The organism is uncultured Lentibacter sp., from assembly GCF_937123735.1.
Lineage (GTDB): Bacteria > Pseudomonadota > Alphaproteobacteria > Rhodobacterales > Rhodobacteraceae > Lentibacter.
In genome coordinates this window covers 1-57,305 of the sequence record NZ_CAKZKL010000024.1, presented here as the reverse complement: position 1 = coordinate 57,305, position 57,305 = coordinate 1, and the positions used below count along the sequence as shown (strand labels likewise).

52 protein-coding genes (1 of these 52 running past the window's edge) are annotated in these 57,305 nt (G+C 60.7%); 31 read left to right on the top strand and 21 right to left on the bottom strand.

The genetic code is table 11. The features are described 5' to 3' along the window. The 9 genes from guaD to Q0478_RS05475 form a co-directional block, all read left to right on the top strand. Positions 1-1,178: the 3' portion of a guanine deaminase gene (gene guaD, locus Q0478_RS05515; protein ID WP_298676969.1), read on the top strand. It extends 118 nt beyond the left edge of the window; only the last 1,178 of its 1,296 coding nucleotides appear in the window; its start codon lies off the left edge, out of view; it ends in the stop codon at positions 1,176-1,178. A 3-nt stretch (positions 1,179-1,181) separates the two neighbouring features. Further along, the gene (locus tag Q0478_RS05510; protein WP_298676967.1) at positions 1,182-1,955 is read left to right on the top strand and encodes a TIM barrel protein; all 774 of its coding nucleotides are present in this window, start codon (positions 1,182-1,184) and stop codon (positions 1,953-1,955) included. Beyond that, a complete protein-coding gene (ade, locus tag Q0478_RS05505) occupies positions 1,933-3,636 on the top strand; it encodes an adenine deaminase (RefSeq protein WP_298676965.1) in 1,704 nt (567 codons plus the stop codon). The genes Q0478_RS05510 and ade overlap by 23 nt, the downstream gene beginning before the upstream one ends. Positions 3,637-3,696: 60 nt before the next feature. Then, complete coding sequence (locus tag Q0478_RS05500; RefSeq protein WP_298676963.1) at positions 3,697-5,061, top strand: FAD-dependent oxidoreductase; 1,365 nt, start codon at positions 3,697-3,699, stop codon at positions 5,059-5,061. 130 nt (positions 5,062-5,191) lie between these two features. After that, positions 5,192-5,533 carry an ATP-dependent Clp protease adapter ClpS gene (gene clpS / locus Q0478_RS05495; protein WP_298676961.1) on the top strand — a complete coding sequence of 114 codons (342 nt, stop codon included), beginning with the start codon at positions 5,192-5,194 and terminating at the stop codon, positions 5,531-5,533. Between the two features lie 29 nt (positions 5,534-5,562). After that, on the top strand, positions 5,563-6,555 hold the full coding sequence (locus Q0478_RS05490) for a methyltransferase (RefSeq protein ID WP_366914890.1): 993 nt from the start codon (positions 5,563-5,565) through the stop codon (positions 6,553-6,555). 58 nt (positions 6,556-6,613) lie between these two features. Then, positions 6,614-7,411 (top strand): SDR family NAD(P)-dependent oxidoreductase, encoded by a 798-nt coding sequence (locus tag Q0478_RS05485; protein WP_298676960.1) that lies wholly within the window; start codon positions 6,614-6,616, stop codon positions 7,409-7,411. Positions 7,412-7,421: 10 nt separating this feature from the next. Further along, entirely contained in the window at positions 7,422-8,300 is an 879-nt protein-coding gene (hemF, locus tag Q0478_RS05480; protein ID WP_298676958.1) for an oxygen-dependent coproporphyrinogen oxidase, read from the top strand. 86 nt (positions 8,301-8,386) lie between these two features. Next, positions 8,387-9,430, top strand: a complete 1,044-nt coding sequence (locus Q0478_RS05475; RefSeq protein WP_298676956.1) for a cytochrome-c peroxidase — start codon at positions 8,387-8,389, stop codon at positions 9,428-9,430. Between the two features lie 110 nt (positions 9,431-9,540). On the opposite strand, the gene hemE is transcribed toward Q0478_RS05475, so the two are convergent. Beyond that, positions 9,541-10,587: a uroporphyrinogen decarboxylase gene (hemE, locus tag Q0478_RS05470; protein WP_298676955.1), complete on the bottom strand. Its 1,047-nt coding sequence runs from the start codon at positions 10,585-10,587 to the stop codon at positions 9,541-9,543. 98 nt (positions 10,588-10,685) lie between these two features. Between hemE and hemC the strand changes: the two genes are divergently transcribed. From hemC to rpsO, 4 genes are all read left to right on the top strand, one after another. After that, complete coding sequence (gene hemC, locus Q0478_RS05465; RefSeq protein ID WP_298676953.1) at positions 10,686-11,648, top strand: hydroxymethylbilane synthase; 963 nt, start codon at positions 10,686-10,688, stop codon at positions 11,646-11,648. Next, the gene (locus tag Q0478_RS05460; RefSeq protein WP_298676952.1) at positions 11,645-12,151 is read left to right on the top strand and encodes a DUF1643 domain-containing protein; all 507 of its coding nucleotides are present in this window, start codon (positions 11,645-11,647) and stop codon (positions 12,149-12,151) included. Before hemC ends, Q0478_RS05460 begins: the two co-directional genes overlap by 4 nt. A gap of 129 nt (positions 12,152-12,280) precedes the next feature. After that, positions 12,281-13,231 (top strand): calcium-binding protein, encoded by a 951-nt coding sequence (locus tag Q0478_RS05455; protein ID WP_298676950.1) that lies wholly within the window; start codon positions 12,281-12,283, stop codon positions 13,229-13,231. 141 nt (positions 13,232-13,372) lie between these two features. Further along, positions 13,373-13,642 carry a 30S ribosomal protein S15 gene (gene rpsO, locus Q0478_RS05450; RefSeq protein WP_089886928.1) on the top strand — a complete coding sequence of 90 codons (270 nt, stop codon included), beginning with the start codon at positions 13,373-13,375 and terminating at the stop codon, positions 13,640-13,642. Between the two features lie 63 nt (positions 13,643-13,705). Here rpsO and Q0478_RS05445 read toward each other — a convergent pair whose 3' ends face one another. Beyond that, on the bottom strand, positions 13,706-14,179 hold the full coding sequence (locus Q0478_RS05445; protein WP_298676943.1) for a DsrE family protein: 474 nt from the start codon (positions 14,177-14,179) through the stop codon (positions 13,706-13,708). Between the two features lie 74 nt (positions 14,180-14,253). Continuing rightward, entirely contained in the window at positions 14,254-14,985 is a 732-nt protein-coding gene (locus Q0478_RS05440) for an SGNH/GDSL hydrolase family protein (RefSeq protein WP_298676941.1), read from the bottom strand. 319 nt (positions 14,986-15,304) lie between these two features. Here Q0478_RS05440 and pnp point away from each other — a divergent pair, with 319 nt between their 5' ends. Beyond that, positions 15,305-17,440: a polyribonucleotide nucleotidyltransferase gene (gene pnp / locus Q0478_RS05435; protein ID WP_298676940.1), complete on the top strand. Its 2,136-nt coding sequence runs from the start codon at positions 15,305-15,307 to the stop codon at positions 17,438-17,440. Between the two features lie 60 nt (positions 17,441-17,500). Here the strand turns inward: pnp and Q0478_RS05430 are convergent, their stop codons facing one another. From Q0478_RS05430 to Q0478_RS05405, 6 genes are all read right to left on the bottom strand, one after another. After that, positions 17,501-18,247, bottom strand: a complete 747-nt coding sequence (locus Q0478_RS05430; RefSeq protein WP_298676939.1) for an energy transducer TonB — start codon at positions 18,245-18,247, stop codon at positions 17,501-17,503. After that, positions 18,244-18,639, bottom strand: coding sequence for a biopolymer transporter ExbD (locus tag Q0478_RS05425; protein WP_298676937.1), 396 nt, complete (start codon positions 18,637-18,639; stop codon positions 18,244-18,246). The genes Q0478_RS05430 and Q0478_RS05425 overlap by 4 nt, the downstream gene beginning before the upstream one ends. A 4-nt stretch (positions 18,640-18,643) precedes the next feature. Continuing rightward, entirely contained in the window at positions 18,644-19,012 is a 369-nt protein-coding gene (locus Q0478_RS05420; RefSeq protein WP_298676935.1) for a biopolymer transporter ExbD, read from the bottom strand. After that, the gene (locus Q0478_RS05415; RefSeq protein ID WP_298676934.1) at positions 19,005-19,622 is read right to left on the bottom strand and encodes a MotA/TolQ/ExbB proton channel family protein; all 618 of its coding nucleotides are present in this window, start codon (positions 19,620-19,622) and stop codon (positions 19,005-19,007) included. Before Q0478_RS05415 ends, Q0478_RS05420 begins: the two co-directional genes overlap by 8 nt. After that, a complete protein-coding gene (locus Q0478_RS05410; RefSeq protein ID WP_298676932.1) occupies positions 19,619-20,038 on the bottom strand; it encodes a hypothetical protein in 420 nt (139 codons plus the stop codon). The genes Q0478_RS05415 and Q0478_RS05410 overlap by 4 nt, the downstream gene beginning before the upstream one ends. 118 nt (positions 20,039-20,156) lie before the next feature. Then, positions 20,157-20,810 carry a peroxiredoxin gene (locus tag Q0478_RS05405; RefSeq protein WP_298676930.1) on the bottom strand — a complete coding sequence of 218 codons (654 nt, stop codon included), beginning with the start codon at positions 20,808-20,810 and terminating at the stop codon, positions 20,157-20,159. 141 nt (positions 20,811-20,951) lie between these two features. Between Q0478_RS05405 and Q0478_RS05400 the strand changes: the two genes are divergently transcribed. Continuing rightward, the gene (locus tag Q0478_RS05400) at positions 20,952-22,397 is read left to right on the top strand and encodes an aldehyde dehydrogenase family protein (RefSeq protein WP_298676928.1); all 1,446 of its coding nucleotides are present in this window, start codon (positions 20,952-20,954) and stop codon (positions 22,395-22,397) included. A 503-nt stretch (positions 22,398-22,900) separates the two neighbouring features. Here the strand turns inward: Q0478_RS05400 and Q0478_RS05395 are convergent. The 3 genes from Q0478_RS05395 to Q0478_RS05385 all read right to left on the bottom strand — a co-directional run bounded on the left by Q0478_RS05395 (position 22,901) and on the right by Q0478_RS05385 (position 28,209). Continuing rightward, positions 22,901-23,545, bottom strand: a complete 645-nt coding sequence (locus Q0478_RS05395; protein ID WP_298676927.1) for an RluA family pseudouridine synthase — start codon at positions 23,543-23,545, stop codon at positions 22,901-22,903. 4 nt (positions 23,546-23,549) lie between these two features. Next, on the bottom strand, positions 23,550-26,879 hold the full coding sequence (gene carB, locus Q0478_RS05390) for a carbamoyl-phosphate synthase large subunit (RefSeq protein ID WP_298676925.1): 3,330 nt from the start codon (positions 26,877-26,879) through the stop codon (positions 23,550-23,552). A 112-nt stretch (positions 26,880-26,991) separates the two neighbouring features. Then, a complete protein-coding gene (locus tag Q0478_RS05385; protein WP_298676923.1) occupies positions 26,992-28,209 on the bottom strand; it encodes a glycosyltransferase 87 family protein in 1,218 nt (405 codons plus the stop codon). Positions 28,210-28,375: 166 nt separating this feature from the next. Between Q0478_RS05385 and aspS the strand changes: the two genes are divergently transcribed. From aspS to Q0478_RS05370, 3 genes are all read left to right on the top strand, one after another. Continuing rightward, positions 28,376-30,151, top strand: coding sequence for an aspartate--tRNA ligase (gene aspS, locus Q0478_RS05380; protein WP_298676921.1), 1,776 nt, complete (start codon positions 28,376-28,378; stop codon positions 30,149-30,151). Positions 30,152-30,341: 190 nt separating this feature from the next. Continuing rightward, positions 30,342-31,724, top strand: a complete 1,383-nt coding sequence (locus Q0478_RS05375; protein WP_298676919.1) for a DUF1800 domain-containing protein — start codon at positions 30,342-30,344, stop codon at positions 31,722-31,724. Between the two features lie 3 nt (positions 31,725-31,727). Beyond that, positions 31,728-32,951 (top strand): DUF1501 domain-containing protein, encoded by a 1,224-nt coding sequence (locus tag Q0478_RS05370; RefSeq protein ID WP_298676917.1) that lies wholly within the window; start codon positions 31,728-31,730, stop codon positions 32,949-32,951. Between the two features lie 48 nt (positions 32,952-32,999). Here Q0478_RS05370 and Q0478_RS05365 read toward each other — a convergent pair whose 3' ends face one another. After that, the gene (locus tag Q0478_RS05365; protein ID WP_298676915.1) at positions 33,000-33,716 is read right to left on the bottom strand and encodes a response regulator; all 717 of its coding nucleotides are present in this window, start codon (positions 33,714-33,716) and stop codon (positions 33,000-33,002) included. Positions 33,717-33,903: 187 nt separating this feature from the next. Here Q0478_RS05365 and mce point away from each other — a divergent pair, with 187 nt between their 5' ends. Beyond that, a complete protein-coding gene (mce, locus tag Q0478_RS05360) occupies positions 33,904-34,308 on the top strand; it encodes a methylmalonyl-CoA epimerase (RefSeq protein ID WP_298676913.1) in 405 nt (134 codons plus the stop codon). A gap of 46 nt (positions 34,309-34,354) precedes the next feature. Beyond that, entirely contained in the window at positions 34,355-34,642 is a 288-nt protein-coding gene (locus Q0478_RS05355; protein WP_298676910.1) for a DUF1467 family protein, read from the top strand. Here the strand turns inward: Q0478_RS05355 and Q0478_RS05350 are convergent. Further along, positions 34,611-35,321 carry an EI24 domain-containing protein gene (locus tag Q0478_RS05350; RefSeq protein ID WP_298676908.1) on the bottom strand — a complete coding sequence of 237 codons (711 nt, stop codon included), beginning with the start codon at positions 35,319-35,321 and terminating at the stop codon, positions 34,611-34,613. The genes Q0478_RS05355 and Q0478_RS05350 overlap by 32 nt on opposite strands. Continuing rightward, positions 35,306-35,884: a nitroreductase gene (locus Q0478_RS05345; protein WP_298676906.1), complete on the bottom strand. Its 579-nt coding sequence runs from the start codon at positions 35,882-35,884 to the stop codon at positions 35,306-35,308. Before Q0478_RS05345 ends, Q0478_RS05350 begins: the two co-directional genes overlap by 16 nt. 435 nt (positions 35,885-36,319) lie before the next feature. On the opposite strand from Q0478_RS05345, the gene Q0478_RS05340 reads away from it, so the two are divergent. Continuing rightward, the gene (locus tag Q0478_RS05340; RefSeq protein ID WP_298676904.1) at positions 36,320-37,984 is read left to right on the top strand and encodes an ABC transporter substrate-binding protein; all 1,665 of its coding nucleotides are present in this window, start codon (positions 36,320-36,322) and stop codon (positions 37,982-37,984) included. A 222-nt stretch (positions 37,985-38,206) separates the two neighbouring features. Here Q0478_RS05340 and serB read toward each other — a convergent pair whose 3' ends face one another. Continuing rightward, positions 38,207-39,085, bottom strand: a complete 879-nt coding sequence (gene serB, locus Q0478_RS05335; protein WP_298676902.1) for a phosphoserine phosphatase SerB — start codon at positions 39,083-39,085, stop codon at positions 38,207-38,209. A 154-nt stretch (positions 39,086-39,239) separates the two neighbouring features. Here serB and Q0478_RS05330 point away from each other — a divergent pair, with 154 nt between their 5' ends. After that, positions 39,240-40,382: a phosphoserine transaminase gene (locus Q0478_RS05330; RefSeq protein WP_298676900.1), complete on the top strand. Its 1,143-nt coding sequence runs from the start codon at positions 39,240-39,242 to the stop codon at positions 40,380-40,382. 63 nt (positions 40,383-40,445) lie between these two features. Continuing rightward, the gene (gene serA, locus Q0478_RS05325; protein ID WP_298676899.1) at positions 40,446-42,041 is read left to right on the top strand and encodes a phosphoglycerate dehydrogenase; all 1,596 of its coding nucleotides are present in this window, start codon (positions 40,446-40,448) and stop codon (positions 42,039-42,041) included. A gap of 164 nt (positions 42,042-42,205) precedes the next feature. On the opposite strand, the gene sulP is transcribed toward serA, so the two are convergent. Continuing rightward, complete coding sequence (gene sulP, locus Q0478_RS05320; RefSeq protein ID WP_298676897.1) at positions 42,206-43,915, bottom strand: SulP family inorganic anion transporter; 1,710 nt, start codon at positions 43,913-43,915, stop codon at positions 42,206-42,208. Between the two features lie 104 nt (positions 43,916-44,019). Here sulP and Q0478_RS05315 point away from each other — a divergent pair, with 104 nt between their 5' ends. From Q0478_RS05315 to Q0478_RS05305, 3 genes are all read left to right on the top strand, one after another. Further along, a complete protein-coding gene (locus tag Q0478_RS05315; RefSeq protein ID WP_298676896.1) occupies positions 44,020-44,748 on the top strand; it encodes a metallophosphoesterase in 729 nt (242 codons plus the stop codon). Between the two features lie 220 nt (positions 44,749-44,968). Then, positions 44,969-46,144, top strand: coding sequence for an acetyl-CoA C-acyltransferase family protein (locus Q0478_RS05310; RefSeq protein WP_298676895.1), 1,176 nt, complete (start codon positions 44,969-44,971; stop codon positions 46,142-46,144). Between the two features lie 112 nt (positions 46,145-46,256). Next, a complete protein-coding gene (locus tag Q0478_RS05305) occupies positions 46,257-48,449 on the top strand; it encodes an ATP-binding protein (protein ID WP_298676893.1) in 2,193 nt (730 codons plus the stop codon). Positions 48,450-48,475: 26 nt separating this feature from the next. Here the strand turns inward: Q0478_RS05305 and yaaA are convergent, their stop codons facing one another. The 3 genes from yaaA to Q0478_RS05290 all read right to left on the bottom strand — a co-directional run bounded on the left by yaaA (position 48,476) and on the right by Q0478_RS05290 (position 51,622). After that, on the bottom strand, positions 48,476-49,231 hold the full coding sequence (yaaA, locus tag Q0478_RS05300) for a peroxide stress protein YaaA (RefSeq protein ID WP_298676891.1): 756 nt from the start codon (positions 49,229-49,231) through the stop codon (positions 48,476-48,478). A gap of 3 nt (positions 49,232-49,234) precedes the next feature. Next, positions 49,235-51,280: a DNA helicase RecQ gene (gene recQ, locus Q0478_RS05295; RefSeq protein WP_298676890.1), complete on the bottom strand. Its 2,046-nt coding sequence runs from the start codon at positions 51,278-51,280 to the stop codon at positions 49,235-49,237. Between the two features lie 66 nt (positions 51,281-51,346). Then, complete coding sequence (locus Q0478_RS05290) at positions 51,347-51,622, bottom strand: YggT family protein (RefSeq protein WP_298676889.1); 276 nt, start codon at positions 51,620-51,622, stop codon at positions 51,347-51,349. A gap of 142 nt (positions 51,623-51,764) precedes the next feature. On the opposite strand from Q0478_RS05290, the gene Q0478_RS05285 reads away from it, so the two are divergent. From Q0478_RS05285 to arfB, 5 genes are all read left to right on the top strand, one after another. Next, entirely contained in the window at positions 51,765-53,135 is a 1,371-nt protein-coding gene (locus Q0478_RS05285; RefSeq protein ID WP_298676887.1) for an MFS transporter, read from the top strand. Between the two features lie 107 nt (positions 53,136-53,242). Further along, the gene (gene mepA, locus Q0478_RS05280; RefSeq protein ID WP_298677113.1) at positions 53,243-54,049 is read left to right on the top strand and encodes a penicillin-insensitive murein endopeptidase; all 807 of its coding nucleotides are present in this window, start codon (positions 53,243-53,245) and stop codon (positions 54,047-54,049) included. Positions 54,050-54,129: 80 nt separating this feature from the next. After that, complete coding sequence (locus tag Q0478_RS05275; RefSeq protein WP_298676886.1) at positions 54,130-54,888, top strand: esterase-like activity of phytase family protein; 759 nt, start codon at positions 54,130-54,132, stop codon at positions 54,886-54,888. Between the two features lie 77 nt (positions 54,889-54,965). Continuing rightward, on the top strand, positions 54,966-55,598 hold the full coding sequence (locus Q0478_RS05270) for a queuosine precursor transporter (RefSeq protein WP_298676885.1): 633 nt from the start codon (positions 54,966-54,968) through the stop codon (positions 55,596-55,598). Positions 55,599-55,898: 300 nt separating this feature from the next. Further along, a complete protein-coding gene (arfB, locus tag Q0478_RS05265) occupies positions 55,899-56,324 on the top strand; it encodes an alternative ribosome rescue aminoacyl-tRNA hydrolase ArfB (RefSeq protein ID WP_298676884.1) in 426 nt (141 codons plus the stop codon). On the opposite strand, the gene Q0478_RS05260 is transcribed toward arfB, so the two are convergent. Next, positions 56,325-57,140, bottom strand: a complete 816-nt coding sequence (locus Q0478_RS05260; protein WP_298676882.1) for a hypothetical protein — start codon at positions 57,138-57,140, stop codon at positions 56,325-56,327. Positions 57,141-57,305: the final 165 nt, after the last annotated feature.

The window sequence follows — 57,305 nt, the reverse complement described above, 5'->3', positions numbered from 1 at the left end:
GCATTCTGGCCACGGGCGACGCGGCAGAGCTGCGCCGCGCTGCGCCAAAGGCAAAGGTGGTGGACCACCGGCCCCATCTGATTTGCGCCGGGTTTATTGACACACATCTGCATTTTCCGCAGGTGCAGGTCTTGGCGAGCTGGGGCAAGGATCTGCTTGACTGGCTCAACACCTACACTTTCGTTGAGGAGCAGCGCTTTGCCGATATGGCCCATTGCGAGGCGATGGCCACAGGCTTTTATGACGGGCTTTTGAACAACGGCACGACCACGGGCGTGGCCTATGGCTCGGTCCATGCCAGCAGCGCGGAAGCGATGTTTGCCGAAGCAGAGCGGCGTGGCATGTGCATGATTGGCGGTAAAGTGATGATGGATTGTCACGCGCCTGAAGCGCTCTGCGACACGGCGCAGACGGGGTATGACGATAGCCTTGCGCTGATTGCGCGCTGGCACGGCAAGGGGCGGCTTGCCTATGCGATCACCCCGCGCTTTGCGCTGACTTCCAGCCCTGCCCAGCTTGAGGCAGCGGGGGCTCTCTGTGCGGCGCACCCTGAATGCTACATGCAGACCCATGTGAGTGAGAATGTAGACGAGATCGCGCGCGCCAAAGCACTTTATCCTGATGCCCCCGATTATGTTGGCATCTACGAGCGCTACGGCTTGTTGGGTGAGCGGGCCTTGCTGGGCCATGCCATCCACCTTGAGCCACGCGAGATCGAGGTGCTGGCCGAGACGGGGGCAAAGCCTGTGTTTTGCCCTACATCGAACCTGTTTCTCGGCTCGGGGCTTTATGACGATGCGGGGCTGCGCGCACGCGGCATTCACGGGGGGATTGCCACCGATATTGGCGGTGGCACCTCTTACTCGATGCTTCAGACGCTGAATGAGGGTTACAAGGTGTTGCAGCTGCGCGGCCAGCAGATGCACCCCTATCAGGCGTTTGACTGGATCACGCGGGGCAATGCCGAGGCGCTTGGGCTTGCGCGCGAGATTGGCACGCTTGAGGCGGGGAGCGCGGCGGATATGGTTGTGTTGGATGCGCGCGCCACGCCCGAGATGGCGCTGCGTGCCGACCGTATTGGCACGCTCGCAGAAGAGCTTTTCCTTCTGATGATCATGGGCGATGATCGCGCTGTTGTGCAGACCTATGTGGCCGGTGCCGGGCAAAAAGGGGCGTGAGCGGTGCCACGGTTTTCGGCCAATATCTCGATGATGTTCACCGAGCTGCCCTTTGAAGAGCGTTTTAAGGCCGCGCGGCGGGCGGGCTTTGACGCAGTCGAGTTCCTGTTTCCATATGCCTTTGCGGCCGAGAGCCTCGCGGATGTGGTGAGGGACACCGGGTTGGGCCTTTCGGTTTTCAACCTGCCGCCCGGTGACTGGGCCAGCGGCGCGCGCGGGCTGGCCGCGCTGTCTGGGCGCGAGGATGAATTTGCCGAGGGGCTTGAGAGGGCGGCGCGCTATGCCAAGGGGATGGGCGCACAGCAGCTCCACTGCATGGCAGGGATTGCGCAAGGGAAGGCCGCCGAAGCCTGCTATATTGCCAATCTGCGGCGCGCGGCGGACAGGCTTGCGCGCCAAGGCTGCAAGGTGCTGATCGAGCCGATCAACCGCCATGACATGCCGGGGTATTTCCTGCACCGCACGGATCAGGCGCTGGAGTTGTTGCAGCGGATTGATCACGAGAATGTCGCGCTGCAATGGGACATCTACCATCACGAGCGCACGCACGGCGATGCTTTGACGGCTCTGGCCGAGGTTGTCCCTGCTGCGGCGCATATCCAGATTGCGGGTGTGCCTGAGCGCCACGAGCCGCTTGGCTTTGGGGCGCTGTTTGAAGCGCTGGACGTGGCAGGCTATGCTGGCTGGGTGGGGTGCGAGTATCACCCCGTTGGCACCACCAAAGAAGGCCTTGGCTGGCTTGGAGAGGCACGACATGCAGCAAAAACCCGAGCTTGAAGCGCTGATAGACGTGGCGCGCGGCGCGCGGCCTGCCGACACCGTATTGCGCGGTGGGGAGGTGTTTGATGTGGTCACCGGCACGAGGATTGCCGGTGATGTGGCGATTTTTCAGGGCGTGATCGCGGGTATTGGCGCGCAGTATGAGGCCGCTGACATTGTGGATGTGAGCGGGCTGACGCTTGTGCCTGGCTTCATCGACACGCATTTGCATGTGGAAAGCTCGCTTGTGACGCCGCATGAGTTTGACCGCTGCGTGACACCGAGGGGTGTGACCACGGCGATCTGTGATCCGCATGAGATTGCCAATGTGATTGGCGTGGCGGGCCTTGAGTATTTTCTTGAGGCCGCTCAATGCCTTGTGATGGATTTGCGGGTGAACCTGAGTTCCTGTGTGCCCTCCACCGAGATGGAGACAGCCGGGGCGCGGATCGAGGCGACCGACCTTGCGCCGCTGATGCGCCACCCGCAGGTGAGCGGCTTGGCCGAGGTGATGAATTATCCCGGAGTGATCCACCAAGACGCAGGGCTTATGGCCAAGCTCAAGCTTTTTGAGGGCCAGCATATCGATGGCCACGCTCCGCTGCTCTCGGGGGTGGACCTGAATGCTTATGTGAGTGCGGGCATTCGCACCGAGCATGAGGCAACCAGCGCCGCCGAGGCGCGCGAGAAGCTGCAAAAGGGGCTGCGCGTGCTCATTCGCGAGGGCTCTGTGAGCAAGGATCTGGAGGCCTTGGCGGAGCTGTTGGACGATTTTACCTCGCCCTACATGTGCCTTTGCACGGATGACCGCAATCCGCTGGACATCGCCGAGGAGGGGCATCTGGATTATATGATCCGCCGGCTGATTGCGCGCGGCTGTAGTGCGCGGGCGGTTTACCGTGCGGCGAGCCTGTCGGCGGCAGAGGCGTTCGGAATGAAGGACAGGGGGCAGATTGCGCCGGGCAAGCGGGCTGATATTGTGGCGGTGAAGAGCCTTGAGGCGTGTGATGTGAAAATGGTCTGGGCGCAAGGAGTGCTGGCCAGCCAGGAGGCTTTTGCGAAGCGGCGCCTCGTCAGCCCTGTCGGGCGGGCCTCGGTGAAGGCGCCGCGGGTGACACCAGAGGCCTTTCGCACTGGCGGCAACCGCAGCGAGACGGATGTGATCGGAATCATCGAGGGCAAGATCATCACCGAGCATTTGCACGCGCATATTCCGATTGTGGACGGGGACAAGCGCCCGGATGTGGGCCGCGACCTTGTGAAGATTGCCGTGATTGAGCGGCACGGGAAGAACGGAAATATCGCCACGGGATTTGTGCGCGGGTTTGGGCTCAGGCGCGGGGCGATTGCCTCGACGGTTTGCCATGATCATCACAATATTGCGGTTGTGGGCGTTGACTATGAGGATATGGCGCTTGCCGCGAACCGGCTTGGAGAGATCGAGGGCGGGTTTGTGGTGGTTTGTGAGGGCGCTGTGCTGGCCGAAATTGCCTTGCCGGTTGCCGGCTTGATGAGCCTTGCGCCTTTTGAGGCGGTGCGCGAGGCTTTGGGCCCGTTGCGGGCCGCAGCACGCCAGCTCGGGGTGGGTTTGCACGAGCCGTTCTTGCAGCTTGCCTTTCTCGCTTTGCCCGTGATTCCGGCGCTGAAAATAACCGATCGCGGGCTTGTGGATGTGACCGCTTTTGAGATCATTGGGTGAGGCGCTTGCGGCCGTGGGCGCTGTGAGTATTTTTGCCAAGAAAAAGCAGGGGAGGCTTTTATGGGCGAGGTCATTCTGGAACCCGCGCGGGAGACGGCGATTATCCACCGCACCGATGTGCTTGTGGTGGGAGCCGGGCCCGGCGGGCTGGCGGCGGCTTTGGCAGCTGCGCGGGCCGGTGTTGAGGTGTGCCTGGTCGAGCGCTTTGGCTGTTATGGCGGCAACATCACTGTTGTCGGGGTAGAGGGTTTTGCCTGGTATCGCCATGAGGCGACTGTGGAGGCCGGCGGGATCGGGCATGAATTTGAGGCCCGCGCCAAGGCCATGGGCGCTGCGGTGCCTGAGAGCCAGTCGTTGTCTTATGAATTGGACAGCGAGGGCTTCAAGTTGGTGGCGGACCGTTTGGTGGAGGAGGCGGGTGTGCACGGGATGCTGCATCGTGCCTTCGTGGCCCCTGTGATGGAGGGCAATGCGATTGTGGGCATTGTTGTTGAGAGCAAGGCGGGGCGTGAGGCTATTTTGGCCAAGCGGGTGATTGATGCAACCGGGGATGCGGATATTGCCGCGCGGGCAGGCGCGCCGGTTTTCAAGACCCCATTGGAAGAGGTGCAGGCGGCCAGTGTGATGTTTCATATCGCAGGCGTGGACAAAACCCGTTTCATGGAGGGCGTGCGCGCCGATCCGCAGACTTACAAGGATTGGTCGAGCGGTGAGTGGGAGGTTGAGACGGATGGCAAAGAAGACGCTCTGTTTTCGCCGTTTTTGGGAAAGCCCTTTGCCCAGGCCATTCGCGACGGGCTATTGCCAGCGGAGTTGAACACCATTGGCGGCACCTGGGGTGCTGTGCATGACAGTGGCGAGATGACCTATATGAACCTTGTGCATCTGGCTGGCTGCGATGGTGTGGATCCGGACAGCCTGACCCGTTTTGAGGTTGAGGGGCGCCGCCAGGCGATGCAGGCGATTGAGGTGTTGCGGCGCTACACACCCGGCTGTGAAGGGGCCCGGCTGCGCAACTTTGGCATGTCGATCGGGATTCGGGACAGCCGCAAGATTGATGCGCTTTATAATATGACCGAGGCGGATGTGCGCAATCAGGCGCGGTTTGAAGACAGTATCGGGATTTATCCCGAGTTTATTGACGGTTACGGAATATTGATTATCCCCACCACGGGGCGTTACATGCATATTCCCTACCGGGCCATGCTGCCCAAGGGGGTGGAAAACCTGCTTGTGGCAGGGCGGGCGATTGGCGGGGACAAGGTGGCCCATGCCGCGACCCGCAATATGGCCTGCTGCGCCGTGGCCGGACAGGGCGCGGGGGTGGCAGCAGCGCTGTCGGTGCGCTTGGGCCAGCCGTTGCACGCTGTGGCGATTGGGGATGTGCAATCTGAATTGCTGCGGCAGGGGGTGCGGTTGCACTGAGCTTGCACAGAACTTGCACAGAGCTTGCACAGTGCGGGTGGCTGTTTTACCTCATTGCCTGCGGCCCCCTTTTCAGAGGGGGATATGGCGTTATATAGAGCGAAGACCATGGACAAAGATGTCAGGCGTTATGCAAGAGACAGCGATCATTAGAATGGGCGATGGTGATGATGACGGAGGAGATACCTCGGTTCTCACCAAGACCCGCGCCAAGACGAAACGGCCGCCGCTCTACAAGGTGATGCTGCTCAATGACGATTACACGCCGATGGAGTTTGTCGTGCATGTGTTGGAGCGCTTCTTTGGGATGGACCATGCGCAGGCTTTTGAAATTATGTTGACGGTGCACAAGCGCGGGCTTGCTGTTGTTGGCGTTTTCTCTCATGAGATTGCGGAAACAAAGGTGACGCAGGTTATGGATCTTGCGCATCAGCATCAGCATCCGCTGCAATGCACAATGGAGAAAGAGTGAGGCCCGGCCTCGCCCTGAAGGGAATACCCATGATGGATACGCGTTTGTCACTCGCGCTTGAGGCGGGGCATGTGAGCCTGCCCGAAGCGGGCGAGATTGTTGTCTTGGGCGCTGCCGGGCAAAGCCTGGCGGGGTTGCCCAGAGAGCGGCTTTTGGTTGTGTGTGATGATGTTGTTGCGGCGCGCAGCTATGAGGCGCAGGGCTATGCTGTCCGGACCGAACTGCCCGATGCGGCGGCGGGCGCGGTTGTCATGGTGCCGCGCGGGCGGCTGGAGGGGCGGGTGCTTTTTGCCCATGCCGCGCGCCTCACTGGCGGGGCGATTGTTGTGGATGGTGTGAAGACCGATGGCATTGACAGCCATTACAAGGAGCTGCGCAAGCGTGGCGCTTGTTCAGCAGCCTACAGCAAGGCCCATGGCAAGATTTTCAGTTGCACGGTGGCGCCGGATGCACTTGCCGACTGGCGGGATGCTGGCGCGGGTGGGGAAAATCTGGAGGGTTTTTTCACTGTCCCGGGAGTTTTCTCGGCCGATAAGGCGGACGAAGGCTCGCGCCTGTTGCGGGCTGTTCTGCCAGAGAAGCTTGGCAAGGAGGTTGCGGACCTTGGGGCCGGCTGGGGCTATCTTGCGCAGAGTATCCTGGAGCGTGAAGCGGTTGAGACGCTTCATCTTGTTGAGGCCAGCCATGCGGCATTGGGCTGCGCCAAGCGCAACATCGGCGATGAGCGGGCGCAGTTTCACTGGGCCGATGCCACATGTTGGCAGCCGCGCGCCTCGCTTGATTCGGTCGTGATGAACCCGCCGTTTCATACGGGGCGCAAAGGGGTCCCCGCATTGGGGCAGGCCTTTATTGTGGCTGCGGCCGCTGCCCTGAAAGGGGTGGGGCATCTTTATATGGTGGCCAACCGACACCTGCCTTATGAGGAGGTGCTGCGGGCCAATTTTGCCTTTGTGGAGGAGCTTGAGGGCGGCAACAGCCGTTTCAAGCTGTTTCATGCGGCCAAGCCACCTCGCAAGCGTTAGGGTTTTCGACTAAGAATCGGTCAAGTTTTGGCTGCGGGATTCGATCAAAGGAGCGCTCATGTCGCTTTCAATTACCGGTAAAACTGCAATTGTGACGGGGGCGGCCAATGGCGTGGGCCTCGCGATTGCGCGGCATTTTGTCGACAAGGGGGCAAATGTCATGTTTGCCGATATGGACGACGAGGCCTTGAGCAAGGAGGTTGGGGTGCAGGAGGAAGGCAGCCCGATCCGGGCGTTTGCCGGTGATCTGCGCGAAAAGCTGACGCTCGCCAATTTGCTGTCGGCCACGATTGATGCCTTTGACAGGGTGGATATCCTCGTCAATGCCTCGCGGCAGGTGATCGCTTCTGATCCGCTCAACCCGGATGATGATGCGGTGGAAATGGCTTTGCAGCAGAATTTGATGACCTCGCTGCGCTTGAGCCAGCTTATTGCCAAGCGGATGATCAAGCAGAACAAGGAAGAGGAAGGGCCTGCGGGCTCCATCATCAACCTGTCATCTATCTTGTCGCGCCGTGCCCATCCGCAGCTCATGGCCCTGTCGGTTTCCAACGCGGCGCTTGAACAAATGACCCGGTCGTTGGCTGTGGCCCTGGCGCCCGAGCGGATCCGGGTGAATGCGGTGGCGATGGGCTCTGTGATGAGCGCGAGCCTGCAAGAGCACCTCAAGGGGAACCCGGATTTCAGGAGTGTGATTGAAAAAGGCACCCCGATGGGCCGGATTGCCAGCGCAACCGAGCTGGCAGAGGCGGTGCAGTTTTTGGCGTCTGATGGCGCTGGGTTCATGACGGGGCAGATTTTGACGGTTGACGGCGGGCGCACCTTGCTTGACCCGGTAACAGCCCCCGCACATTGAGGAGCTTTTTATGAGCGATATGACAGATGAAAAGGCGCGGGCGAGCGCTTGGTTTCGAAAGCTGCGTGACGAGATTGTGGCAGCCTTTGAGGGGCTGGAAGACGCTTTTGAGGCGCCTGCCGCCGCAGGCCGCTTTGAGGTGAGTGAGACCACGCGAAACGCAAACGACGGCACAGATGCGGGTGGCGGTTTGATGTCTGTCATGCGCGGCGGGCGTGTGTTTGAGAAGGTCGGCGTGAATATCTCGACGGTGTATGGCACTTTGGGTGCGCGGGCGCAGGCGGCGATGGCCGCGCGCAAGGGGCTGGATGGCATGGCCGAAGACCCGCGTTTCTGGGCTTCGGGGATCAGCCTTGTGGCGCATATGCAGAATCCGCACAGCCCGGCGGTGCATATGAACACGCGGATGTTCTGGACGCCGCATGGCTGGTGGTTTGGTGGCGGATCAGACCTCAACCCCTGTATCGAATACGCCGAAGACACCGCGCATTTTCATGCTGTGCAAAAAGAGCATTGCGACCGGCATGGCGCGGCGCTTTATCCGCGCCTGAAGGACTGGGCCGACGAATATTTCTACATTCCGCACCGCAAGCGCGCGCGGGGCGTGGGCGGGATTTTTCTCGATGATCACAACACGGGCGACTGGGAAGCGGACTTTGCGCTCATTCAGGATATCGGCCGCGCCTTTTTGCCTGCCTTTGTGCCGCTGACGGAAAAGCGGATGGCGCAACCTTGGGGTGCGGCAGAAAAAGACAAGCAGCTTGTCCACCGCGGGCTTTATGCGGAATACAACCTTGTTTACGACCGAGGAACGAAATTCGGCCTGGAAACCGGGCATGATGCCAACGCCGTTTTGATGAGTCTGCCGCCTTTGGCGAAGTGGATTTGATTTGGGTCATATTTAACATGCAGTGAGTCGAATACGATATGTCGTGAAGGAAGCGCGCTCTAACGGAATTGGAGGATGCCTGCGCCATGCGACATTTCTTTTTGACATCTGGCACAGCGCTTGCGCTCGTCTCTGCGAGTGCGGTTTATGCGAGCGATCTGCGCAACGAGGCGCTGGAGTTGTTTGCCCCTTTGCCGTCGACCATCCCTGCGGTGAAGGACAACCTGATTACCCCTGAAAAGATAGAGCTTGGCAAGGCGCTGTTCTTTGATCCGCGCATGTCGGCCTCGGGGGTGTTTTCCTGCAACTCCTGCCACAACCTTGCCACGGGTGGCGATGACAACATGCCCACCTCTATTGGCCATGGCTGGCAGAAGGGGCCGCGCAACTCGCCCACTGTGCTGAACTCGGTGTTCAATGAAGCGCAGTTCTGGGACGGGCGCGCGCCTGATCTTGCGGCGCAGGCCAAAGGCCCTGTGCAAGCAGGTGTCGAGATGGCGAACACGCCTGAAAATGTGATCGCGACGCTCAATTCGATGCCGCAATATGTGGCGTGGTTTAACGCGTCTTTCCCCGGCGAGGCGGACCCTGTGAGCTTTGACAACTTCGCCAAGGCGATTGAGGCTTACGAAGCCACGCTGATCACGCCGGCGCCGTTTGATGCCTGGCTCAATGGCGATGATGCGGCGATGAGCGAAGAGCAGGTTGCGGGGCTAGAGCTGTTTGTGGAGAAGGGCTGTGCCTCGTGCCACAACGGGATCAACCTTGGTGGCAATGGCTATTACCCCTTCGGGTTGATCGAAAAGCCCGGCGCAGACATTTTGCCGCCCGACGACAAGGGCCGCTTTGCCGTGACCGAGACAGCCGATGATGAATATGTCTTCCGCGCCTCGCCGCTGCGCAACATTGACCAGACCGCGCCTTACTTTCATTCGGGTCTTGTCTGGGATCTGAAAGCCGCTGTGCAGATCATGGGCGAAAGCCAGCTTGGCGAAGACCTGAGCGCAGAGGAGGCTGACAAGATTGTTGCTTTCCTTGGCAGCCTGACAGGAGAAGTGCCCGAGGTGGTCTACCCGATCTTGCCCGCCGAGACAGCCGAGACACCAAGACCGACAGGCGAGGTCAAATAACTCAGAGTTTTGTATGGGAACGAGTGCCGGTTTACCTTTGATGAGTGGTGTTTTGACAGGGAAGCGCGCCTTGCGGGGCGCGCTTCTTTGTGTGGTGGGCTTTGGGCGCCTTACCGCTGGCGCACCGTATCAATCATCAGCTGCACATTTTCGGGGTCGGCATCGGGGGTGATGCCGTGGCCGAGATTGAAGATGTGGGGGCCGTTTTTGAGCGCGTCCACGATCTTGCGGGTTTCGCGCACGAGGTCTTCGCCGCCTGTGACCATATGCGATGACTTGAGGTTGCCTTGCACGCAGCCGCCTGTTTGCACATTGGCGGCGGCCCATTCGGCTGTGACGCCATCATCGAGCGCGATACACTCGGCGCCGATGGCGGCGTGCAGACCCGTGTAGCGCTCGCCTGCGCCGCGCGGGAAGGCGATGACGGGTGTGTCCGGGTGCAGCTTTTTGAGCGCGGCGGTGATCTCGGCGGCGGGCTTGACGGCGTAATTGATGAAATCATCGCCCTTGAGCGAGCCTGCCCAGCTGTCAAAGATTTTCACAACTTCCGCGCCTGCTTTGATCTGCTCGGAGAGGTAGAGAATTGTCGCCTGCGTGATTCGGGCCAAAAGGGCCTCAAAAACTGCGCGATTGCCCTCTTTGAGGGCGTGGGCTGGCCCCTGGTCGGGCGTGCCACGACCGGCGATCATATAGGTGGCCACTGTCCAGGGCGCGCCTGCAAAGCCGATGAGCGTGGTTTCAGAGGGCAGCTCGCGGCTGAGGAGCTTGACGGTCTCATAAACCGGGGAGAGGTGTTCGTGGATCGCATCGGCGGGCTTGAGCGCGTCAAAGCCCGATGCGTCGGTGATGGTTGAAAGGCGCGGGCCCTCGCCTGTGACAAACCACAGGTCTGCACCCAGAGCCTGCGGCACGAGCAGGATATCGGCAAAAAGGATGGCCGCATCAAAGCCGTAGCGGCGGATGGGCTGGAGCGTGACTTCACAGGCGAGCTCGGAGTTATAGCAAAGCGAGAGGAAATCACCGGCCTCTGCCCGTGTGGCGCGATACTCGGGCAGGTAGCGGCCTGCCTGGCGCATCATCCAGATGGGAGGGGTTTCAAGCGTTTCGCCTGCCAATGCGCGCAGGATTTTTTTCTGCCCCGGTTTCGTCTCGGCCATATCACTCTCCTCTTGGGTGGATCTGTCGTCCCTCGGCTGCGGCGCGATGTCAAGCAAGAGCCGCTTGAAAGGACAAAGCGCCGCGTCTAACAGGGGGTATGGTAAAAAAGCTTCCCACCCCCGCCACACCCCTCAAGATCGGCACGCGCGGCTCGCCCTTGGCGCTGGCGCAGGCCTATGAGACCCGTGCCCGCCTTGCCCAGGCCTTTGAGCTGCCGCATGAGGCCTTTGAAATTGTTGTCATCAAAACCACGGGTGATGACGCCGCGCTGATTGCCAAAGACAAGCCTCTCAAGGAGTTGGGCGGCAAGGGGCTGTTTACCAAGGAGATCGAAGAGCAGCTCTTGGATGGCTCTATCGACATTGCTGTGCATTCGATGAAGGACATGCCCACTTTGCAGCCTGCGGGGCTGTTGCTGGACACCTACCTGCCGCGGGAAGATGTGCGCGATGCCTTTGTGTGCCTCAAGTATGCTTCGCTGGCCGAGGTGCCTGCGGGCGCGGTTATGGGCAGCTCTTCCTTGCGCCGCCGGGCCCAGCTTGCGGTGAAGCGGCCCGATCTGACGCTGGCGGAGTTTCGCGGCAACGTGCAGACTCGCCTGAAGAAGCTTGAGGAAGGCGTGGCCGATGCGACCTTTCTGGCGATGGCCGGCCTCACGCGGCTTGGCATGATCGGGCAGGTGCCGGCGACAGCGATCGAGGTGACCGATATGCTCCCTGCCGTGGCGCAAGGCGCGATCGGGATCGAGCGGCGCGCAGAGGATACGCGCGTGGCTGATATGCTCGCCGCAATCCACGATGTGCAAACGGGCCAGCGGCTGGTGGCTGAACGGGCCTTTCTGGCGGCGCTGGACGGGTCTTGCGAAACACCGATTGCGGGGCTGGCTGAGCTAGAGGGCGGCACGTTGCGCCTGCGTGGCGAGGTGCTGCGGCCCGATGGCAGCGAGGCGCTGAACGAGGATATGCGTGCACCGCTGGAAGACGGTGCCGAGCTTGGGCGCGAGATGGCGGCCAAGCTGCTTGCGCGGGCCGGCAAAGGCTTCTTTGACTGGCGCGGATGATCACGCGCAGCCATATCAAGGGCGACGCTCCTTCAATTGCCGTGTATTCCGATTGTGAGCGCTATCGCTATCTGCTCACGCGGATCTGGGAGCCCGAAGGGCGGCGGGCGCTCTTCATCATGCTCAACCCCTCGACGGCAACCGAGGTGCAGAATGACCCGACCGTGGAGCGCTGCGAGCGGCGCGCGCGGGCGCTTGGGTTTGGCGGGTTTCGTGTGGCGAATATTTTTGCTTGGCGCGACACAGACCCCAAGAACATGCGGGCGGCCGATGCGCCTGTGGGGGCGCAAAACGATGCCCAGATTGTTGAAAGTTGTGATTGGGCCGACCAGATCATTGCCGCTTGGGGCGCGCATGGGGACCACCTTGGGCGTGGCGCCGCCATGGAGACCATCTTGCGCAAAACCGGCAGGCCGGTGTTTCACCTTGGCCTGACCAAGGCGGGCCACCCCAAGCATCCGCTTTACATCTCCTATGCGCAGCAGCCCCAACGCTGGTTCTGACTGGAGTGGGCCAAGGCCGCTCAAATTGTAATCGAAAATCACATGAACAGTTAACCAGAGTCGTGGTATAGCTTTGACTTGAGGGGGTTTTTCTGGCTTTTTCAAGCTGGTTTAGAGTGGAGTTCTGCCATGATGTTGCTTGCAGGATTGATGGGTATGGCGCTTGTTGGCGCGACTGTTTTTGTCGGCTTTGACGGCAGTGCAGAAGACGAGGACCCTAACTTTCCCACAGCGCCAACAGATGACACCGATCTTGGCAGTATTCTTGTGGGCAGTGACGCTGCCGAGGCCATGTTGGGCACCGGTGGGGCCGACCAGATCAACGGATATGATGGCGCAGACAGCATTGACGGTGGGGCCGGGCGAGATGAGTTACATGGCTGGACAGGAGATGACAGGCTGATGGGCGGTATAGGCGATGACCGCCTTCACGGCGAAGATGGGGCCGATGTGCTCTATGGGCAGGGCGGCAATGATGCGCTCTATGGCCACAATGGCGCAGATAACCTCTCTGGGGGTGATGGCGCAGATATGCTTCAGGGCAGTGCGGGCGATGACCGGCTGTGGGGTGACAGCGGCGACGATGCCTTGCATGGCGGGCTTGACCACGACACCCTGGCCGGCGGCGCGGGGCAAGACACGCTTTTTGGCGGTTGGGGCGATGATATGTTGGACGGCCGAGAAACAGGCCTGGCGGAGCAGGATTTCTTGAACGGCGGTGGCGGTGACGATAGCATCGTTGCTGGTGGCAATGATATTGTCACAGCGGGCGAGGGGGCAGATTTTATCTTTGTGGGTGATTGGATCAATCCGGGCGAGGAAGCACATGTGCAGGATTTTGACCCCGCGCAAGACAGTCTGGTCATTGTGTTTGACGACGCCCTTGGAGGCGATTTGACCCCAGACATCCGCCTCGCTCAGGACGGTCTCGACCCGGAGGTGACGCATATCTTGATGAATGGCGAGATGATTGCAGCCGTGAATGCCGAGGCGGGCTTTGCGATGGAAGATTTGCTGATCATGGCCCAGAGCGATGCTGCGGCCTTCTTTGGCAATGAGCCTCCTGTGTTGGGCGCGTAGGTCCAGAAAAGGCTTTTCAACCCGTTGGAATCCGCCTATACGGCGCTCTTGCACGGCGGCTTCGGGCGCCGGCAAATCTTATGGACCCTGCTGGACGACATCCCGGCTTGTGCCCGAACCCTAGACCCAAAGGAGATCCCGATGTCGATCACTGTTGAAGAAAAAGCACGCGTTATGAAAGAGTTCGCCACCAAAGAAGGCGATACAGGCTCTCCCGAAGTTCAGGTTGCGATCCTGACATCGCGAATCACAACGCTGACAGAGCATTTCAAGACCCACAAGAAAGACAACCACGGCCGCCGTGGCCTTCTCAAAATGGTTGCACAGCGCCGTAAGCTGCTGGACTTTCTGCGCGGGAAAGATGAGGGCCGCTATCAGGACCTCATCAAAAAGCTGGGCATCCGCCGCTAAGGCGCAGACCAAAGCTGACTCATCGAGCCGCGCCTCTTTCCGGGGCGCGGTTTTGTTTTGGGCCTAGGGTTTTTCCACGATCACAAGCGCATAGCCCTGTGCCCGATAGGCCCCGATCTGCCCCGGTCCGGAGGCCGCGACATCGACATAATCGGGAAATGCCTGGGCCGAGACACCCTGTGTTTGCGCATATCCGCCACATACATGCAGCGGCACGCCGCTTGCTTGGAACTTTTGGGCCAGTTTCTGGATCTGCTGCGCTTTTGCCCCGCTTTGCCCCTGCATCAGGCTGAATTGTTCATTGCCATGGGTGACAACTGCAATCTTGATGGTGGGGAACCGCGCTTTGAGGCGCGCGGTTTGCGCGCGTATTTGGGGCAGCGCCCACGACAGGGCCAGCGTATCGCCCTGCACCACCTCGAAAACAACTCCAACGGGCGGTGCATTGCTGGTCAGGAGTGCGTCGACATCCGTGTTGGCAAAGGCCGGCGAGGCCAGAAAAAACAGTGCAAAAAGGCTCGATAGCATTTGACGCATGATGTGGTCTCCCCCCCGCCCAGCCTAGGAGCAGGACCGCGGCTGGAGCAATGGCGGGCCGGATCACGTTTGTGTCAGGGGGCGCGCGCGCCGTCTTCCTGCCTTATCAAATCGGAAATCTGTTGTCCGATGATCATGCTGGCTTTTTTGGAGGGGTGGATCATATCAACGCCATGAAAGCTGCGGTCCCCAAAGGGCACGAGATCTGCGACCGAGTGGAAATAGACCCCTTCGGTGCGGGCGGCCAAGAGCGCCAGCCGTGCCTCAAACGTGTCGCCTTCGTCTTTGCACCGCTCTATCGGTGAGGCCACCCCGGGGCTGCGTAGATAGCCCAGATAGACCACCTTCGCGCCTGTCTCGCGGATCTGGCTGATCAGATTGGCAACTTCCCCGTCGTCGGTGTTTTCGGTGATCAAGCGGTTCATGCGCCGCTCACAGCGGCGACATCCACAGCCAAAGAGAAAGTCGTTGCCGCCACCCGAAACGATCACCCAATCATAAGGTGCGCCTTGGCGGGGGCGGAACTGGCTGGGAATGCGCAGGCCAATGGCCCCGGTCAGGGGCAAGGCATTGATCATGCGCGCCCCGGCGATGGCCCGGTTGAGCACCGGCTCGCCCAGAGCTGCGGAAAGGCTATCGGCTATGGAGACACCCTCATTGCGGTGCCAAGCGACCAGGCTGTCTCCGATGGCGAGAATTCTGGGCGCGTCTGTTGAAGGCGTGGTTTGCGTGGCGGTTTGCGCCAGTGTGGCTGATGCTGCGAGCCACCAGACAAGCACACCCTTTAAGAAAACACGCAGGACCATTTAGTCACCTCACTAGAAAACCCAAGTTTATCCAACTTGCGACTTGATTCTACCATAAGCTGTTCAACATTCTGTTGACGTGTCAGAATTATACCAGTCTGTGGCCGCGGTTTTGCCGGGGCTGTGGCAGGGCCTCTGCGAGGCTGCGCTAAATTGCTTTCAATAGCTCCAAAACTCATGTATGGCCGCCCCATCTGAGACGTCGCGCCACGGCCCCGGCGCTTCAATTAGGATACCAAAGGGGTCGGCGGCAATGGGGCCGCCATTCAAACAGGAGACACGGGATACGCTCGTGGGTGCTCCGACACAGGAAACGAAAATGTTCAACATTACGAAGAAGACAATGGAGTGGGGCGAAGAAACGCTCACACTCGAAACGGGCAAAGTAGCCCGTCAAGCGGATGGCTCTGTCATCGCGACACTGGGCGAAACATCTGTCATGGCCAACGTGACATTCGCCAAGCAACCAAAGCCGGGGCAAGATTTTTTCCCGCTGACGGTTCATTATCAAGAGAAATACTATGCGGCCGGCAAAGTGCCCGGTGGCTTTTTCAAGCGCGAAGCGCGTCCGACGGAAAAAGAAACGCTGACAGCCCGTCTGATCGACCGTCCGATCCGCCCGCTGTTCGTGCCCGGATTCAAAAACGAAGTTCTGGTGATGTGCACCGTGCTGAGCCACGACCTTGTCAATGACCCTGATATGGTTGCGATGATTGCGGCGTCTGCGGCTCTGACCATTTCCGGCGCGCCCTTCATGGGCCCGATTGCCGGCGCACGCGTGGGCTTTGTGGATGGCGAATATGTGCTCAACCCGACGGTTGACGACATGCAGGACCTGCGCATGAACCCCGAGCAGCGCCTTGACCTTGTTGTTGCAGGCACAAAAGACGCTGTGATGATGGTTGAATCCGAGGCCTACGAGCTGACCGAAGCTGAAATGCTTGGGGCGGTGAAGTTTGCGCACGAGCAGATCCAGCCGGTGATCGACCTGATCATTGATCTGGCGGAAGATGCGGCGAAAGAGCCGTTTGACTTCCAGCCGCCAGAATATTCAGAGCTCTATGAAGCGGTGAAAGCGGCTGGCGAAACAGCCATGCGCGCGGCCTTTGCTCTGACCGACAAGCAAGAGCGCACCGCCGCTGTGGCCGCCGCCCGTGCGACCATCACAGAGGCGCTGAGCGAAGAGCAGCTGGCGGATGCCAACCTGGGCTCGGCACTCAAGAAGCTTGAAGCCGGCATCCTGCGCGGTGACGTTGTGAAAACAGGCAAGCGGATTGATGGCCGCGCGCTTGACACCGTGCGTCCGATCGTTTGTGAAACGGGCCTTCTGCCGCGCACACACGGCTCTGCGCTGTTCACACGCGGCGAAACGCAGGGTCTTGTTGTCACCACGCTCGGCACGGGCGATGACGAACAGTTCATCGACGCGCTGCACGGCAACTTCAAATCCAACTTCCTGCTGCATTACAACTTCCCTCCCTATTCGGTGGGCGAAGCTGGCCGCGTGGGCCCTCCCGGACGCCGTGAAATCGGCCATGGCAAGCTGGCTTGGCGTGCGCTTCAGGCTGTTTTGCCAGCGCCGACAGACTTCCCCTACACTGTGCGGCTCGTCTCTGAAATCACGGAGTCCAACGGGTCGTCTTCCATGGCGTCTGTTTGTGGTGGCTCCCTGTCGATGATGGATGCGGGCGTTCCGCTCAAGGCGGCTGTGGCCGGTGTTGCGATGGGCTTGATCCTTGAAGAGGATGGCTCCTACGCGGTTCTGACCGACATCCTTGGGGATGAAGACCACCTTGGCGATATGGACTTCAAGGTTGCGGGCACGGCCGAGGGCATCACCTCGTTGCAGATGGACATCAAGGTTGCGGGCATCACGCAAGAGATCATGGAAAAGGCTCTCGACCAAGCGAAAGCGGGCCGTCTTCATATCCTTGAAGAGATGAACAAATCGATTGACGGCGCGCAGGATTTCTCGATCCACGCACCGCGCATCGAGACCATGCAGATCCCGACGGATAAAATCCGTGAAGTGATCGGCTCGGGCGGCAAAGTCATCCGTGAGATCGTGGAAGTGTCGGGTGCGAAAGTCGACATCAACGATGAAGGCATCATCAAGATTGCCTCGCCAAATGGCGAAGCCATCAAGAAGGCCTATGACATGATCCACTCGATCGTGGCAGAGCCCGAAGAAGGCCAGATCTATGATGGCAAGGTTGTAAAGATCGTCGATTTCGGCGCCTTTGTGAACTTCTTTGGCAAGCGTGACGGCCTTGTGCACGTCTCCCAAATCGAAAACCGCCGCCTGAACCATCCTTCAGATGTTCTGAAAGAGGGCCAGGACGTGAAAGTGAAGCTCTTGGGCTTTGATGATCGCGGCAAGGTGCGTTTGGCCATGAAGATGGTTGATCAGGAAACCGGCGAGGAAATTGCGCCGGAAGAGAAGTCAGAAGCGTAAATTTCTGTTAAACTCCGTGAAAAGCCCCGCCAGATATGGTGGGGCTTTTTGCGTTTGGCCTCACGGGCGGCCCTTGATTGTGAGCGTGAAGCTGCGTTGAGCGCCGGTTGGGGGCTTTGCAAATGGGGCTGCGCGGCGGATCATGTTGAGCGCGGCTTTGTCCAGCGCCGGGCGGCCAGAACTTTTGGCGAGCGTCAACTTTGCCAACCGGCCATCTGGCGCAATGGTGAAGCGCAGGGTGGCACTGCCTTTGGCCCGCACACGCGGCTTGGGCACACGCGAGATTTTGCGCATGACCTGCCCCGGATAATTCTGTGCGGCCGCGTTGCCCGTGGCCTCGCTGCGCGCACTGCCGGTAGATTTTGCGACAGGTCTGGCCTTGGGGCTGCCGTCTGAACTTCCTTTTGTTTGTGCGGGTGATGCGGCGGCTGGGGCCTTGGCGGGCTTTGGGGCTTTGAGCGGGCGATTTTCCACTTTTTGCGCAGGGCTGTGAGCCGACGCCGCCAGCGGAGCTGGCGCTGGCTGATGCGCGCGGGCAGCGGGCTTTTGTGGCAAAAGCGCTTGGGGTGGCTCGGGTTGGCGGGCAGGCGTGGCTGCTGTCTCTGTGGCGGCGGTGGGCGCGGGTCTGGGCGCCTGTTGGGCCAGATCGGCAAAGCTGTTGCCCAGGCGGGTTGTGGTCTCGCCCTGGTGCCCTTCTGTTTGAAGGGGCGTGTCTGTTGCTCCGCCGACTCCCCAAAGCAAGGCTCCATGCAGGCCGACCGCGCCCAGAAAAGCCAGGGCTTTAACTGCGCTGGAGCGGGCGATCAATTGAGCGCCCTCTCGGTTACGATCACCACGCTGCCCGCCCCTGCGCCCTTCAGCTCTGCGGCGATCTGAACAAGGGTCTGCGCGGGTGCAGCGCGATCGGGAACAAGGCGGACCCGTTGGCGCTCGTCTTGGGGCAGCCGGGCCATAAACTCGGAGGCGCTGAGAGACTCCCCGCGAAAGTGCAACCCGCCATCTGCCGACAAGACCAGCGCATCCGGTGGCTGTGTGCCCTCAAGGGTGGTGGTGTCAACAAGTTCAAGGTCTTGCGCAAGCGGCGGGGCCAGGGTGCCTGCGACCATGAAAAAGATCAGCATGAGAAAGACGATATTGATCAGGGCAATCGTTGGTTCGCGACGGCTGGAAAGTTTGGATCTGCGTGGGAGCTGGCTCATGGTGTCATCCCGAGGTCAAGACGGTGACCTCAACCCCGCCGAAACGGCGCAGGGCCACCAGCAGATCGGTCAGCCTTTGGGCTGAAACACCGGGTTTAAGCGCTACCAGCAAACGGTTTGGTCCATCGGGCAGGGTGAGGGTGTCAAGCTGCTGTGAGGTGCCGTTCAAGGTGAGCCATTCGGGGCCGAGCTGCAAGAACAGCGCGGGTTTATCGGAGGCCGCCAAAGGGGTGCCTGTGCCGGCTGCGGCCAGCTCCACCTCGGCAAAGCGCGAGAAGGTGGACGAGAGCATGAAAAACAGCAACAGCAGAAAGATGACGTCAATCAGGGCCGTCATCGAGAGCCGCCTGCGGCGGCGGATTGCTCTAAGCATTGGCCCTGACCGCACGGGGCGCGCAGATTGTCTGGATCGCGGTATCGACAAAAACCCGCTCGCGGTCCATGCGGGCCTCAAACCAGCTCAGCACAACTGCGGCAGGCATGGCCACCGCCAAGCCCACGGCAGTTGTGAGCAGCGCAACCCAAATACCCCCTGCAAGCAAGGACGGGTCAACCTGGCTCCCGGCGGCTTGCAGCGATTGGAAGGCTTCGATCATGCCAAGCACCGTTCCGAACAGGCCGAGAAGCGGGGCAAGCTGGGCCACGGTATCCAGCGCGCGAAAACCGCCCTCCAGCGTGGCAAAGCGGGCTTCGGCTTCTGCCGTGAGACGCTCTTTGGGGGCATTGGCAAAGCCCGTTGCTATCAGGGGGGCAAGGTAGCTGTGCGAGCGGGCGAGCTCTTTCGCGGCGCTCTCCTTGTCGCCCCTGTCCCATGCCGCAAGGGCATTGCGCAGGGCGACATGCTTGCCAACAGAGGAGGCGCGAAACTGCCAGAGCTTGTAGAGCACCAGCGCGAGCGAGAGCACGGAAACCACCATCAGCACAAGCACGACCGGCCCGCCAAGCGCGGCCACTTTCGCAAGCGGATCAAACAGCTGGCTCATCCGCTCACCTTGATGGCGGTGCGGCTGTGGAGGGTGAGCCCTTCGGTGCAGGCATCTGGCGCGAGCGCTTCGGACTCGCAGCGTTGAGCGCCATTGAAGAGCAGCTGCCCAAGGCCTTCACAGGCCATGCCCGGCAGCACAAATTGGCGCACACGCGGGCGTGTGGCGGGCAGTTTTCCCATATCAAACAAGGTCATCAGCGTGACACTGCCGGCGGTGTCAAAGAGCACCGCTTCAAAGACAGCCGTGTTGATATCGGCTTGGTGGCCGTTGGTGAGCAAAAAGGAAAGCTGGCAGCCTGCCTCTGTTTGGCTGGCGGCGTTCAGCTCGATGTCAAGACCCGCGGTTGACACAGGCTCTTCGGCCTGCGCGCCGGCGGCGAAAAAACTGAAGATGAACAGGGCAAGGGCACGCATCAGGACAGGCTCACGGCTGGGTAGAATCGCAGCGAGAGTGCCTGAAACCGGCGCGCGCATAAAGGCTTAATCGGGCCGAGGGTGCGCGCAGCCGCCCGGGCGGCGCGCACCTGTTGGTTTAGGCGGGTGCTTTTGTGGTGCGCAGGTAGGGGAAGACCGTTGTGATTTCACCGAACTTTGCCTTGGCATCCTCATCAGACACGCTGGTTGGGACGATCACATCCTGCCCGGTTGTCCAGTTGGCCGGGGTTGCAACTCCGTTGCCATTGGCCATTTGCAGCCCGTCAAGCGCGCGCAGAACTTCGGCAAAGTTGCGGCCCACATTCATCGGGTAGGTCATGGAGAGCTTGAGCTGTTTGTCTGGCCCGATGATGAAAACCGAGCGCACCGAGGCGCTGTCGGCGGCTGTGCGCCCATCGGGGAGGTAGGCTTCGGCCGGCAGCATGTCAAAGGCTTTGGAGACAGCGAGATCTTCGTCAGCGATGATCGGGAAGCTGGCTTTGGCGCTGGCATAGCTCTCGATATCTTTCTTCCAGCCGTGATGTTCTTCAACGCTGTCCACGGAGAGACCGATCACCTTGCAGCCCCGCTTTTCCCATTCGGCGGAAAGCTGGGACACCGCGCCGAACTCTGTGGTGCAGACGGGCGTAAAATCTTTTGGATGCGAGAACAGGATTGCCCAGCTGTCGCCGATCCAGTCGTGGAACTTGATGTCACCCTGATCTGTCTGGGCGGTGAAATTTGGGACGGTGTCATTGATACGAAGGCCCATGCGTTGGCTCCTGCTTGTCGGGGGTTGCTGTTAAATTCTGCTTTCGGAATGTATATATTCACGTTGCGTCGGAGTGAAAGGGGCATCTTGCAGCAATCGAAGCGGGGTGACAAAGTGCCACAAATTCTTGGGAGAAGAACGATGATCGAGAAACGCGATTTTTACATCAACGGCCAGTGGGTTAAGCCGCTGGAAGGCAAGGACTATCAGGTTATTGATCCATCGACGGAAGAGCCCTTTGCAGTGATTGCCCTTGGTGGGCAGGCGGACACGGACGCGGCCGTTGCGGCCGCGAAGGCCGCATTGCCAGGCTGGATGGCCACCCCTGTTGCAGAGCGGATTGCGCTGGTTGAAAAGCTGCTTGAAATCTACACCCGCCGGGGCGACGAGATGGGCGAGACCATCAGTCAGGAGATGGGGGCGCCGGTGGATATGGCGAAGTCCTCACAGGTGGGAGCGGGCTCTTGGCATCTGGCCAATTTCATCCGCGCGGCCAAGAATTTTGCCTTTGAAGGCCCGCTTGGCGAACACGCGCCGAACGACCGTATCATTCATGAGGCCGTGGGCGTTGCGGCGCTGATCACGCCCTGGAACTGGCCGATGAACCAGGTCACGCTCAAGGTGGGCGCGGCGGCGATTGCGGGCTGCACCATGGTGCTCAAGCCCTCTGAAGAGACGCCGCTCGACGCGATGCTTTTTGCCGAGATGATGCATGAAGCGGGCTTTCCTGCCGGTGTTTTCAACCTTGTAAACGGCGATGGCGCGGGCGTAGGCAGCCAGCTGACGGCGCATGAGGATGTGGATATGGTGAGCTTCACCGGCTCCTCGCGGGCGGGCAAGCTGATCAGCAAATCCGCCGCCGATACGCTCAAGCGCGTGAGCCTTGAGCTGGGCGGGAAGGGCGCGAATCTGATCTTTGCAGACGCCGACGAGAAGGCCGTGAAGCGCGGTGTGTTGCATATGATGAACAACACCGGCCAGAGCTGCAATGCGCCAAGCCGTATGCTTGTGCAGCGCGAAATCTATGACCAAGCCGTTGATATGGCAGCAGAAGTTGCCAGCAAGGTCTCTGTTGGCCCCGCCAGTGAGGCAGGCCGCCACATTGGCCCCGTGGTCAATGCGGTGCAGTGGGGCAAAATTCAGGATCTGATCCAGACCGGAATTGACGAGGGCGCGCGGCTTGTGGCCGGCGGCACGGGGCGGCCTGAGGGGCTGAACAAGGGTTACTATGTGCGCCCGACGGTCTTTGCCGATGTGACGCCGGATATGACGATTGCGCGCGAGGAAATCTTCGGGCCTGTGCTGTCGATCATGGCGTTTGAGACCGAAGAAGAGGCCGTGCAGATGGCCAATGACACGGTCTATGGGCTGACCAACTATGTGCAGACCCAAGACGGTGCACGGCTCAACCGGATGGCGCGCCAACTGCGCTCTGGCATGGTTGAAATGAACGGCCAGGGCCGTGGGGCGGGCTCGCCTTTTGGCGGAATGAAACAGTCGGGCAACGGGCGCGAGGGCGGCACTTGGGGGTTGGAAGACTTCCTCGAAGTGAAGGCGGTTTCGGGCTGGTCAAACGAGGCCGGCTGAGCCGCAAGGACGACCAGCGCGCGGTGGGGTTAACGGCGCGCTGGCGGCCCAAAAAAGGGGGGGTGATATGCGTGCACACCCCGTGCACCATGCGTGCACCCCCCAATCGTTAATTTCTGTTAACAGAATCCGGTTAATGCAGCGTGCGGTCTGGTGTTCTGCACTTGAGCGAAATGCCCGCGTGAAAGAGCCTCAGGCCATGGTGTAACGATCCATAGCGGAAGTGGCAGATGGCGGTAGTCAGCCCGCAGTGCAGTTTGTGCGCGGAGTCAAGGCCGTAGGCCGCCGCGCATCGTCAGCCCCTCCCACGGGCTGGCGATTTGGCTGAAATAGGTGTGCTGTTCGTTCTGAGGATGTGTTTGGCAGGCATAAATCGCTTTGTCATTTCCCTAGGGTCGCCACCCCAGGGGCTGACGTTTGCCCCCGTTGGTAACGACAGCAAAGTCCGCATAGCGGACATCCGGCCCCCCACTCAAACGCCACAAGCACAGCAGAAGCGGACCCTAAAACGGCGCTTTGGCGAAAAACCGCATGCCTTTGCCGCCGTCGGGGTGGCGCAGGCGCAGCTCTTCGGCGTGGAGCATGAGGCGGGGGTGCGCTTCGGGATTGTCCGAATAGAACGGGTCGCCCAGAATGGGATGGCCGAGGGCCAGCATATGAACTCGGAGCTGGTGGCTGCGGCCTGTTTTGGGGAAGAGCCGCAGGCGGGATTCCTCCTCCGTGGCTTTGAGCACCTTCCAATCGGTCTGCGCCGATTTGCCCGTCGCGTGGCAGACCATCTGGCGGGGCCTGTTGGGCCAATCAACGATCAAGGGCAGATCGACCGTGCCTTCTTTCGGCTCAAGCCGCCCGAGCACGCGGGCGATATAGGCTTTCTTCGTCTGGCGCTTTTCAAACTGAAGCCCAAGGTGGCGCTGCGCGTGGGGCGTGGCGGCGAAGATCATGACGCCCGATGTGTCCCGATCCAAGCGGTGCACAAGCAGCGCTGTCGGGAAGGCCTCTTGCACGCGGGCGATGAGGCAATCGGCCAGATGTTCGCCCTTGCCCGGAACAGAGAGCAGGCCGGAGGGCTTGTTTACCACGATGAGCTCGTGATCCGCGTGAATGATATCAAGCGGATCACTGGGCGGGTTATAGTCGCTCGGCATGGGCTTAGCCCTGCAGGCTCGTCACCCCGAAGTCGCCCTCGCTGCGGGCTTTCATGGCCATGGCGGCGGAGTGTGCGCCGGAGGCTGTGGTGAAATAGGGGATCCTATCGTAGAGCGCGACAGAGCGGATTTCGCGGCTGTCTTCCACGGCGGCGGCGCCTTCTGTGGTGTTCATCAGAAGCTGGATCTGCCCGTCTTTGAGCATATCGACCACATTGGGGCGGCCTTCATAGACCTTTTTGACCACTTCGCAGGTGATGCCGTTTTCTTCCAAAAAGCGCGCTGTGCCGCCTGTGGCGACGATGGCAAAGCCAAGGTCAACCAGCGTCTGGGCGGTTTCAACAAGCTGTTTGGTTTTGTCGGTGTCCTTGATGGAGAAGAAGACGCGGCCCTCGTAAGGGAGCACGGTTCCTGCGCCCATTTGCGCCTTGAGGAAGGCCAGCGCGAAGGAGCGATCCCAGCCCATGACTTCGCCTGTAGAGCGCATTTCCGGCCCGAGGATGGTATCAACGCCGGGGAAGCGGGCGAAGGGCAGCACCACCTCCTTGACCGAGAACCAGGGCATGTTGGGGTCGGCCAGGGTCATCGGATCGGTGTTTTTGATGGTGCCGGGGCGGGCGTCTTTGGGGTAGGGGCCACGGTGTTTGAAGTCATCCAGCGTTTCACCGGCCATGAGGCGCGCGGCGATGGAGGCAATGGCGCTGTCTGTGGCCTTGGCCACGAAAGGCACGGTGCGGCTGGCGCGCGGGTTCACCTCGATGAGGAAGATCTCGCCATCCTTGACTGCGAACTGGATGTTGCAGAGGCCGCGCACTTTTAGCGCGAGGGCGAGTTGCACGGTTTGCTTTTCGATTTCTGTGATGATCTCGGCGGGCAGGGAGTGGGGCGGCAGGGAGGAGGCCGAATCGCCCGAGTGCACGCCGGCCTCTTCGATATGTTCCATCACGCCGGCGATATGGACTTTTGTGCCATCACAGAGCGCGTCGACATCCAGCTCAATGGCGCCGGCGAGGTAGCTGTCGAGCAGCACGGGGCTGTCGCCCGAGACAACCACGGCCTCGGAGATGTAGCGCTCAAGCTGGGCCATGTCGCGCACGATTTCCATCGCGCGGCCCCCGAGAACGTAGGAGGGGCGTATGACCAGCGGAAAGCCTATTTCTTCTGCAATTTCAAGAGCTTGGGAATCAGTTGAGGCAATGCCGTTTTTCGGCTGTTTGAGGCCGAGCCGTTGCACGAGCTCCTGAAAGCGCTCGCGGTCTTCGGCGAGGTCGATCGCGTCGGGGGTTGTGCCGAGGATCGGGATGCCTTCGTCATGGAGCGCCTGAGCGATCTTGAGCGGGGTCTGGCCGCCGAACTGCACGATGACGCCGTGCAGCGTGCCGTTTTCCTGCTCCACCCTCAGGATCTCCATGACGTGTTCAAAGGTGAGCGGCTCGAAATAGAGGCGGTCGGAGGTGTCGTAATCTGTTGAAACTGTCTCTGGGTTGCAGTTGACCATGATGGTCTCATAGCCGACATCCGCGAGCGCGAAGCAGGCGTGGCAGCAGCAATAGTCAAACTCGATGCCCTGGCCGATCCGGTTTGGACCGCCGCCGAGGATGACGACTTTCTTGCGCTCGCTGGGGCGCGCCTCGCATTCGACTTCGCCCATCATGGGGGCTTCATAGGTTGAATACATATAGGGCGTTTGGGCCTCGAACTCGGCGGCGCAGGTGTCGATCCGTTTGAAAACGGCGTTCACCCCCTTGGCGCGGCGGGTGTCGCGGATCTGTTTTTCTGTTTGGCCTGTGAGCTTGCCAAGGCGGGCGTCGGTGAAGCCGAGCATCTTGAGGGCGCGCAGGCCCTGTTCGTCAGTCGGGAGACCTTCCTGCCTCACGACCTCTTCTGCCTCGACGATTTCGCGGATGCGGTCAAGGAACCAAGGGTCAAACATGGTTGTGGCGTGGATGTCTTCATTGGTGAGGCCATGGCGCATGGCTTGGGCGATGGTGCGCATCCGGTCGGGGGTTTGCTGGCTGATGGCCTTGGTGAGGGCGGCCTTGTCTGGCGCGCCTTCGATCTCGATTTCATCAAACCCGGTGAGGCCCGACTCCATGGAGGCCAGCGCTTTTTGCATGGATTCGTGGATGGTGCGGCCAATGGCCATGACCTCGCCCACCGATTTCATCGCGGTGGTGAGGTAAGGCTCGGAGCCGGGGAATTTCTCAAAGGCAAATTTCGGGATTTTGGTGACGACATAGTCGATGCTTGGCTCAAAGCTTGCCGGGGTCACTTTGGTGATGTCGTTGTCGAGCTCGTCGAGCGTGTAGCCCACGGCGAGCTTGGCGGCGATCTTGGCGATGGGGAAGCCCGTGGCCTTGGACGCCAGCGCAGAAGAGCGGCTCACACGCGGGTTCATCTCGATCACGACCATGCGGCCATCGGCGGGGTTCACGGCCCATTGCACGTTGGAGCCGCCTGTCTCAACCCCGATCTCGCGCAGCACGGCGATCGACTGGTTGCGCATGATCTGGTATTCTTTGTCTGTCAGCGTGAGGGCGGGGGCGACTGTGATGCTGTCGCCTGTGTGAACCCCCATCGGGTCGATGTTTTCAATGCTACAAACGATGATGGCGTTGTCGGCTTTGTCGCGGACAACTTCCATTTCGTATTCTTTCCAGCCCAGAAGCGACTCGTCTACAAGGATCTGGTTGACGGGGCTGGCATCCATGCCGGAGCGGCAGAAGTGGATGTAATCTTCGCGGTTGTAGGCCACGCCGCCGCCTGTGCCGCCCATGGTGAAGGCGGGGCGGATGATGGCGGGCAGGCCGATCTCTTCCAGCTCGGCCAGCGCCAGCTGCACGCCTGCATCCAGATCTGCGGTGCCGTTGTCCTTTTTGGGCGCGGTCACAATCGTGGCCTTGGGGTTTTCGATCCCGAGGCGGTCCATCGCTTCGCGGAAGAGCTTGCGATCTTCGGCCATTTCAATGGCGTCGCGGGTGGCGCCGATCATCTCGACACCGAATGTCTCCAGCACACCCATTTCTTCCAGCGCGAGCGAGGTGTTGAGGCCGGTCTGGCCACCCATTGTGGGCAAAAGCGCGTCGGGGCGCTCTTTCTCGATGATCTTGGCGACAACTTCAGGCGTGATCGGCTCGATATAGGTGGCATCGGCCAGCTCGGGGTCGGTCATGATCGTGGCGGGGTTGGAGTTCACCAGAATGACGCGGTAGCCCTCTTCCTTGAGCGCTTTGCAGGCCTGTGTGCCCGAGTAGTCAAATTCGCAGGCCTGCCCGATGATAATGGGGCCTGCTCCGATGATCATGATCGATTTGATATCGTCTCTCTTCGGCATTGGGGCCCCCATATATTTCGCAGCAGAGTGGGCGCGCAGGCAGGTGCGCGCAAATTGTCGTGGGTTATAGCTATGGAAGCCGCGGGCGCAAGCCTATAGTTGCCACGCCCTATCAGCGAAACGCCGCAGGAACCTGTGGTTCAAAGCGCACCGCCCGCAAGACAGCCAGTTGCACCGCCAAAAGCAGCGCCAAGAACCCGCCCGCCCCCAGCAGCGCCAGCCACAGACCCGGCATCTGAGCGCTCTCAAGCGCCGTGTAGGTGGCCATGCTTTGGCTGGTGAGCAGGGCGATGATCCAGGCCCAGGCCCGCCGGCGGCTCATGATGTGAAGCAGCGCCGGCAACAGCAGCAGCGCCATGAGAAAGCTCTCGCTCCAGCTGACAGGGCCAAACAGGCTGGCAATCAGCGACAGTGCCATGAGCAGAACAGGCATGGCCGTGCCCGGGGTGAGCCTTGGGCGCATCAGCACCAGCGCGCCGATGGCCGCGAGTTTGGCCAGCGCCATCAGGCTTGCCAGCCACAGCGGCTCGGCCACCGTGAGCGGGCTTGCGCCGGCCTGCGCCAGAGCGGCGGCCTGTGCGCCCCCAAGCTGCTGGGCCAGGTGATACAGGATCATCTCCGGTGCGTGGTTCTGGCCATGCAAGATCACCAGGCTGTCAAGCCCGCCGAGCAGGGCAAAGTAGGTTTGGTGCAGTGCCGCACCGGCCACCAGCCCTCCCAGCCCCCATATGAGAGCCACCGCAGACAAAAACCCCGCCACGGCGTGCTTGTTGCGGTCAAGCACAAAGACCAGCGCAAACAGCAGCGGCGCGAGCGTGAAGAGCGTGGCCAGTGCCAGCAGCGCACCGCTGAGCGCGAAGCGGCCGGTGCGGTAGCGTTCAAAGGCCAGAAGCACCAGGAAAAGCCCGGTAATCTGCGGGCTGTTCTGTGCCAGCGCTCCGATTGCAGCCTGGCTGGTGGCCAAAGTCAGAAAGCTGAGGGCGCACCAGGTCTGAAAGCTCAGACGCGGCGGGCGCACCAGCCTCCAGGCCAGCCCCACGGCCCCGGCCAGCAAGCCCATCTGGACCAAGAACAGCGCCTTTGCGAAGCTGGCCGCCGAGACAAGCCCGCTGAGCGGGGCCAACAGATAGCCCCAAAGCGGCGCATAGACGGCCAATGTTTCGATCTGGGCGGCAAACATGTCTTCAGGGCGGCCCTCAGCCACCGCACGCCCCGCGGCATAGAGCAGATCGCTTCCGGACAGGGACGGCGGCCACTGGCTGGAGAGGGTAAACATCATCCAGAGCAGCGCCAGGGCCGGGTAGAAAACACGCTCAAGCAGGGCGGTCATGGCTGGGATCCTGTTTTGGGCCTCTATGGCACGGGGGCACGCGCGGGTGTAGGGCTGTGGTGAAAATCAGGGTGCGCCTGAGTCTTCTGGGCCACATGGCTTGACTTTTCGCGCCGGGGCATGTGTATCACCCCGACGCTTCACAGCCCCTTCAAAGGATAGACCCATGCACGCCTACCGCAGCCAGACATGCGCTGATCTGACCAAAGCCAATGTTGGCGAAACCGTTCGTCTCTCGGGCTGGGTCCACCGGATCCGCGACCATGGCGGTGTTCTGTTCATTGACCTGCGCGACACCTATGGGATGACGCAGCTTTTGTGCGACCCTGACAGCCCGGTGTTTGCCGAGGTTGAAAAGCTGCGCAGCGAGTGGTGTGTGCGCATTGACGGCGAGGTCAAGGCGCGGGACGCAAGCCTTGTGAACCCCAAGCTGCCCACGGGCGAGATCGAGGTGTTCATCCGCGATATGGAAGTGCTGGGCGCGGCGGCCGAGCTGCCGCTGATGGTCTTTGGCGAGCAGGAGTATCCCGAGGAAACGCGCCTGCGCTACCGCTATCTCGACCTGCGCCGCGATAAGATGCAGGCCAATATGCACCTGCGCTCCGATCTTGTCGCGAGCCTGCGCAAGCGCATGTGGGACAAGGGCTTTCGCGAATACCAGACGCCGATCATCACGGCCTCCAGCCCCGAGGGCGCGCGCGACTTTTTGGTGCCAAGCCGTTTGCACCCCGGCAAGTTCTATGCGCTGCCGCAAGCGCCACAGCAGTTCAAACAGCTCATCATGGTGTCGGGCTTTGACAAATATTTCCAGATCGCGCCGTGCTTCCGCGATGAAGACCCGCGCGCTGACCGCTCGCCCACCGACTTCTACCAGCTCGACCTCGAGATGAGCTTCGTGGAGCAGCAGGATGTATTCGATACCATCCAGCCGGTGATGCAGGGCGTATTTGAAGAGTTCGGCGGCGGCAAGAAGGTTGACAGCGAATGGCCCCAGATCAGCTACCGCGATGCGGCGCTCTGGTATGGCTCGGACAAGCCCGATTTGCGCAACCCGATCAAGATGCAGGATTGTTCCGAGCATTTCCGCGGCTCGGGCTTCGCGATTTTTGCCAAGCTTCTGGAGCAGGAGGGCACAGAGGTGCGCGCCATCCCCGCGCCCACAGGCGGCAGCCGCAAGTTCTGCGACCGCATGAACGCCTTTGCCCAAAAAGAAGGCCTGCCCGGCATGGGCTATATCTTCTGGCGCGATCAGGGAGACGGCATGGAAGCCGCAGGCCCCTTGGCCAAGAACATCGGCCCCGAGCGCACCGAGGCGATCCGCCAACAGCTTGGCCTCGGTGTGGGCGATGCGGCCTTCTTCCTTGGCGGCAAGCCCAAAGCCTTTGAAAGCGTGGCAGGGCGCGCGCGCAATGTCATCGGCGAAGAGCTGGGTCTGACGGACAAAGACCGCTTCGCCTTCTGCTGGATCGTCGATTTCCCGATCTACGAAAAAGACGAAGAAAGCGGCAAGATCGACTTTGAGCACAACCCGTTCTCCATGCCCCAAGGCGGGCTGGAGGCGCTCAATGGCGATCCGCTCAAGGTGCTTGGCTACCAGTATGATCTGGCCTGCAACGGCTACGAGCTGGTCTCTGGCGCAATCCGCAACCACAAGCCCGAGATCATGTTCAAGGCCTTTGAGATTGCGGGTTATGGCAAAGACGAAGTCGAAAAGCGCTTCGGTGGCATGGTCAACGCCTTCCAATATGGCGCACCGCCCCACGGCGGCTGCGCGGCGGGCATCGACCGTATGGTGATGCTGCTGGCCGAAGAGCAGAACATCCGCGAGGTCATCATGTTCCCGATGAACCAGCGCGCGGAAGACCTGATGATGAACGCACCAAGCGAGCCACTGGCCGAACAGCTCATGGAACTCAACCTGCGCGTCATCCCGCAAGACTAACCTGCGCTTTCTTATTGCTCTAAATATCCTGGGGAGCGCGAGGGGCAAAGCCCCTCGCATTTGTCGGATGGCACGCAGTGCCATTCGAAACCTGCAAGCGCGCCTTTGCCGATCTTTAAAACCCGCGCGATGAAGCCCTCGCGCCGCGCCGTCTTTGTGCTATCCTGAGCGCAAATCCGGAGTGCTTCTTGTGTCGTTTACCCGTGAAATCGCCGAAATCCGCTTTGGCACCGGTCTTTCCCCCCGCTTGCGGGGGCCACGCGATGTGGACGATATGATGCGCCGCCTTGCCGGACCTGACGTGATGGCGCAGCGCTACAGGATCGAGAGCTTCGAGGACTTCGCCAAGCGCATTGCCCGTGTGACCGCGCTTTGGAAAATTCGCCGCGCCAACCGTGGCTCCGAGGAAGCTGACAAGGCCACCCAGAAGATCAGCGCGCAGAAGCGTAAGGCGCGTAAGGCGCAGCAGCTCTGGCTCTGGCAGGCGCTCCAGCGCCGGGCCCATACGCAGGACGGGCTGCGCGAGCGGCTGGCGTTTTTCTGGGGCGATCATTTCACCGCACGCGGCAAGGTCTCTGTCATGCGCCGCGCCACCTCGCCTTATGTCGAAAGCGCGATCCGCCCGCATGTGGCGGGGTATTTCGCCGATATGCTCAAGGCGGTCACGGCCCAGCCCGCTCTGTTGCAATATCTTGACCAGAAGGCCTCCATCGGCCCGACAAGTGCCGAAGGGCTGCGCGCCAAGAAACCCAAGGGGCTGAACGAGAACCTCGCGCGCGAGCTTTTGGAGCTGCACACGCTGGGGGTTGAGGCGGGCTACAGCCAGCGCGATGTGACCGAGCTGGCCGAGCTGCTCACCGGCCTCACCTATGATCAAGAGGGCGTTTTTGGCTTCAGGCCCGATTATGCCGAGCCGGGTGCGGAGACCGTGTTGGGCAAGCGCTACGGCGGGGGCGACGCCACGCTGGCCGATGTGCATGCCGCGCTCACCGATCTTGCGCTGCATCCGGCCACGGCGCGGCATCTGGCGCGCAAGATGGCGGTGCATTTTATCTCCGACAGCCCCGAGCCTGCGCTCGTGGCGGCGATGGAAGCGCGCTATCTGGCCAGCGGCGGGCATCTGGGCGAGATGACACGCGCCATGCTGGAGCACCCCGCCGCCTGGGCGCCCGAGCCGGGCAATGTGAAACAGCCGATAGATTTCATGGGATCGGCCCTGCGCGCGCTGGCGCTGCCTCAGGAGATCGAGGCGTTCAGGGACTGGCGCAAGATCCGCAACACTTTTGCCACGCCGATGCGCCTGATGGGGCAGACGTGGGAGGAGCCGCTGGGGCCGGATGGCTGGCCTGAGGCGGACAGCGCATGGATCACGCCGCAGCGCTTTGCCGCGCGGGTGGATTGGGCAATGAACGCGCCGCAGGCCTTGGGCGAACTGCCCGATCCGCGCGCTCTACTCACAGGGGCGCTGGGCAACCGCGCGCCCGAGGCTGTGGGCTTTGCGGCCAATGCCGCCGAAGACAGGCGCACCGGTGTGGGGCTGATTTTTGCTTCGCCCGCGTTTCAGAGGATGTAGCCGATGCAGAGCACTCTTAACCGCCGATTGTTCCTTGCCGGCCTTGGCTGCACCGCTGCGGCCAGCCCGCTGCTCACGCCCGTGACCTTTGCCAGCGGCATCGGGGAGAACCGGCTTGTGGTGATCATCCTGCGCGGGGCGATGGACGGGCTGGACGCTTTGCGGCCCTATGGCGACAGGGGCTTTGCCGCGCTCAAGGGGCGGGCCGTGCAGGCCGTGGCCAGCGAGGCCACAGAGCTAGACGGGTTTTATGCGCTGCACCCTGCGCTGGCGGGGCTGAAGCCGCTTTGGCAGGCGGGCGAGCTTGGGTTTGCCCATGCCGTCTCGACGCCTTACCGCGACAAGCGCAGCCATTTTGACGGGCAAGACATGCTGGAGGCGGGCGGTGCGGACCTCAACGGCAACATGCGCGACGGCTGGCTGAACCGCATGTTGCAGAGCTACCCGGGCTTGCACAGCGAGACGGCCTATGCGGTGGGCCGTGGCGACATGCTGTTGATGAAGGGGGCGGCGCCCGTGGCCAACTGGTCGCCCGATGCAGGGCTTTATGGGCTCACGCCACAGGGCTTGCGGCTGGCCGAAATGCTCATGGAGGGCGACCCGCTCTTTGAGGCGGCTTTTGGCGAGGCACTGGCGCTTTCGGGGGAGGGTCTGGGCCAGATGGCGCAGGAGAGCGGCGATATGGCCATGGCCAGCATGAACGCAGCGGCGCGCGCCGCCGGGCAGGGCGGCGGGCATGTGCAGATTGCCGAATTTGCCGCCGAGAAGCTGAAGGGGGCGTCGCGGATTGCGGCGTTTTCGCTCAATGGCTGGGACACCCACGCCAATCAGGCGCGCACGCTCACGCGGCCCTTGAGCCGGCTGTCAGAGGTGATTTTGGGGCTGCGCAGCGGGCTGGGCGGCGATGTCTGGGGCAAAACGGCGGTTGTGGCCATGACGGAATTCGGCCGCACTGCGCGGCTCAATGGCAATGGCGGCTCGGACCACGGCACCGGCGGCTTGATGGTGATGGCGGGGGGCGCTTTGCGCGGCGGGCGTGTCTGGGCGGATTGGCCCGGGCTTGGCGAGCCGGAGCTTTACCAGCGCCGCGACTTGATGCCGACGCGGGATGTGCGGGCCTATTCGGGCTGGCTGATGCGGGGCCTCTTCGGGTTTGAAACCGGCTTTATCGAGCGTGTGGTCTTTCCCGGGCTGGATATGGGCGCCGATCCGGGGCTGCTGGCCTAATATTTGGCGAGAAAGCCACTTTAGGGCGCTTTTCGGTTTGGGGTGGCGCTAGATGGCGACCAGCGTGTCAAGCCGTTGCTGCACCAGCCCGGCGAGCACCGCCACGGGCTGATGGACCGGTTGCTTCGCGGCCTGGGCCGCGGCAAGGGCCTTGCCGGCCTTGATCAGCGGTTCATCGCGCGCGGTTTTGGCAACGCCGGTGACAAACTGTGCCACATAGCTGACTTGCCGTGGGTCACAGCCCTCGTCGATCAGGTTGGCGATATGCGCCAGATCGTCGTTATAGGCCAGGATATCGGGGTGAACGCACTCCTGGTTGAGCCCGCGCGGCCCCGCCGGGCGGCGCTCGGCCGGCAAATGGGCCAAGATGGTCTCTTGAAACTGGGCGATATTTTCAACCGGTTTCGCAAAGAACCCATCGGCACCGGCCGCCATGACACGGTCTTGCATGAGCTCATCGCCCGAGAGGCCGAGGATGATGTCAATCCGCGGAGCGAGAGTGGTGAGTTCGGCAATCAAATCAAGCCCCGAGCCGTCAGGCAGGCCCACATCCACCAGGATCACGGAGGGCCGATAGACCTGCAAGTGCCGGCGCGCAGAGGCGATACAATCTGCCCGTCGGATGCGCGCCCCGCTGCGCAGGCACAACAGGCGCAGGGCGTCGCTGGCATAGCGGCTGTCTTCCACAACCAGCACGGTCAGCCCCAAAAGCGGGCGTGCCGCTGAGGGCGCGGGGATATTTGCAAGCGGGTCATAATCTTCCATCAGGGCAGCTCCTTTTCAATCTGGGGTGGTGTGATTCCCAGCCTAGAGAGCCAGAGCTAACAGTCGGTTAACACAGCGTGGCATTCTGGCTGTCGGGCCTGTTTTCGCGCAGCTGCGACTTTCTCGCGGCTTGCAGTGTGGTGGTTTGCGGGGGATAAGCCTTGCAAACCAAGATGAGGAGAAAAACATGATCGGACGTCTTAACCATGTTGCCATTGCTGTGCCCGACCTTGAGGCGGCTTCGGCGCAATATGCCAATGCGCTGGGTGCAAAAGTCGGCGCGCCACAAGACGAGCCCGACCATGGTGTGACGGTGGTTTTCATCGAGCTGCCCAACACCAAGATCGAGCTGCTGTATCCGCTGGGCGAAGACAGTCCGATCAACGGCTTTCTGGAAAAGAACCCCTCCGGCGGAATTCACCATGTTTGCTATGAGGTCGATGACATCATCGCCGCGCGGGACCATCTGAAATCCACAGGGGCGCGGGTTCTGGGCACGGGCGAGCCAAAGATTGGCGCCCATGGCAAGCCGGTATTGTTTTTGCACCCCAAAGATTTCAACGGTTGCCTGGTGGAGCTTGAACAAGTCTGACGGCGGCCTACGTTAAGACCAGCGCTTTTTCAAAAGGACAGCCTTCATGGGTATCACCTCTGCCATCGTGCTTTACCTTGTTTTGTGGTTTGTGACCTTTCTCACCGTCATCCCCTTCCGGTTGAAGACCCAGGGGGATGTGGGCGAGATTGTCTATGGCACCCAGTCTGGGGCGCCGCATGAGCATGGGCTGCGCAAAAAGGCAAAGATCACAACAGCCATTGCCGCGGTCCTCTGGGCCATCCTGTTTTACATTGTGACAACCGGCCTGATCACGGTGCGTGATATTGACATGTTTGACACTATGGGCACGCAGGCCGCTGACACCCGTTGACAATATGGGTGAAGGTGGCGGCGCCCAGAACGGGGATGAACAGGTTGACCAGTGGCAGGCTGAGTGGCGCGGCCATGAGCAGCCCCGCCAGCCAGATGGTTCCCGCATGGCGGCGGCGTAGCGCAATCGCCTCGGCGCGTCCGAGCCGCCGGCTGGCGGCAAGCGTAAAATACTCCCGCCCGAGCAGAAAGCCGTTCAGCCCCCAAAAGATCACAAGCGCAAACGGGGCAAAGGCCAGATAAAGCACAAGCGCCAGCAGATTTGCCCCGAGCATCACCGCCAGAAACCCAAGCGTGTCTCGCAGCCCGGCCAGAAACCCCGGCGGGCTGGCCGGGGGCAGTTCGGGGTAGTGCCGGGCTTCAACAGCGCGGGCCACATCGTCCAGAAACAGCCCTGTCATGGCCGAGGCCACCGGCACCATCAGAACCGCAGACAGCAAGACGATCACCACCAGGGAGGCCCCTGACAGAAGATCATCAAACCAGCTGACGGGGCCAAGCAGCGGCAGGGTTGTTTCTGGCCCCAGGGCCGCAGCCACCAGCCAGAGCAGCGCCCCGCCCGCGCCCAGCAAAAGCACCAGAGCCAGCACAACACCCAAGAGCAGCACCCGTAAGAACCGCCGGTCGCCCAGCTGTCCCAGAGCGCGCCTGAAGGCCGAGAGGATCAGGCCGACAGCCATGTTGTCTTGGCTTTCACATCCGGGCGCGGACGGTCGGGTGGGGGGGTGCTTTGCGTGGCAATATGAACAAACCCTGCGATCCGCTCATGCGGGGTCAGCCCCAGGGCCTGCTCGGCAAAGAGACGTTCGTGGCTGATGGCTCCGGAAAGCCAGTTGGCACCCCAGCCCGCCGCCAGCGCCGCATTGAGCAGAGCCAGACAGACCGCCCCGGCCGAGTAGGTTTGTTCGATGGCAGGGATTTTCTCGGAGAGCACGGGGCTTTCTATCACGGCGACAGCGCAGATACCCTGATCAAACTGGCCACGGGCCTTGGCGGTTTTTTCGGCATCATAGCCCAGTTTTCGGGCGGCCTGTTCGGCGGCATCGGCCAGCTTTGGCATGGCCGCCTGTTGGAGCACAATAAAGCGCCAGGGCTCCAGTTTGCCATGATCGGGGGTGCGCGCCGCGAGGGTGAGCAGCGCTTCAAGCTGATCCCGGCTGGGGGCAGGCGCGCGCAGCGTTTTGGCCGGGCGAGAGCGGCGGGTTTTCAGAAAGTCGAGCGCGGCAGCATTGGCTTGAGGCATGGGGCGATCCTTTTGTCTGAGGCTTCTGATGTCATGTCTGTGCTGGCAAAGGTCAAGTGCGCGGGGAGAAGATGGTGAGAAGATGGTGAGAATATGGTGAGAATATGGGCGGCGCCTGTGCCAGATTCGCCTGCTGTGTAAGGGCGTTAGGGGCCAGTCAGGCGGCTTTGGCAGCTGGCGTGCACAGCCTTTGCGGCAGCCCCGCTCGCTCTATGCAATTTAGGCGTGCAGTGCGCAAGCCACCGGAGCAGCGCGCCTTCAGGGTGCCTGCGGTGGGCGCAGGCGCGCTTTCCTGGCGGGGCCATGGAAGAAAGGGTTGCCCGATACTGATTCGCCCCCTAGGCTGCCTTGGATTGCGAACAGCACTCAGCCACGGCTGCCACAGCGCAGCTCAAGTCAATGAAGAGCGACAACGCTCTCCAAGGGAGGAAAAATATGAAATTTTTCACACGTTCCGGCAAGCCTATGTCCAAAGTGATTACGGATCAGGCTGCCAAGGTTGGCACCGATGAGGTGAGCCGCCGCGAGTTTATCGCGATGGCCAGCACCTTTGGTGCCACCGCTGCCACGGCCTATGGTATGCTCGGCATGGCCGCACCGGCGCGCGCCGACGGCCATGGGGCCAAGATGGGCGGCACAGTGCGCATCCAGCAGGAAGTGCGCGCGCTCAAGGATCCTCGGTCTTATGACTGGTCGCAGATCGCCAACTTCTCGCGCGGCTGGTTGGAGTATCTTGTCAAATACAACAACGACGGCTCTTTCTCTCCCTATCTGCTTGAAAGCTGGGATGTGAGCGATGACGCCAAGACCTACACGCTGAACGCCCGCAAGGGTGTGAAGTGGAACAATGGCGATGATTTCACCTCGGCCGATGTGGCGCGGATCATTGCGGATTGGTGTGATAAGTCCGTGGAAGGCAACTCCATGGCGGGTCGGATGGCCACCTTGATTGACGAAGCCACAGGCAAGGCGCTTGATGGGGCAATCGAGATTGTCGACAGCCACACCGTGAAGCTAAACCTGCCCCTGCCTGATATTTCGATCATTGCCGGCATGGCCGATTACCCGGCGGCAGTCTATCACAAGGACAACAACGCCGAAGACATGCTCTCAACCGCCATCGGCACGGGCCCTTACCTGCCCGAGAGCCTGGAAGTTGGCGTCAAAGGCGTTCTGGTCAAGAATGATGGCCACTGGTGGAACAAAGGCAATGGCGCCTGGGCCGACCGGATCGAATTTATCGACTACGGCACAGACCCGGCTGCTTGGGTTGCCGCCGCTGAGGCCGATGAGATCGACATGCTCTACTCCGTAGACGGTGATTTCATCGACATTCTCGGCACCATGGATGGCTGGACCCAAAACGAGGTTGTCACGGCTGCCACGATCGTGATCCGTCCCAACCAGCTTGCCGAAGTCGATGGCAAGAAACCCTATGCCGACAAACGCGTGCGTCAGGCCATTGCCATGGCGGTGGACAACAACGTGCTGCTGGAGCTCGGATATGAGGGCCGTGGCCTCGTTGCTGCCAACCACCACGTCGGGCCATCACACCCCGAATATGTCGACATCGGAATGCCCAAGCATGATCCTGCGGCGGCCAAAGCGCTGCTGGATGAGGCAGGCATGGGTGACTTCGAGATGGAAATCCTCTCGATCGACGATGCATGGCGCAAAAACACAACCGACGCCGTGGCAGCCCAGCTGCGCGACGCGGGCTTCAATGTGAAGCGCACGGTGCTTCCGGGCAGCACGTTCTGGAATGATTGGGTGAAATACCCGTTCAGCTCGACAAACTGGAACCACCGCCCACTCGGTGTGCAGATCTGGGCGCTGGCCTATCGCTCGGGCGAAGCCTGGAACGAGTTCGGCTATGCCAACCCCGCGTTTGATGCCCTGCTGACAAAGGCGCTGGCCACAGCCGATGTGAACGCGCGCAAAACGCTGATGGAACAAGGCGAGAAAATCCTTCAGGATGACGCCGTGACCATCCAGCCCTACTGGCGCTCGCTTTACAACCACACCAAAGACAATCTCATGGGCGGTGCACATCACATCAGCTTCGAGATCGATCCAGCGGCGTTGGCCTGGAAAGCCTAAGCCAACTGGCAACGTAAAACGAGACGGGGCAGCATGGCGCTGCCCCGTTTTTTGTGGGGCAGCTTCGGCGTGGCGTGCGGGTCTGCTTTGCCGGGGCTTTTTCTTTCTATAAATATCCTGAGGGGGGGATTCATAAGCCCTCAGGCTTATGGATCGGGGGAGCAAAGCTCCCCCAAATGGTCGGATTTTTCCGAAGGAAAAATTCGAACTCTCTGCAAAACCTCAGATTTGCGCAAAGTCTTCGCGCGCATAGCCCTGCACATAAAGCAGTGCGGTGAGGTCACCGTGGTTGATGCGGATGTCGCACTCCGCCGCCACGCTTGGCTTGGCGTGCAGCGCCACGCCGCTTCCCGCCAGCGTGAGCATCCCGAGGTCGTTCGCCCCGTCGCCCACGGCGAGCACATCGGCCGCCGTGATCCCCAGCCGCGCGGTGATGTCTTGAAGCGCCTGCACCTTGGCCTCGCGGCCCAGAATGGGCAGCGCCACCGTCCCTGTGAGCTTGCCACCCTCGGCCAGAAGCGTGTTGGCGCGGTTCTCGTCAAAGCCGAGCGTGGTGGCAATCGCGGCGGTAAAGGCCGTGAACCCGCCAGAGACCAGCGCCGCATAAGCGCCATGGGCCTTCATCGTCGCCAGCAGGGCAGGCCCGCCCGCCATCAGCGTGATCCGCTCTGCGAGCACCTTTTCGATCACGGTGTCTTCCAGCCCCTTGAGCAGCGCGACCCGCTCGGTGAGCGCGCCGTCAAAGTCCAGCTCGCCGTTCATCGCCCGCGCGGTGATGTCTTTCACATATGCGCCCACGCCTGCCTCTTCGGCCAGCTCGTCAATACACTCCTGCTCAATCATCGTGCTGTCCATATCCGCCAGCAGCATCTTCTTTTTGCGCCCTGTGCTTGGCTGCACCACAAGGTCCACGCCCAGCTTCTGCACATCGGCCCAGACATCCCAGCGGTTGTCCGGCATCTGGGAGATGTCAAACTCCGCCGCCTCGCCCTGCGACAGCCAGCGCGCATCGCCCCCGCCCCAGGCTGTTTGCAGCGCGCCGAGAAGGGCAGGCGTGAGGCAAGGATCTTTCGGCGCGGTTAACAGCGTGACGGTATACATGGGGGAAGTTTCCGATCGTAGTCATTCGTGTCGCAATTTGAGGCTCAAGCGGCGTGATAGCGCCATTTCTGCGCTTGCGAAAGGGGGCAGCGCGCTTTAGCTCCGTCTGTGGGACACCCCTCCCCAACGAGGGGCTTATATCTGGAAGGGTATCATGCTTGATACAATAAAACCGGCAGCGCGCCCGGCCAATCCGCGCTTTTCGTCTGGCCCCTGTGCCAAATACCCCTCATTCACTTTGCAACAGCTGGAAAGCGCGCCGCTTGGCCGCAGCCACCGTGCCGCTGTGGGCAAAGACAAGCTCAAAGCCGCCATCGAAGAGACCCGCGATCTGCTCGGCGTCCCTGCGGACTACCTGATCGGCATCGTGCCCGCCTCTGACACGGGTGCTGTGGAAATGGCGATGTGGAACCTCTTGGGCGCGCGCCCTGTGACCATGGTTGCCTGGGAAAGCTTCGGCGCGGGCTGGGTCACGGATGTGGTCAAGCAGCTCAAGCTCGAGGCCACCGTCAAGACAGCCGACTACGGCGAGATCGTCGATATGGCGACGCTTGATTACGACACCGATGTTGTCTTCACATGGAACGGCACAACCTCGGGCGTGCGGATGCCTTCGGGCGATATGATCCCTGATACCCGCGCCGGCCTCACGATCAGTGACGCCACCTCCGCTGCCTTCGCGCAGGATTTGCCTTGGGACAAGCTCGATGTGACAACTTTCTCCTGGCAGAAGGTGCTGGGCGGCGAAGCGGCGCATGGCATGATCATCCTGTCGCCCCGCGCTGTGGCGCGGCTCGAAAGCTACGCGCCCGCGTGGCCGCTGCCCAAGATTTTCCGCCTCACCAAGGGTGGCAAGCTGATCGACGGTATCTTCCGCGGCGAGACGATCAACACGCCCTCCATGCTGGCGGTGGAAGATTACTTGCACGCTTTGGCTTGGGCGCGCTCGGAAGGGGGCCTCAAGGGGCTGATCGCGCGGGCCGATGCCAATGCGCAGGCGGTGTTTGATTTCTGCGCCGCCAATGATTGGATCGACAACCTCGCCGCTGACCCGGCCACGCGCTCCAACACCTCGGTGTGCCTCAAGTTCACCGATGCGCGCATCACCGACGGGGCCGCCTTTGCCAAAGCCGTGGCCAAGCGGCTTGAGGCCGAGGGTGTCGCCTATGACATCGGCGCCTACCGCGATGCCCCTGCTGGCCTGCGCATCTGGTGTGGCGGCACGGTCGAGACAACCGATGTCGAGGCGCTTCTGCCCTGGCTTGCCTGGGCCTTTGAGGCCGAACTCAACGCATAATCGTAGGGTGCGCAATCTTTGCGCACCTTCCCCCGACATTCCCCTATTTGAAGGACGCTCAACATGGCTCCCAAAGTTCTCGTTTCCGACAAACTCAGCGAAACCGCTGTCCAGATTTTCCGCGACCGTGGCATCGAGGTGGATTTCCGCCCCGAGCTTGGCAAAGACAAAGAGGCGCTTGCCGCCGTGATTGGTGAGTATGACGGCCTCGCCATCCGCTCGGCCACCAAGGTCACCCCGACCATTCTGGACAATGCACACAACCTCAAGGTCATCGCCCGCGCAGGGATCGGCACGGACAACATCGACAAGGACGCGGCCTCCAAGAAAGGCGTGATCGTGATGAACACGCCCTTCGGCAATATGATCACCACAGCCGAACACGCGATTGCGATGATGTTCGCCGTGGCGCGCCAGATCCCTGAAGCCTCTGCCAGCACCCATGCGGGCAAGTGGGAGAAATCGAAGTTCATGGGCGTCGAGCTCACCAACAAGACCCTCGGTGTCATCGGCGCAGGCAACATTGGCGGGATCGTGTGCGACCGCGCCCGCGGCCTCAAGATGAAAGTTGTGGCCTATGACCCCTTCCTCTCCGAGGAAAAGGCGGCAAAAATGCAGGTCGAGAAAGTCGAGCTCGACGCGCTTCTGGCGCGGGCCGATTTCATCACCCTGCATGTGCCCTTCACAGAGGCAACAAAGAACATCCTCAGCCGCGAAAACCTCGCCAAGACCAAGAAGGGCGTGCGCATCATCAACTGCGCGCGCGGCGGATTGGTGGACGAGGAGGCGCTGGCCGAGGCGCTCAAGTCTGGCCATGTGGCAGGCGCAGCCTTTGACGTGTTCTCACAGGAACCGGCCACAGAAAACCCGCTCTTCGGCCTGCCCAATGTCGTCTGCACGCCGCACCTTGGCGCCGCCACCACGGAAGCGCAGGAAAACGTCGCGCTGCAAGTGGCCGAGCAGATGTCAAACTACCTGCTCACGGGCGCGGTTGAAAACGCGCTCAACATGCCAAGCGTCACCGCCGAGGAAGCCAAGGTCATGGGCCCTTGGATTTCACTTGCCGGGCATCTGGGCAACTTCATCGGCCAGCTCACAGACGAGCCGATCAAAGCCATCAACATCCTCTATGATGGCGCAGCTTCTGACATGAACCTCGAAGCGCTCAACTGCGCGGTCGTGGCGGGTATCATGAAAACGGTGAACCCGGATGTGAACATGGTCTCCGCACCTGTGATTGCCAAAGAGCGTGGCGTGAAGATCTCCACCACAAGCCAGGACAAATCCGGCGTCTTTGAGGGCTATGTCAAGGTCACCGTGGTAACAGACAAACGCGAGCGCTCCATCGGCGGCACGGTCTTCTCTGATGGCAAGCCGCGCTTCATCCAGATCAAAGGCATCAACATCGACGCCGAAGTGGGCCGCCACATGCTCTACACCACCAACGCCGACGTGCCCGGGATCATCGGCACATTGGGCCAGACCATGGGCGAGAACGGCGTCAATATCGCCAACTTCACCTTGGGCCGCTCGGCCGCAGGCGGCGAAGCCATCGCGCTCCTTTATCTTGATGCGCAGCCCGAAGAAGCGGTGCTCGCAAAGCTTAAGGCAACAGGCATGTTCCAGCAGGTCAAACCGCTGGAATTTGACATCGCTTGAACAATCACACCGCTTAAAAGGCCCGCCACAAGCGCGGGCCTTTTCCCTGTCTTTCTTATTGCCATAAATATCCCAGGGGGTCTGGGGGACAGCGTCCCCCAGCTCTACCTGCGGTCTGGGGGACTGGTCCCCCAGCGGATCGGATTTTGCGCAGCAAAATTCGATTATCTCTTCAAAGCAACCCAGGCATCATATTGTGAGAGATAGACTTCTCCTGTCAGCTCCTGCAAGAAATGGCTCCGCTCAAGCCGGTCCATCACCGGCCCCTTCACCTCGCTCAGATGCAGGCGGATGCCCATGTCCTTGAGCTTGTGGTTGAGCGCTTCAAGGCTCTCCAGCGCCGAAAGGTCCACCTCGTTCACCGCCGAAAACATCAGCACCACATCGCTCAGAGGTTCGTCACACACCACCCGCGCGCTCACGTAGTCCTCCAGAAAGCGCGCATTGGCAAAGTAGAGGCTTTCATCCACCCGCAGCGTCACCGCATGGGGCAGGGTCTCTACCTTATGGCGGTGGATGTTGCGGAAATGCTGGGTGGCGGGCACAAGGCCCACCTCGGCCACATGTGGGCGCGATGTGGCATAGAGATGCAGCGCAATCGAAATGAGCACCCCCGCTGACACACCAATTTCCACCCCAAAGCCCAGCGTGAGCAGGATGGTCGCCGCGACAGCGGCGAAATCCACTTTGGAATAGCCCCAGGTGCGTTTGAGGATGCTCAAATCCACAAGGCTCAGCACTGCCACAATGATCGTCGCCGCCAGCGTGGCGTTGGGCAAAAAGTAAAGCAGTGGCGTGAGCAGCAGGGCTGCGAGCAGAATGCCGACGGCGGTAAAGGCCCCGGCGGCGGGTGTCGCGGCCCCGGCATCAAAGTTCACCACCGAGCGCGCGAAGCCCCCTGTCACAGGGTAGCCGCCGGAGACTGCGGCGGCGATGTTGGAGGTCCCCAGCCCGATCAGCTCCTGATCCGGGTCAATCCTTTGGCGCTTCTTGGCAGCCAATGTTTGGGCCACGGAGACAGATTCAACAAAGCCGATCACCGAAATGAGCAGGGCGGAGAGGAACAGATCATTCCACAGCGCAGGGCTGAAGGAGGGCAGCGTCAGCGGCGGAATGCCTTGCGGAACCGCGCCGACGATCTTCACGCCCGCGTCCTGAAGCCCGAGCGCCCAGACCGCCAGAGTGCTCACCGCCACAGCCGCCACAGGCCCCGCCTTGGCGATGATATCTGCCGCGCGCGCGCCAAACCCGAGGCGCAGCAGCAGGGGCTTCAACCCCTTGCGCACCCAGAAGAGAAACCCCGTTGCCGCGACACCAATCACCAGCGTGGCGAGGCTCACATCGCCCAGATGCGCGGCAAGCGCGCCGAGAATTTGCGGCAGCGTATGCCCATGCGCCTCAATGCCGAGGATATGCTTGAGCTGGCTTGTCGCGATCAGCAGGCCCGAGGCGGTGATAAACCCCGCGATCACCGGATGGCTCAGGAAGTTGGCCAGAAAGCCGAGCCTCAGCACCCCCATCACCGTGAGCAAAGCGCCGGAGATAAAGGCCAGCGTCCCTGCGGCCAGCGCAATCTCTGCCGCAGATGTCAGGCCGAGATTGCCAATCGCCGCCGCCGTCATCAGCGAGACAACAGCCACAGGCCCCACCGCCAGCGCGCGGCTCGTGCCAAAGACAGCATAGGCCACCAGCGGCAGGATCGAGGCGTAAAGCCCCATTTCCGGCGGCAGCCCCGCCAGCAAGGCATAGGCCAGAGACTGCGGAATGAGCATGATCGTCACAATCACAGCCGCCACCGCATCGCTCACAAATGTGTCGCGCTGATAGGTTTTGCCCCATGTCAGAATGGGCAGATATCGGGTCAGTGGGGTCATGTTCGCGTCCTCTTTGACACCTCATATATTCCGTAAGTAGAATATGTAAAGCCAATTCTGCCTCTGTGGTTGCTATTGCGGGCGCGCAGGCATAGCTAAAGTGCATGTCGCAAACGCTGTATGCCATTGGGGATGTTCACGGGCAGCACGAGCTGTTGCTGGATGCGCTCGCGCTGATTGCGCTGGATGGCGGCGCGGATGCGCAGGTGGTTGTCATCGGCGATCTGGTGGACCGAGGGCCAGACAGTTGTGGTGTGATCAACACGCTGATGGAGGGTATCGCTGCGGGGCGCAATTGGACGGTGCTTATGGGCAACCATGACCGCCTGTTTGAAACCTTCCTGCGCACGGGGGGGATCACCCATCCGAAAATGCGCCCCTCTTATACATGGCTCAGCCCGCAGCTGGGCGGGCTGGAGACGCTGGCCTCCTATGGCGTGGACACAAGCCTGCCCGAAGCCGCGCTGCGCGCCGCCGCGCTGGAGGCCGTGCCCGAGGCGCAGCGTGCGTTTCTCGCCGGATTGCCGCTCTATCATGAGAGTGAGTCCTGCCTTTTTGTCCACGCAGGTCTCCAGCCGCGCCTGCCACTGGCTTGGCAGACAGAGGACGACCTGATCTGGATCCGCGACGCTTTTCTCAACCATGACGAGCCGTTCGAGAAGTTGGTGATCCATGGCCACACGGCTGTTGAGGCAGCTGAACACAAGGGCAATCGTGTCAACATCGACAGCGGCGCTGGCTTCGGGCGCGCGCTCACCACCGTGGTGATCGAGGGCACAGATGTCTTCACGCTGGAAGAAGACGGCCGCAAACCGCTCACGCCGAAGGGTTGAGAAAGCCGACCGCGGGTGGTGCGAAACGCGCGGCCCACGGGGGCGGTCGGCGCGTGGACGGTTTTCAACCGTCCGAAAGCCTCACTCTCGCCGGGTAACTCCCGCAATCGCCGCCGCGCCCACAGGTGTCAGCCGGCAAATGACGCTGTGTTGCGCTTTTCTTTCGCGCGGGCTTTGGCCTATGCTGCCGCAAATTTTTAGACAGGAAAGCGGGACAAACATGAGCGATATCGTAATTCTGGACGGCGCACGCACGGCCATTGGCACCTTTGGCGGAAGCCTTGCGGGCACGACCCCGGCCGAGCTTGGCGCGACGGTGACAAGGGCCGCTCTGGAGCGCTCTGGCGTGGAGGGCGCTCAGATTGGTCATGCGGTTTACGGCCATGTCATCAACACCGAGCCCCGCGACATGTATGTCAGCCGCATCGCTGCGATGGACGCGGGTATCCCGGACACTGCGCCTGCCATGAACGTGAACCGCCTTTGCGGGTCGGGCGCGCAGGCCATTGTTTCTGCTGTGCAATCTTTGATGCTTCAGGATGCTGACTTTGCCGTGGCGGGCGGGATCGAGTGTATGAGCCGCTCGCCCTATATCGTTCCGGCGCAGCGCTGGGGCCAGAAGATGGGCGATATCAAGACGCTTGATATGATGCTCGGCGCGCTCAACTGCCCGTTTGGCACGGGGCATATGGGCGTGACAGCCGAAAATGTGGCCGCCGAACACGACATCAGCCGCGAGGCGCAGGATGCCTTCGCGATGGAGAGCCAGACCCGCGCCGCCAAGGCGATCGAGGCGGGATATTTTGCCAGCCAGATCGTGCCTGTTAAGGTGCGTGTGAAGCGCGATATGGTTCCCTTTGAAGTGGACGAACACCCCAAGGCCACAACCCCCGAAGCCCTCGCCGGCCTGCGCGCTGTCTTCCAGAAAGACGGCACCGTGACGGCGGGCAATGCCTCTGGCATCAATGATGGTGCAGCGGCGATGGTGCTGGCGCGGGCCGAGGCGGCGGAGGCCGCGGGCCTGAAGCCACGCGCGCGGGTGCTCGGCTATGCCCATGCGGGTGTGCGCCCCGAGGTGATGGGGATCGGCCCTGTGCCGGCGGTGAAGAACCTTTTGGCGCGCACGGGGCTTTCACTTGCGGATTTTGACGTGATCGAGAGCAACGAGGCGTTTGCGGCGCAGGCGCTTGCGGTGAACAAGGCCCTGGGGCTTGACGCGGCCAAGGTGAACCCGAACGGCGGCGCGATTGCGCTGGGCCACCCTGTGGGCGCGACGGGCGCGATCATCACGCTCAAGGCGCTTTATGAGCTCGAGCGCATTGGCGGCAGGCGCGCGTTGATCACCATGTGTATTGGTGGTGGCCAGGGGATTGCGCTGGCCCTGGAAGCGCTCTGAGGCCCAAAAACACCCCGCGCGCAGCCATGGTCTGGGCGCGGTTAAACTAATCTTCACGCTGATTGTGCAACCTAGAGGAAACTTTGACTCGGTTGGCAGGGTGGAGAACTTCATGAGCCTGGCACAAAAGCTCACCCAAGAAAGGCGGGCGCGGCTCGCTGCGGAGCGTTTGCTTGAGCAAAAGCAGGCCGAGCTTTTTGCGGCGAACCAGAAGCTTGGGGCACATGCCAAGAAGCTCTCGGAGCAGATTGTCGAGACCCGCGCGGAGGTTCAGACTGTCCGTGATGAAAATCAACGGGTCAAATCTGACCTCTCGATCGCCCATAAGAAAATCGAGATCGCCGAGCGCCGGCTGTGGCTGTCCATTGAGTCCATCAATGACGGCTTTGCCTTTTTTAACCCTGACAGCCAGATGATCATTGCCAACAAGGCCTATCTTTGGGCCTTTGACGGGCTGGAAGAGGTGACTGCCGGGGTGAGTTACATCACCTTGCTGCAATTGATGACCGAGGAGGGTATTGTTGACCTCAACGGGCAGGCGCCGGCAGCCTGGCGCGCCATGATGCTGGAGCGCTGGCAAAGCGCTGCGCCCGAGCCGGTGACGATCCGGCTTTGGAACGGCGAATATGTAAAATTGATTGACCAGCGTGGCCATGGTGGCGATGTGGTCAGCCTTGCGCTGAACATAACAGAGACAGTCCGGTATCAACGCGACCTGAAGGAAGCCCGCGACAATGCGGAAAGTGCGGCGCGGGCCAAATCGGCGTTCCTGGCCAATATGAGCCATGAGATCCGCACGCCGATGAACGGTGTTGTGGGGATGGCTGATCTTTTGATGGACACGGCGCTTGACGAAGAGCAGGCGCTTTTTGCCAAGACCATCAAGAATTCTGGCGAGGCGCTCCTTGTGATCATCAACGATGTGCTCGATTTTTCCAAACTGGATGCAGAGAAGATGGTGCTGCACCATAAACCGTTTGATTTTGACGGCGCGATCCATGAGGTGGTCATGCTGCTGCATTCGGCGCTGGACGGCAAGGATGTGCAGATCATTGTGGATTATGACCTGTTTTTGCCAACCGAGTTTTTGGGAGATGTCGGGCGCTTGCGGCAGGTTCTGACCAATCTGATTGGCAATGCGGTCAAGTTTACCAGTGAGGGGCATGTTCTCGTGCGGGTTGTGGGCAGCCACGATCCGCACAGCCGTCAGACAGAGCTGCATGTGACTGTGGAAGACACCGGCATCGGGATTCCGCCGGACAAGCTTGAGCATGTGTTTGGCGAGTTCAACCAGGTGGATGATGCCCAGAGCCGCTCTTATGAGGGGACAGGGCTTGGCCTTGCGATCAGTCAGAGGCTGATCAAGATGATGGGCGGGGATATCTGGGTGGAGTCAGAGGTTGGGGTTGGCTCCAGTTTCGGGTTTAAGGTCTGCTTGGAAACTCAGAATGCGATCAACCCGGCCACGCTGAAAGCCATGGTCGGCAAAGCCCTGTTGCTGGAGCCATGCGAGGCCATTGCAGGGCTGACAGAAAAGCAGTTGGGCAAGCTCGGGCTTGAGGTTGTGCGGTGCGCAACGGTGCCCGAGGCGCTCGAGCAGCTCGGGGCGGATGTCACGCTGATCATGGCGGATGAGGGTTTTGTGGGCCATGATCTGGTGGGCGCGTTGGAAGAATTGCACTATCAGGGACGGGTGATCTTGCTGAGCCCCCATCTGGGCGGGCAGGCGCAGGCCGAGAGCACGGTGGATGTGCAACAGCTCCAGAAGCCAATTTCGCGCCATGCCTTGTTGGAAAAGCTGGCGCGCCCGCGCCCGGAGGCGGAGAGCGCAACCAGCACCGCGCCCGCGCCAGAGCCGGACACGGACCCGCAGTCGGGCCTGCCGGAGCCACCCCGCAAGATGCGTGTTCTGGCGGCCGAAGACAACAAGACCAACCAGCTGGTCTTTCGCAAGATGGTGAAGGCGCTGGATATCGACCTGGCGTTTGCCGGCAATGGCCGGGAGGCGCTTGAGCTATACAGCAGCTTTGCGCCCGACCTTGTGTTCATGGATATTTCCATGCCCGAAATGGACGGCAAGGAGGCCACCCGCGCCATCCGCGCACTGGAGGCCCAGACGGGCGCGCATGTGCCGATTTATGCGCTGACAGCCCATGCCATGGAGGGAGACAAGGAAGAGATCATGGCCGCGGGGATGGACCAGTATTTGACCAAACCGTTGCGCAAAGCCGAAATTTACGCCGCGATTGGCGGCCATCAGCCCGAAAATGTGGTGCAGGTGATTTCGGATGACGCGGCGGCCTGACGGCCTTGGGTGCTCTTTGGGCCGCGCTAGGCCGCGCGCAAGAAAGCCGGTTTGTCGGGCTGTGACAGCGCCGGGTTGTAGCGATAGCCGCCTGTATCAAACGCCGTGAGGGCCTCAGCGTCGTTGAGACGGTTCTGGATGATGTAGCGGGCCATGGCGCCACGGGCCTTCTTGGCGTAAAAGCTCACGATCTTGGGGCCTTGCGGCTTGTCCTCGTAAAACACCGGCGTGATCACACGGGGTTTGAGCACGGCCAGATCAACCGCGCCGAAATATTCCTGGCTGGCGCAGTTCACAAGGATATCCGAGCCGCTGGTGGCGGCCTCGGCATTGATCTGCTCGGCAATTGCGCTGCCCCAATAATTATAGAGGGTCTTGCCCTTGGGGGTCGCGAAACGCGTGCCCATTTCGAGGCGGTAGGGTTTGATCTGGTCGAGCGGGCGCAAGAGACCATACAGGCCGGACAGAATGCGCAGATGATCGCTGGCCCAGAGCATTTCGTCCTCATCAAGGCTGGCGGCTTCGAGGCCTGCGTAGGTGTCGCCATTGAACATGAGTGCGGCGGGTGCGGGCTGTAGGGTGTCCCAAGTCTGGAAGCGCGTGTGGTTGAGTTGAGCGAGGCTGTCGCTCAGATGCATGAGCTTGGCAAGATCTGCGGCAGTGAGCTGGGCGGCTTGCTGTGCGAGCTCTTCAGCGCGGGGCGCAAAGACCGGCTCTGTGACAGGCAGCTTTGCGCGGGCGTCTTCGTTGAGTTTCTTCGCAGGAGAAATTACCACCAGCATCTGTCATGCACCCCCATGCATCAGGTCTATAAAGGTCTGTCCGAACCGCTCGGTGCGCTTGTCGCCGATCAGCCGCTCTAATGCATCTAGGGACTGGGGGCGTGTTTGTGCAACCTTTGCGAGCTGAGAATTTGTCAGGCTCAGGGGTTTTTCTGTGCCGCAGGAGCCGCGCTGGAGCTTCATATGGGCGTCGGCGAGTTGGTCAAACAGGCTGCCTGCGGGCTTTCCGGCCAGCTTGCGCCTTGCCGGATGGGGCTTGGGCGTGTCAGCGGCGAGCACCGACAGAAAATCCCGTCCGTATTTCTCAAGCTTCTTTTGCCCGACACCGGGAATCATGGCGAAGTCATCCAGCGTTTGGGGCTTGCGCTTGACCATTTCCACAAGTGTGCGATCGTTAAAGACAATATAAGCGGGCAGGGCGGCGGCTTCGGCGAGGGCGCGGCGCTTGGCCTTGAGGGCTGAAAACAGCGGCGCATCCTCTTCCGGCACCAACATTTTGATTTTGGGGCCGGCGTAGGCTGCGGCGCTGGCCACCAAATCTTTGCGCAGGGTGAGGGTTTGCTCCCCTTTCAGCAGCGGATGGGCCTTGCGTGTGACTTTGAGCGCCCCGTGGGCGCGGGCATCGGGGCGGATCAGATCATGGCCCATGAGCTGGCGCAAGATCGCCTGCCATTGGGCGGGCTTGTAGGCGGCACCCACGGCAAAGGTTGGCAGGCCGTCATGGCCGAATTGCCGGATTTTATCGGTCATCTTGCCCAGCAGAATGTCGATGATATGGCCTGCGCCAAAGCGCTCTTCGCTGCGCAATATTGCCGAGAGCGCCATCCGCGCGGCCTCGGTGGCATCAAAGGTTTCCGGCGGTTTGTTGCACAGATCGCAATTGCCGCAGGGTTCGGTCTGTTCGTCAAAGTAGCGCAGCAGAAGCTGGCGGCGGCAACTTGTGGCCTCGGCCAGGCCGAGGAGCGCGTTCAGGCGGCCATGATCGGCTTCCTGCCGCTCGGCGGGGGCGAGGCTTTCGTCGATCTGGGCGCGGCGCAGGCGGATGTCTTCCGGGCCGTAAAGCGTGAGGGTTTCGGCGCGCGCACCATCACGGCCGGCGCGGCCAATCTCTTGATAGTAGGCTTCGACAGATTTGGGCAGATCGGCATGGGCAACCCAGCGGATGTCGGGTTTGTCGACGCCCATGCCAAAGGCGATTGTGGCCACGACGATCAGCTCGTCTTCGGTGTTGAAGCGGTGTTCGACGCGGCGGCGTTCGTCCGGGTCCATTGCGCCGTGGTAGTGGCAGGCATTGTGGCCTTCCTCGCGTAGTGCGGCGGCGAGCGCCTCTGTTTTGGCGCGCGTGGCGCAATAGACTATCCCGCATTGGCCTTTGCGCGCGGCCACAAAGGCGAGGATCTGCTGGCGTGGCTTGTTTTTGGGCTCAAAGGCAAGGCTGATGTTGGGCCTGTCAAACCCGTAAAGAAAGCTGCGCGGGGCTGCGCCGGCAAAGAGCCGTGTGACAATTTCTTGCTGGGTTTCTTTGTCGGCCGTCGCGGTAAAGGCAGACAGGGGCACATTCAAATAGCGCTGCAACTCGCCGATCCGCAGGTAATCGGGCCTGAAATCATGGCCCCATTGGCTGACGCAATGCGCCTCATCGACCGCAATGCGCGCCACACCTGCGTCGCGCAGTATGGTGCGTGTGACCGTTGAAGAGAGCCTCTCCGGAGCAAGATACAACAGGTTCAATGCGCCGGCACGGGCGGCGCGGATGATGCTGTCGTTGTCTTCCTCGCTGGCTGCGGATGTCAGAGCCGCAGCGGCGACACCGGCCTGTTGCAAGGCTGTCACCTGATCGCGCATGAGTGCGATGAGCGGGGAGATCACAAGGGTCAGCCCCTCGCCCATCAGGGCGGGCAGCTGGTAGCAGAGTGACTTGCCGCCGCCGGTGGGCATGATGGCGAGCACATTTTCGCCCGCCGCAACGGCGCGCACAATATCTTCCTGCCCCGCGCGGAAGGCATCAAAGCCAAAAACGGACTTTAGGAGCGCCTGTGCCGAAGCCATTTGCCTGTTACTCTCGCTGCTGTTTGGGCCTGTTTCCCATACGCGGACAGGGCTGGCAAGCGGTGGTCAGTAAAGGCTTGGCAGGAAGTAATCGCGCAGTGCGATGATGATGATAAACACCACGAGCGGCGCGAGATCGAGGGGATGGGTGTTGGGCAGGATATTGCGCACAGGGCGAAACACCGGCTCAAACAAGCGGTTAAGCCCTGTCCAGAGCTGCGCAACCATCGGCTGACCCAAGTTGAGCACATTGAAGCTGATCAGCCAGCTCATGATAACGTGGATGAGCAGCAGGGTGAAAGCCACATTGAGAACCAGTTGAAGCGTTTGAATAAGTGCCATGGAACCTGCCTTTTTCAGAGGGATACCGTTACTTAGGTTTTTGGCGCGCAAAGCACAAGTGAGCCGCGCGGCCACTCGCGGCTTGCGCGGTGAGGCAATTGCATGTCTTATCAGACAAAAGCATTCAGGGGGCCGCAGGCGTATGACTGAGGAAATTTCCGCTAGAAAGCGCGTTTGGGGCTGGTATTTCTTTGATTGGGCGAGTCAGCCCTATCATACCTTGCTGGTCACATTTATTTTTGGCCCGTTCTTTGCCAGCGTGGCGGCAGAGCATTTCTTGGGCACGGGCCTGGACGAGCAGGCGGCCGATGCGCAAGCGCAGGGGATGTGGTCTTTCGGGCTTGGGCTCATTGGCGTGTTTATTGGCCTCGGGGCGCCGCTGCTGGGCGCCTTGGCGGACAGTGCAGGGCGGCGTGTGCCCTGGATCTTCGGCTTCTCGCTGCTGTATGTGATCGGTGCTTGGGGCTTGTGGTTCATGCTGCCGGATGGCTCCAACCTCTGGTGGGGGCTTGTTGCCTTTGGCATTGGTTTCATCGGGGCCGAGTGGGCGCTTATTTTCATCAACTCGCAACTGCCCTCGCTCAAAAGCGACAAGGGAACCGGCGAAATTTCGGGCGCAGGCTTTGCCTTTGGCTATCTGGGGGGCGTTGTTTCTCTAGCGATCATGCTGCTCTTTTTTGTGGAGCAGGGCAATGGCAAAACCCTGATCGGGCTTGACCCCGCCCTTGGGTTTGACGCCGCCGCGCGCGAAGGCACCCGCTTTGTGGGGCCGTTTACGGCGATGTGGTTTGTGCTCTTCATGGTGCCTTATTTTCTTTGGGTGCGGGACGCGCCTGTGCCGGCGCAGAAGCGGGCCAGTCTTTCGGCGGCGCTGGCCTCGCTGGGGCGCGCCCTGCGAGGGCTGAGGCACAATATATCGCTTTCGGCCTATCTCGGCTCCTCGATGTTTTACCGCGACGCATTGAACGGGCTCTACAGCTTTGGCGGGGTTTATGCCGCTTTGGTGCTCAATTGGGAGGTGACGCAGATCGGTGTGTTTGGCGTCATCGGCGCGATATCGGCGGCGCTTTTCAGCTGGCTGGGGGGCAAGCTTGACGCGCGCTTTGGCCCCAAACCGGTGATCATCGTGGCAATTTGGCTTTTGATTGCGGTGTGTCTCACCATTGTGTCGATGTCACGCGAGATGTTTTTTGGTGTGCCTTTGGCGCCTGGCTCAGCCTTGCCTGATATTGTCTTCTTGGTCTGCGGGGTCTTTATTGGCGGTCTGGGTGGCACGCTTCAAGCCGCCTCGCGCACGCTCATGGTGCGCCACGCCAAGCCTGAAGCTCCGACCGAAAGCTTTGGGCTTTATGGCCTGACCGGGCGGGCGACGGCCTTTCTTGCGCCCACATTGATCGGATTGGCCACCCTGGCCACGGGCAGCGCGCGGCTGGGTGTTTCGCCGGTGATCGCGCTGTTCCTCATTGGGCTGTTCCTGTTGCGTTGGGTGCGCCCCGAAGGAGATAGGAGCTAGGTTTGAAGCGGTTTTTTGGTATATGTTTTATGGGTTTATTGCTGGCGTGTGGCCGCTCGGAGCCTGATACGCTGAGCTCAAAAAATGCAGCCGCAATTCCGGTGCATATGCAGGGCCAGCTGGCCAAAAAACTTTTCGGCGCGGTGTCAGAAGGCTCTCAGCAGGGGCCGGCTGTCTATGGAAGTTACGCCAAAGGGTGTCTGGCTGGCGGCGTGGAGCTGGCGGAAACAGGACCGACCTGGCAGGCGATGCGGCTGTCGCGCAACCGCAACTGGGGCCACCCCGAGCTGATCGACTTTGTGCAAGAGCTTTCGCGCTTTGCCGCCACCCGCCCGGGCTGGGCCGGGCTTTATGTTGGCGATATGAGCCAGCCGCGTGGCGGGCCAATGCTCTCAGGGCACCGCAGCCACCAAAGCGGGCTGGACGCAGATATCTGGATGCTGCCGCCCAAGCGGCTGAACCTGAGTCTGCGTGAGCGTGAAACCCTTTCTTCCATCTCGCTGCGCCGCGCCAAGGGGGCCTATACCAACGCCAGCTACACCCGCCAGCATATGGAGATTATCAGAGCCGCTGCGAAGGATCCGCGGGTTGCACGAATCTTTGTGTTTCCGGGCGCGAAAGTGCAGATGTGCAACGACGAGACGGGCGACAAGAGCTGGCTGCGCAAGGTGCGCCCCTGGTGGGGGCATCACTATCATTTCCATGTGCGCCTGAACTGCCCCAAGGGGATGCGCGGCTGTGTAGACCAACCGGCGCCACCTGTGGGCCACGGCTGTGCGGATGCGCAGACATGGGTGAACAACATCCTCAACCCGCCACCACCCGACCCCAACGCCAAGCCCGCCAAGCCGCGGCGCGAATACACCCTGACAGACCTGCCCAATCAATGCGTTGGTGTTTTGCAGTCGCGCTAGGCGCGCTATGTGCCGCGCTCGGCGGTTGGTATTGGCAGTCGGGCCATGCGGCGGGCGTTGTCTTCGTCAGGGCGTCTCCTTTGCTTGGGCCAGAGGGGGACGCCGCATTTGGCGGCCTCTCGGGCTATGAAACGGACGGTGAGCGGCGCTATCTGCTGACGGACAGGGGACACCTCTTCACGCTTTCGCAAGAGGGTTTAACGGCTGTTGCTTTACAGGGTGTTAACGGGGCGTTGCTCTCGCGCAAGATGCGCGATGCCGAGGGGCTTGCCGCGCTTGAGGGTGGGCGTATCGCGATTTCTTTTGAGGGGCAGCACAGAGTCGATATTTACGATGCTCTGAGTGGCAGGCTGGAGCGCCGTTTGCCACGGGCTGCGGGCTTTGGCGGCTTGCAAGGCAACGCGGGCCTTGAGGCGCTGGCTGTGAGCCCTGAGGGAGAGCTTGTTGCCATTGCCGAGCGTTCGGGGGCCATGACACGGCCGTTTCAGACCTTTGTTTTTGATGGCAAAAACTGGCGTATGACAGGGCTTGCGCGCCATGGGGCCTTCTTGCCTGTGGGGGCGGATTTTGGACCAGACGGGCGGCTCTATGTGCTGGAGCGGGACTATCTCTTAAGCGGGTTTCGCACGCGGATCAGGCGGTTTGACTGGGTGGATGGCACGCCGGTGGGCGGGGAGACGCTTTTGAAAACACGGTTCTGGCGGCATGGAAACCTTGAGGGAATTGCCGTGTTTGAGGACAGCGGCGCGCTCATCATCGAGATGGTGAGCGACAATAATTTCCTGCCTGTTCAGGCGATGGAGCTTGTGCGGTATCGTTTAAAAAAGCCCTTGAAATAAGGGGTTTGGCGGGATAGGAGGGCGCGTCTGAATGGTTCAGGCCAAGTCTCCGCAACCTTGTGAAAACGGATTAACACATGACCCGCACGCACCTTCTTGGCGTTTTCGCCATGGCTTCCATTGTGGTGGCCTCCAATATTCTCGTCCAGTTTCTCTTTGGCCAATGGCTCACCTGGGGGGCGTTTACCTACCCTCTGGCCTTCCTTGTGACCGATGTGATGAACCGCCTGCATGGCCCTGTTATTGCGCGCAAAATTGTTTTTGCGGGCTTTGTTGTGGGCGTTCTCTGCTCGTTTGTTGGCACGCAGATCATGGGCGAGTTCGGCCCGCTTGTGACGCTCAGAATTGCCATCGGCTCTGGGCTTGCTTTCCTTGTGGCGCAGCTCTTGGATGTGGCGGCGTTCGATGCGTTAAGGAATGGAAAATGGTGGCGCGCGCCGCTTGTTTCCACAGTTTTGGGCGCGAGTGTGGACAGCGCGATTTTCTTTACAATCGCTTTCTCGGGCGCACTCAGCTTTATCGAGCCGTCAAATGATGTGTCCTGGGCGGGGGAGATCCTGCCGCTTCTGGGCGTGGGGCCGGCCGCGCCGCTCTGGGTTTCGCTGGCGGTGGCGGACTGGGGTGTGAAACTGTCGCTGGCCTTGCTGGCGCTGATCCCCTTCCGCATCATCGTGGGGCGCGTCACAAAAACTACACAACATTTTGTTTGACATATGCTCTGTCTGTGGCAGGCTAAGCCTATCAGAAACAGCAGAAAGGAGGTGCTCTAGTGTCTAATGGGAAACTGGAGAAGTGTGTTGGGACAGTTCGGGAGGCGACGATCTAGGGCAGCCCCTAGGCGTATAAATCCACGGATTGGTGAGCCCTAACCAGCCCACCTCCTATACTCTCGGAGGGCCGTTCGACATGTATCGAACGGCCCTTTTACTTTTCGACTCAATTTGTGAAAACAGGGGGGGTGATATGCGTGCACAACCCGTGCACAACCCGTGCACCGCCAAAATGGAAAAATGCCGTTAACCATTACAGACGAGATAGAAATTGCCGATTGGGAAATTTCTGAAAATTTTGTGCGCTCTTCGGGGCCGGGCGGGCAAAATGTGAACAAAGTGTCCACGGCTGTGGAGCTGCGCTTTGAAGCCGCCCGCTCGCCCGCGCTGCCCCCCGCTGTGAAGGCACGGCTGCGCAAACTGGCCGGGCGGCGCTGGACAAAAGAGGGCGCGATTGTGCTTCAGGTCGAAGACACCCGCTCGCAGGCAAGGAACCGCGAGATCGCACGGGAACGGCTGGCGGAACTTGTGCGGGCAGCTCTGGTGAAACCGAAACGCCGCATCGCGACGAAGCCGACCTACGGGAGCCAGAAACGGCGGCTCAAGGCGAAGAAAGTGCGCGGCGACGTGAAGGCGATGCGGGGGAAGGTGACGGGGGAGGAGTGATCATAAATCAGAATATTTCTGATAGAACTTTTCAAGGTCTAGTATTGATCTTCGGTAGGAGCGACCATCGTTGTCCTCTGGTACAACTGTTTCCGAAACAATGGCTTCAATGTTGGCCTCGTTTGGAAGGAAATTAAATTCGTGAGGCATTTGCTTCGTTGTAATTAGGTCAATGTAGCACCCGTAGTCTAATTTATAGTGGAAGTAACGCTCGCCTGGGTTGTCCCGCGATGATACGTTTCTTGAGCGTATATGTACTAGCCTCCTATCGAACAGCATGTCTACATTCTTGTCCGGTTTGTTAACCTTTAACAGGAACGAGTTAGTCTTCTTTGAACGTATTGCATCATCAATTATGAATTCTAACAGCTTACGGAGCAAAGGGTTTTCTTCCACCTGAGAGCTTTTGTCTTCTTGAAAAAACCTATGTGCGGTTGTTCTTATGGTTGGAATATCAATTGATTTTCCGAAAGCTTTTTGAGCGGAGTTTGATGCTATATTTATTGCATCTCGAGGAACGCCTTCGGTTGATTTCACGAACTCTTCAAAAGCATTTTTTTGGCTAAAACCTAATCGTACAAGTTCTTTGGGGCTTTTGGGTTCACTCCAACCCTTTTCTCGACAAACACCAACAACGTGCTTGAAAAGAAACTCCTCGAAGAACTCCACTGAGCGTTTAGGGTCGTTGTCAAACAGTAGGTAGTCGTCAAGCTTCAGGTTCGTCTTGATATCCGCTGTTGGTTCAAGGCCAATGTATTCGCCGCTATCAGTATTGTATACCAGCTGCGTTCTATGCTCGATTGCTGCTATTTTCACGGTTACGCTTTGAATGTTGAAGAAGGTCTTTCGAAGCATATCTGCAAGTATAGGTTGGAGTTCTACTGGAATAGAGCTCCACTCATCTTGAGCCTCCCCCTTTGAATTGGTCCGTCCCTATAGTTAGGAAAACGGAGAATCGAAGATGGGAATTACGAGACCGAA

Coding starts and splice junctions, on each gene's coding strand:
- Q0478_RS05475 (WP_298676956.1), top strand. CDS start 8,387: ATGCGACATTTCTTTTTGACATCTGGCACAGCGCTTGCGCTCGTCTCT.
- Q0478_RS05395 (WP_298676927.1), bottom strand. CDS start 23,545: ATGCCGAGCGACTATAACCCGCCCAGTGATCCGCTTGATATCATTCAC.
- Q0478_RS05365 (WP_298676915.1), bottom strand. CDS start 33,716: ATGGAAGATTATGACCCGCTTGCAAATATCCCCGCGCCCTCAGCGGCA.
- arfB (WP_298676884.1), top strand. CDS start 55,899: ATGCCGTTAACCATTACAGACGAGATAGAAATTGCCGATTGGGAAATT.
- clpS (WP_298676961.1), top strand. CDS start 5,192: ATGCAAGAGACAGCGATCATTAGAATGGGCGATGGTGATGATGACGGA.
- Q0478_RS05350 (WP_298676908.1), bottom strand. CDS start 35,321: ATGGCTGTCGGCCTGATCCTCTCGGCCTTCAGGCGCGCTCTGGGACAG.
- ade (WP_298676965.1), top strand. CDS start 1,933: ATGCAGCAAAAACCCGAGCTTGAAGCGCTGATAGACGTGGCGCGCGGC.
- Q0478_RS05305 (WP_298676893.1), top strand. CDS start 46,257: ATGAGCCTGGCACAAAAGCTCACCCAAGAAAGGCGGGCGCGGCTCGCT.
- Q0478_RS05485 (WP_298676960.1), top strand. CDS start 6,614: ATGTCGCTTTCAATTACCGGTAAAACTGCAATTGTGACGGGGGCGGCC.
- Q0478_RS05340 (WP_298676904.1), top strand. CDS start 36,320: ATGAAATTTTTCACACGTTCCGGCAAGCCTATGTCCAAAGTGATTACG.
- Q0478_RS05330 (WP_298676900.1), top strand. CDS start 39,240: ATGCTTGATACAATAAAACCGGCAGCGCGCCCGGCCAATCCGCGCTTT.
- mepA (WP_298677113.1), top strand. CDS start 53,243: ATGCAGGGCCAGCTGGCCAAAAAACTTTTCGGCGCGGTGTCAGAAGGC.
- recQ (WP_298676890.1), bottom strand. CDS start 51,280: ATGGCTTCGGCACAGGCGCTCCTAAAGTCCGTTTTTGGCTTTGATGCC.
- Q0478_RS05420 (WP_298676935.1), bottom strand. CDS start 19,012: ATGCTTAGAGCAATCCGCCGCCGCAGGCGGCTCTCGATGACGGCCCTG.
- Q0478_RS05370 (WP_298676917.1), top strand. CDS start 31,728: ATGCAGAGCACTCTTAACCGCCGATTGTTCCTTGCCGGCCTTGGCTGC.
- serB (WP_298676902.1), bottom strand. CDS start 39,085: ATGTATACCGTCACGCTGTTAACCGCGCCGAAAGATCCTTGCCTCACG.
- Q0478_RS05405 (WP_298676930.1), bottom strand. CDS start 20,810: ATGGGCCTTCGTATCAATGACACCGTCCCAAATTTCACCGCCCAGACA.
- Q0478_RS05315 (WP_298676896.1), top strand. CDS start 44,020: ATGTCGCAAACGCTGTATGCCATTGGGGATGTTCACGGGCAGCACGAG.
- Q0478_RS05445 (WP_298676943.1), bottom strand. CDS start 14,179: ATGCGTCAAATGCTATCGAGCCTTTTTGCACTGTTTTTTCTGGCCTCG.
- Q0478_RS05500 (WP_298676963.1), top strand. CDS start 3,697: ATGGGCGAGGTCATTCTGGAACCCGCGCGGGAGACGGCGATTATCCAC.
- sulP (WP_298676897.1), bottom strand. CDS start 43,915: ATGACCCCACTGACCCGATATCTGCCCATTCTGACATGGGGCAAAACC.
- aspS (WP_298676921.1), top strand. CDS start 28,376: ATGCACGCCTACCGCAGCCAGACATGCGCTGATCTGACCAAAGCCAAT.
- mce (WP_298676913.1), top strand. CDS start 33,904: ATGATCGGACGTCTTAACCATGTTGCCATTGCTGTGCCCGACCTTGAG.
- serA (WP_298676899.1), top strand. CDS start 40,446: ATGGCTCCCAAAGTTCTCGTTTCCGACAAACTCAGCGAAACCGCTGTC.
- Q0478_RS05440 (WP_298676941.1), bottom strand. CDS start 14,985: ATGGTCCTGCGTGTTTTCTTAAAGGGTGTGCTTGTCTGGTGGCTCGCA.
- Q0478_RS05425 (WP_298676937.1), bottom strand. CDS start 18,639: ATGAGCCAGCTCCCACGCAGATCCAAACTTTCCAGCCGTCGCGAACCA.
- Q0478_RS05355 (WP_298676910.1), top strand. CDS start 34,355: ATGGGTATCACCTCTGCCATCGTGCTTTACCTTGTTTTGTGGTTTGTG.
- hemF (WP_298676958.1), top strand. CDS start 7,422: ATGAGCGATATGACAGATGAAAAGGCGCGGGCGAGCGCTTGGTTTCGA.
- Q0478_RS05290 (WP_298676889.1), bottom strand. CDS start 51,622: ATGGCACTTATTCAAACGCTTCAACTGGTTCTCAATGTGGCTTTCACC.
- Q0478_RS05490 (WP_366914890.1), top strand. CDS start 5,563: ATGATGGATACGCGTTTGTCACTCGCGCTTGAGGCGGGGCATGTGAGC.
- hemC (WP_298676953.1), top strand. CDS start 10,686: ATGGTAAAAAAGCTTCCCACCCCCGCCACACCCCTCAAGATCGGCACG.
- Q0478_RS05400 (WP_298676928.1), top strand. CDS start 20,952: ATGATCGAGAAACGCGATTTTTACATCAACGGCCAGTGGGTTAAGCCG.
- pnp (WP_298676940.1), top strand. CDS start 15,305: ATGTTCAACATTACGAAGAAGACAATGGAGTGGGGCGAAGAAACGCTC.
- hemE (WP_298676955.1), bottom strand. CDS start 10,587: ATGGCCGAGACGAAACCGGGGCAGAAAAAAATCCTGCGCGCATTGGCA.
- rpsO (WP_089886928.1), top strand. CDS start 13,373: ATGTCGATCACTGTTGAAGAAAAAGCACGCGTTATGAAAGAGTTCGCC.
- carB (WP_298676925.1), bottom strand. CDS start 26,879: ATGCCGAAGAGAGACGATATCAAATCGATCATGATCATCGGAGCAGGC.
- yaaA (WP_298676891.1), bottom strand. CDS start 49,231: ATGCTGGTGGTAATTTCTCCTGCGAAGAAACTCAACGAAGACGCCCGC.
- Q0478_RS05415 (WP_298676934.1), bottom strand. CDS start 19,622: ATGAGCCAGCTGTTTGATCCGCTTGCGAAAGTGGCCGCGCTTGGCGGG.
- Q0478_RS05455 (WP_298676950.1), top strand. CDS start 12,281: ATGATGTTGCTTGCAGGATTGATGGGTATGGCGCTTGTTGGCGCGACT.
- Q0478_RS05270 (WP_298676885.1), top strand. CDS start 54,966: ATGACCCGCACGCACCTTCTTGGCGTTTTCGCCATGGCTTCCATTGTG.
- Q0478_RS05410 (WP_298676932.1), bottom strand. CDS start 20,038: ATGCGTGCCCTTGCCCTGTTCATCTTCAGTTTTTTCGCCGCCGGCGCG.
- Q0478_RS05310 (WP_298676895.1), top strand. CDS start 44,969: ATGAGCGATATCGTAATTCTGGACGGCGCACGCACGGCCATTGGCACC.
- Q0478_RS05345 (WP_298676906.1), bottom strand. CDS start 35,884: ATGCCTCAAGCCAATGCTGCCGCGCTCGACTTTCTGAAAACCCGCCGC.
- Q0478_RS05460 (WP_298676952.1), top strand. CDS start 11,645: ATGATCACGCGCAGCCATATCAAGGGCGACGCTCCTTCAATTGCCGTG.
- Q0478_RS05385 (WP_298676923.1), bottom strand. CDS start 28,209: ATGACCGCCCTGCTTGAGCGTGTTTTCTACCCGGCCCTGGCGCTGCTC.
- Q0478_RS05285 (WP_298676887.1), top strand. CDS start 51,765: ATGACTGAGGAAATTTCCGCTAGAAAGCGCGTTTGGGGCTGGTATTTC.